Genomic DNA, 57671 nt, shown 5'->3' with positions numbered 1-57671 from the left:
ACGTGAAGAATACTGGTTTGGATTGTTAATGCCTGATCCTGATAGGCTGGCTAATGTGGTTCGCGTACTAGTGGGGATCTGGATATCTTATTTAGCTTATTTATTTGTTCCAGATATGATAGGCGGGCTGCTTGTTGTACTTTTAATTACAATTATAGCAATCATAGCATCTGTAAGTCCACAAATTAACTTATTTAAATCTTGCATATATACAATTCTCGTATGCTTGATGTCCGCACCTCTTTACTTTTTAGTTATGCCAAAATTGCAAGGCTTTTATTCGTTGGGTTTAATGGTATTTTTTTGGACTTTTACTATTTCCTATTTTGCGAATCGAATGTTTGGTGCGCAGTCAATGATAAGAACCTTGGCTCTCCTCTTTCCGCAAATTATTTTCAATTTCAATAATTATCAGACTTATAGTTTTGTCGTTTATACAAATTACATATTTGTGTTGGCGATTATTTTTTGCATACTGGCGGTATCTAGAAATATCCCGATTTCCTCTCATCCTGAAAAAAATTTCAAAAAAAATGTGAATCGACTCCTTGATAGCGCTGCGCGTTTGGTGGTTGAAGGCGATTTGCCGGCCTTAACAAGACGCTCAATATTTCATCGCCTTTATGTTTTATATCATTTAAATATCGTTGTGATTTCGCATGAGAAGATCCTTTACTGGAAAGAAGGTATTGATGTCAATAATGTTAAAGGTATGTCGGGGGATCAAATGCGAAGGGTAATTGATTTACTTATGCTGATTGCTAATCAGGTTAAGATTTTGTATGGAATTGATCACTCAAAAATGAAACTTGTTGCAACCAAAAGTATGCTGCGCGAGGTGTTTATCTGGAGATCTCTCGCAGGAAAAATATTGTTTTACTTGTCAGGGGAACAGCGAAATATAAACATCAAGTCTTTACGAAGAGGTTATAGGCGTATATTTGATAGAGTAAATGTGGATGTTGGAGGGCTGATGGAGCTCTGGGGAAATGATGAGGAGACTGCAAAGGGGGTTTCCAACTTTTTGTATTTTTTGGGTGTTACCCACTGTATTAGCAATTACCTCGATGAGTTTTATAAGTTATCAGAGTCCGTAGATTGGAAATATTTCTGTGAAGAAAGATGTTTATGATTCAAATGGGTTAATGTATGGAAAAGATACCTCATGATGTATCAGTAGGAGGTTTTTTTATTTCTCCAGTTCTAGTTGCGGGGGTACTTGGGGTGCTCGCGGCATTACTTACCGCAAGACTCCTAGATCGTTACCGCCTTTCTAGATACTTTGCAAACCCGCCTGTAGTAATTATATCGTTGAGCATTATCTACTCAGTCTTTATTGGGTCAGTATTTGTGGGTATTTAAGGGTGGAGAAGTTTAGAAAGTACATACTTACGGCGAGTATGGTATTCCTGGCAATGTTTGCATTGGTTCTTCAGTTTTGGAAGTATCTCAACAACCCCTGGACTAGAGATGGGAAAGTGCAGGCGGATATTATCCAGGTTACTCCTAGAGTTTCAGGTCAAGTGGTTTCGCTGCCTATTAGAGATAACCAATTTGTCAATGCGGGTGAACTTCTATTTCAAATAGACCCAAGAACCTATGAAGCCGCTTTGGCGGAAGCCAAGGCTCAATACGAGGAGGCCGTCGATATTTATAATGCTCAGAGGGAGAATATTCTGGCTTATGAAGCTAGGATAAGGGAGTCCTCCGCGGCTATAGATTTGGCGCAAAGCAACATCAATGCACTAGATGCAGAGATTACCAAGGCTAGAGCGGAGTATAGGCGTCAGCAAGAACTACTTCCTCAGCGCGCAACTTCAGTGAGATCTCTTCAGGCCGCACAAGCTGAGTTTGAGTCGTCAGTGGAGTATCGGGCTGGTGCAGAGGCAACACTCGTTAAATCCTTAGCTGCTTTAGAGCAATCTCAGGCTGAATTAGCACAGGTCCGTGCGCAACTCGGTGCACTTGGGGCAGATAATCCTGGTGTGCGCGCAGCTCTGGCTTTAGTACGTCAGGCTGAACTTAATCTGGAATATACAACGGTGACGGCGCCTGTATCCGGATATGTTACAAATCTGGATTTTCGCTTCGGGGATCAAGCTGTAGCAAACCAGCCCGCACTATCAATAGTGGATATTAGTACTTATCGAGTAGAAGGTTATTTTCGTGAAACCTTTATACGCAGAATTGCTCCAGGGGATAAGGCAATAGTGACATTAATGGCATACCCACATAGGCCACTCAAAGGGTATGTTGAAAGCATTGGCTGGGGTATTGCACAAACTGATGGAACTGCGGGTAACGACCTTTTACCACGAGTTGATCCAACTTTTGAGTGGATTCGTCTCGCTCAGAGAATCCCGGTGAGAGTTCATTTGACAGAAAGGCCTGAGTCTGTCGAGCTTCGTGTTGGTTTTACCAGTTCAGTGCTCATATTGAGCAATACTGCGAGCGCCGACCAAGATGATACGGCGCAAAATCCTTAGCCTGTTTAGGTTTGAATATCTACGCAAGTCCTTAGCTCTTGGTGCTTTTTCTGTATTTGTTGGTAATGGTTGCATGCTGGGCCCAGATTATGTACCGCCCCCTGTTACAGTTGAAGACACCTGGATTTATCAAAACAGTAAACGGGTAGATATCCTTGAAACAGTGAATCCTTACTGGTGGCAGTCTGCCTTCGCCGATCCTGTTCTGGATGATTTGGTAGAGCAGGCAATAGAAAATAACCTGGAATTGCGATCAGCCGCATTAAGAGCACTGCAAGCGCAGCAGCTCCTCGCTATTGCAATAGGGAATCAATATCCACAGATACAGCAAATTGAGGGGCTCGTAGATCGCTCCAAATATGTTCGCTCTGGTATAACCGGAAACTATCAGAGTGAGTACTACCTTAATTTCAATTTAACCTGGGAGTTGGATATGTGGGGGCAGTTGAGGCGATTGGTTAATTCCGCCGCAGCTGACTTTGAGGCCAGTATGGCTGAATATGATGGGCTGCTTGTCTCAATCATTGCACAGGTAGCGCAAACATATATCAATATTCGCACTGTAAAACGCCGTATTCAGGTGGCACAGGAAAATATTCGTATTCAGACTGAAGGGCTAAGAATCGCTGAAGTAAAATTTCATGCAGGAGAGGTCAGTGCGTTGGATGCCGAACAGGCCCAAACCTTATTAAGTAACACTCAGGCTGCTGTTCCTGCGCTGGAAGCTACGCTTCAGCAGTTCAAAAATACCCTTTCAATACTACTGGGTATGCCCCCTCATAGCCTTAATGACCTCCTTTCTGTATCTCCAACGGTGCCCCATGTGCCCTCAATTATAACGATAGGCATGCCGCAGGATCTTTTGCGTCAGCGTCCTGATATTCGCCAGGCTGAGCGGCTTCTCGCAGCACAGGGGGAGCTGATTGGTGTTGCTCGAGCGGAGCTATACCCAAACTTTTCAATCGGTGGGCTAATAGGAGCAATTGATATCAGGGGGGGGCAGTTAAATGGCAGAAGTGATGCTTGGGATTTATTCGTTGAGTTTGATTGGAATGTGTTTAATTATGGCCGGTTGCGCAACAATGTGCGCTTGCAGGATGCGACCTTCCAGCAGCTGGTATCAGACTACCAGCAAGTGGTCTTACAGGCGCAGGTTGATGTTGAGAATGCAATAGTTGCATATCTCAAATCCCAGGAACAACAGTACTTTTATAATATCGCAGCTATGGCTTCTGAAGAGGCCGTCAATCTCTCCATGACGCAATATGTCGACGGAGCGATACAGTTCAACACTGTTATCACCACGATGGTTTCAAATTTTACCCAGCAGGATCTCTTGGTGATTGCCCAAGGTGCAGTAGCAGCGAATCTAGTTCAGGTTTATCTTTCTCTTGGGGGCGGCTGGCAGATTCAAGATGGGCTGACACCATTGGAGTTATTACCCGAAGAGACAATAGAGGATATGCTTCGCAGGACTCACTATTGGGATAAGATCTTGGAATAAGGTCTCTTTGCACTTGTCTGGCCCGCACCAATCCATTAATCCGTATCTTCAGGATGATCAGCGTACCATCAGCCGTTTAGAGACATTTGGCGCAAAAAGAGTAAAGAGAATTAGCAATCGATATTGACCTAAACCAAGGTTCAGGTATTAGACTGCTGCTATTGTTGATTGGCCATGAGGATTGAAGTCAAATGACACCAAGCACCCATAACATCAATTTATCAAAATACTTAGCACGTATTGGTTACCGCAATAAGCTAGCCCTGGATTTGAAAACCTTAAGGGATATTCTTACGCAACATATTCGTACTCTGCCATTTGAGAATGTAACGTCCTTTCTTGGGAGTCCCGTGAATATTGAGATGGCCGCTATTGAACAAAAGCTTGTGAACCAAAAGCGTGGTGGTTATTGCTTTGAGCAAAATGCTTTGTTACGGGCTGGGTTACAGCAGATAGGCTTTGCTGTTACAGGACTTGCTGCTCGGGTTCTTTGGCAGACTCCACCGGGCCACCAGCCAGCTCAGTCTCATATGATCTTACTTGTAAAAGTAGGGCAGGTACCTTATTTGGTGGATGCGGGCTTTGGCAGCAATACACTGACTGCACCTCTGCGCTTAGATGTTTCAGGTCCTCAGAGTACGCCCCACGGTACTTATCGCTTAACCCAATCGGGTGAGGACTATCTATTAGAAGTGAAGATCCATGATGCCTGGCATTCAATGTACAGCTTTGATTTACGGCCACGTACAGCGGGCGACTATAAAATCGCCAATTGGTTTTGTAGTACTCACCCTGAGTCCCGTTTTGTAGAGCACCTGATTGCTACTCGTGCTTTCCCCGAAGGGCGTCATGCTTTACTGGATCGCCAATTGAGTTATCAGCCGATAACTGGAGCAAAGACAGTCATCATGCTGGCGAATGTTGAAGAGTTACGCAAAACGCTATTAAGCATTTTTGGGATCGAGGTGCCCGAGGATATATCTTCCTTTGAGAGGTTAGCTGGCCTCTTTGAGAACGGCTCATCTCAAAAGGTGGCAGAGCATGCTGCTGTGAATACTGATCGGGTCGCATCATGATTAAAGCAGGAGTTGTTTATCACTCCGCTTGCGGCAGTACAAGGACATTGGCAGAAGCCACTGCGGATGGAATTAATAGTATCCATGGATGTGAAGGAGTTACATTTGCTGTTGAGGCCAAGCATATTCAGCATGGGCGCTATGAGAATCCTGACTTGATGCATCGTCTGGATCAGTGTGATGGAATTGTGCTGGGCTCGCCAACTTTTATGGGGTCGGTTTCAGCCCAGTTTAAGGCTTTTATGGATGCGGCCAGTGAACGTTACAGTAATCGCGGCTGGGTTGATAAGCTATCTGCAGGTTTTACTATCGGCAGTAATTTCAGTGGGGATCAGCTTAATACTCTAACTACTTTGCAGATATTTGCCGCGCAGATGGGGATGTTGTGGGTGCCTAATGACATTTTACCAAATCTGGATGTACAGGGGCGAAATAGAAGTGGTTGTCAGTCCGGTCTTGTGGCTGTTGTTAATAGTGAAGGGGCTGTGCATGAGCTTGATCGACTTACGGCTTTATATTTGGGGGAGCGAATAGGGCGTCTATTAAAGCGCTTTAGTCCTTGCGGCAGTATCTAATATCCAGCAAATAAGTTTTGATAAAACTTTAGGGAAAGTGGCGTAGCTCAAGAGGAATAGCCTCGATGTTCTTTAATTGAAAGGACTGAGGCTATTTTGCGTTATCTTTAAAAGAAAAATCTGCTAATGAGGCCGAGACAGATAACTAGATCTGTCAACTGGAAGGCTGATTGGTAACTTAGGAATTTTCACTGCTCGTGGGCAAGGGATTAAGATATTTGGTTTTTATTTCTGTTAAATCAAAATATTGAAGGAGTTCTAGCTTAGGCCCAAGGACTATTTGCAAAATACGACCTAATATAAGCCCTGAAGTAAGTACCATTTCTGTGGCTAACTCGTGCGCTGATTTTGATATATGGACTTGAATGATTGAAAGGGCCAGGGCGGAGTCTCTGAGCCCAGCTCCTGCGATTAAGCAATAAGTCCTTGTTGGTAATATGTAGGCATGACTAAAGTGGTCGAAAAACCCAATGATGAGACGTCCAGTGATTATTCAGAACAAGATCACTGTATTGTTGATAGCCCCTTCCCATATATTTTTACCAAAAAAATCTACTTGAATTTGTATATTCTAAAAATCGAAGTGTGTAAGAGTACAGTCTTAGAGATAAATATAAAAAATCAGAGCCGCCCAATACTGTGTAGAATTCCTGCAAATTCTAAACTTGCTTGCAAGTGGTAACAGATACTCCTTTGACTCATTTGAAATTTTTGGTTTGCTGTCGGTATGGAGTCCTATTTCGGTTTTGGGCTAGAGAAGTGCAAATAAAACTGAGAATGCAGCGCTGGTTGAAAAAAACCGTACAGCAACGCCCTAGGTAGATACCTTTTCTTTCCTTCCACACTTACTACTATTCTGTGCCCATTAGCCATTAGCCATTAGCCATTAGCCATTAGCCATTAGCCATTAGCCATTAGCCATTAGCCAATAACCTCTGGCTCCATTGATTGTGATCTCGAATAACGGGTTCCATATTTATTGAAGTAATCTCTCCATTGCTCACAACTTGTCGACCGTGAATTACTACAGTTTTTGCTGATTGGGGGGCGCAGAAGACTATCGCGGCAACTGGATCTGAAAGAGCCCCGGCATATTGAATAGTGTTGAGTTCTAGAGAAAAGAAATCAGCACAACGCCCAACTTCCAATGCTCCGATATCAGTACGATTAAGAACGCTGGCACCACCGATAGTGGCAAGCTCTAAAGCTTCCCTGGCTGTCATCCATTCCGGCGAGCGTAGAGGGTGGGACTGAGGAAGTTGGGCGTAGCGATGTGGCCCCTCCGGTGGGCGAAGGCCCATGCGCAACCTTGAGAGCAACATTGCCTGGCGGGTTTCCAAGAGCATATTGGAGGCGTCATTGCTGGCTGACCCATCCACACCAAGTCCCACTTTAATTCCAGCTGCAATATAGTCTTTAACGGGGGCTATCCCTGATGCAAGGCGCATATTAGAGCTTGGACAGTGAGCGATGCCACACCCGGTACGAGCAAAAGTATTTATTTCTTGTGTATCGATGTGTATTGCGTGAGCAAACCAAACATCGGGCCCCAACCACTCGCTTTCTCCCATCCACTCCAGAGGGCGCTTGCCAAATCGTTCTAAAGTGTGGCGCTCTTCATCAAATGTTTCGCAAATATGCGTGTGTAGCATAACGCCTTTATCACGGGCCAGCAGGGCAGTTTCTTTGAGCAGATTTTCTGAAACAGTAAATGGAGAGCAGGGGGCCAGAACAATTCGAGTCAGGGCTCCATAGCTTGCATCGTGATAGCGATCAATGACCCGGATACTGTCTTGGAGAATAAAATCTTCATCTTCGACACTTTCATCTGGGGGTAAGCCCCCTTGTGATCTGCCCAAAGACATGGAGCCGCGGCTTGCATGGAACCTCACCCCTAAGTCCTTTGCTGCTTCAATATGAAAGTCCACTTTGTTGCCACTTTTAAATAAATAAGAATGGTCAAAAACCGTGGTGCAACCAGAGAGAATAAGCTCAGCCAAACCAATCAAAGCACTTGTGCGAGAGGCTTCTGGATTTATCCGGCTCCAGATAGGGTAGTGAAGCTGAAGCCAAGCGAATAAATTTTTGTTCTGGGTCGCTGGCAGGTTGCGGGTGAGAGTCTGGTTTAAATGGTGATGAGTGTTCACCAGTCCTGGTAGGACTATCTGCCCGCTAGCGTCAATAATGGTGTCAGCGCTCATGGGTAGTTTATCTGTGGGGCCTACAGCCGTGATAATGCCTTCTTCGGCAAAAATACCGCCATTGGGAATCTCACGTCTTTCTGAGTCCATGGTTACCAGTACTTCAGCATTCTTAAGCAGTAGTGTCTTGGGCATATGATCTGAGCACTCACTTATAGGGTTTCCTGGCATTCTGATATTAGCCTGGGCAGTCTTTCGCAGGGCGAGAGTTTTGACCCGAGTAATAAGTAGCCGGTACTCCTGCGGTTACTCCAAGTTGCGATACGGAATCCAGTTCAGAGCACTAAAAGAATACACTTACAAAGCCGTTATCATTTATTTTTATTTTACCGCTAGCTACGTCGACGAATATGTTAGTCAGAAAGAGGAGGGGGAGTAGTCTCGCGAGACCTAAAAATTAGTGGCGGACATTTCATTTTTAACGAGCAGACGGAAATGAAGGCGTCGGTATGCGTAAACATACCAGCGCCTTCATTACGGCTTAGTGCAACTGACGAATCATTTTGATATGAGGGATATTGGCCTCGTAAAAGGTCTCTCCCTCTGGGATAAAGCCACTCCGAATGTAGAAGCCTTCAGCATGCTGTTGTGCATGTAGATATACACTGCGAAAGCCCTGTTGTTTGGCAAAGTCACAAATCGCCTTGAGTAACTGGGCCCCCAGACCTTTGCCTCGGGCGGATGGCATGATCGCCATCCGCCCAACTTTACCACTTTTGCTGAGCCGTCCGGTTCCAACGGCAACATCACCATTAAAAACTAGGAAGTGTTGTGAAGATTCTTCCTGGTTATCCCACTCCAAGTCGGCAGGAACTTTCTGTTCCTGGACGAACACAGTTTCGCGGATAGTGCGAATGCTTTCTTTTTCTTTTTGCCAGTCAGCGGGGCGCACCAGTGCGGCCATATTAGAAATCCTCAGGGGGATAAATTAGTGTGCCTTGGGCTACCAATTGGTCAATTAAACCATCAGGGGTGGCAATTTCTGGAAAGGTTTCAAAGTCGCTCCAGGAAATTTCGTGGGACTCGGCAAATTGTTGAGCAAAGGTGATTGGTGCGGTTAGGGCTTCACCGTCGACAAATAACGTGGCCGGCTCCCTGGAAAAGGCGACTCGAGATGCGGGGTTTAGCACCAATGGCATCCCCTTTGGCATTTGCTCACGCCAGTCAGCGGCCTCATCAGCGTCTAGTGCGACGGTATCAGGGTATTTTGCTTCCGTCATCACTGCGCCAAACCACTGAGTGACCTTCTCTGGTTGCTTAAGCCACTCGGCCAGTTGTTGTTGTAAGCGAGCTACGGACTCGGGATCAACTTCCGCTGGGGATTTTGTCGGTTCCATGCCGGCATCGGTATAACGCAGGCTATCCTTCAGTCCCATTGCCACTTCGGCCGCGAGATCTTCCAATATGGCTGAGGCAGAAGGTGCTCGGAAGCCAATGGAGATCGTGGTGCAGCCGCCCTCGGCGATACCCCAGTGACTGTATTGTGGCGGGAGGTAAAGCATGTCGCCAGGCTCCAGTACCCAGCTGTTCTCAGCATTAAATTCTTTCAGGATATTGAGGGGCGTGCCTTCCAGGCGGGGATTGGTCTCATCCACTTTCGCTCCCTGCTGCCACAGGCGTTTGCCCTCGGCCTGGAGCAGAAAGACATCGTATTGGTCATAGTGCGGTCCGACACTCCCCTGATCCGCCGCGTAACTAATCATCACATCATCCAGGCGCCAGTCTGGGATAAAGCGAAAATACTCTTTTAATTCAGCCACTTCGGAAAGCCATTGATCTACGGCTTGTACAAGTAGGGTCCAGTGCGTGCGGGGTAGGGATAGAAAGTCTTCCTCAGTGAAAGGGCCGTTGCGTAGCTCCCAGGGACCGCTCTCGCCATTTTCAAGCACCAGGCGAGATTCAATCGTCTCCTCCAGAGCCATTCCGGCAAGCTCTTCTCCGGATATGGGCGATTCGAAGTTGGGGAAAGCATTGCGGATCAGCAAGGGTTTTTGCTGCCAATAATCGCGCATAAAAACTTCAATTGGCATATCGCCGAGATGGGTAAGGGGGCTTGCCACGGTAACTCTCACTGTTTGTTGGGCTGGGGAAATGTTCTCTAGTCTGCCGCTAATAGGTGTAACTCACCTAAGGTTAAAGCTCTGCAGAGTAGAGCGGCAGTAAAGAAGTTTGAATAAATTTCCGGCCACTGCGGTGTGGCCGGAAGCGGTGCTCACTTAGATTTTGCGAGCTTGCTCGACGGCGTTACCGATGTAGGATGCAGGAGTCATTTCCAGCAGTGCGCTTTTGGCTTCCGCAGGAATTTCCAGATTCTCGATAAACACTTTCAAGGTTTCGCGGGTGATGCCCTGGCCGCGGGTAAGGGCCTTCAGTTTCTCGTAAGGCTCTTCGATGTTGTAGCGGCGCATCACAGTCTGGATCGGCTCTGCCAGAACTTCCCAGGAGCTGTCCAGGTCTTCTGCCAGGCGTTCACGGTTGATTTCCAGCTTGCCCAGCCCCTTCATGGTGGCGGCATAAGCGATGGCAGAGTAACCGGCACCCACACCCATGTTGCGCAGTACGGTGGAATCGGTCAGATCGCGCTGCCAGCGGGAGACTGGTAACTTCGCGGCCAGGTGCTGGAATACAGCGTTGGCCAGGCCCAGGTTTCCTTCGGAGTTTTCGAAATCGATAGGATTGACCTTGTGCGGCATAGTGGAGGAGCCCACTTCTCCGGCAACGACTTTCTGTTTGAAGTAACCGAGGGAAATATAGCCCCAGATGTCGCGGTCAAAGTCGATCAGGATGGTGTTAAAGCGCGCAATAGCATCGAACAGTTCGGCAATATAGTCGTGTGGTTCGATCTGGGTGGTGTAGGGGTTCCAGGTGAGGCCGAGCGAGGAAATAAATTCTTCCGCATTCTTTTCCCAGTCGATATTTGGGTAGGCAGATAGGTGGGCATTGTAGTTGCCTACAGCACCGTTGATTTTACCCAGCAAGGGGACAGCCCCTACCTGGGCTACCTGGCGGCGAAGGCGTGCAACCACGTTGGCGAGTTCCTTGCCCACGGTCGTAGGGCTGGCGGTTTGGCCGTGGGTGCGAGACAGCATGGGCACGTCGGCGAAATCCTGGGCTAGCTGGGCGATCTTTTCTACCAGGCTATTCATTGCGGGCAACATAACGTTGTCGCGACCAGCGCGTAGCATCAGAGCGTGGGACAGGTTGTTGATGTCTTCAGATGTGCAAGCGAAGTGCACGAACTCGCTTACTTTTTCCAGCTGGGCATTGCCGCTGATTTTTTCTTTGAGGAAGTATTCAACCGCTTTCACGTCGTGGTTGGTGGTGCGCTCAATTTCTTTGATACGCCCAGCATCTTCCAGGGAAAAGTTGGCCACAATGCTATCGAGCAGCTGGCTAGCAGCTTCATCGAATTGCTCTACCTCAGTGATTTCTGAGTGCGCGGAGAGTTTCTGAAGCCAGCGCACTTCCACTTCAACACGGGCGCGAATCAGGCCGTATTCACTAAAAATTTCGCGTAGGGGGGCAGTCTTGCTCTCGTAGCGACCATCAATAGGGGATACCGCTGTGAGTGCGGAAAGCTCAACTGTCATAGTAAATCTCCGGGATTAGTTTTTTATAGATTCGATCTGTGCGATTAGCTCGTCGGTCGCACGCAATAGTTTTTTGCGTTGAAATAGCAGGTGCAGGCGCCTTCCACCCAACTGTCGCCACAGCGTGGCTGAACGGATACCGGCAAACAGCATTGAGCGGATTTGGTTGGCGACGCGCTGTTGCTGCAGGAAATTAAAATCTCCCAGCACCTGGATACGAAAGCGGAAAGTGCCGAGGGTATCGCTATAAATACTGGCGAGATTGGAAAATACATTCTCGTGGGTGGGGGCGAAGTGTTCCGCCTGAGTCTTGGCTTTTTCGAGGCGGCTGCCAATGATGGAGAGCAACTCTCCTTTCTTACTCAATTGCCGCTGCAGATAGAGCACAGACAGTGCATAGCGCAGGCAGTCTGTGTATTCAGGGTGTTGCCGCGATTGCAGTAACTGCCGTGAGACCTGCAAGCCGGGCAGCAGCTTCTCTGCGCCGGCGAACACATCTTCGGTGCGATCTGGGTTGAGCTGGAAAAGGCTGTATACCCCGGTCTCCAGCTGGGCCTGGGGAGCGGTGCCTGTTTTGGCCAATCGCTCCACTAAAGTTGCGGATTGAAATATTCCGGCCAATGCCAGAGCCTGATCCCGCCAGTTATTCAAGGTTACTCCTTAGTGTTTCTTGTATTTTTCCGGTACGGCAGTGCCGATACCTGTAGCCTGTTCGATAACTGCGCCGCCGAGGCATATTTCGCCATCGTACAGGACCAGGGATTGTCCTGGGGTAATTGCCCGCTGTGGCTCGTCAAATTCCACCGTCAGGTTACCACCCTTTTGCACCCGTATTGTGCAGTCCTGGTCTGGCTGTCGGTAGCGGGTCTTCGCTTGACAGCGGAAAGACTCACCCGGTGCGGCGCCATTGATCCAATGTGTTTGGGTTGCCACCAGACCCGTGGCGTAAAGCAGGGGGTGATGTGCCCCCTGGGCAACAATCAATACGTTGCGCTCTAGGTTCTTTCCGACTACGTACCAGGGTTCTTCGCCCGCGCCCTTTACCCCTCCGATACCAAGACCCTGCCTCTGTCCTATGGTGTGGTACATCAGGCCGGCGTGGCGCCCCATAATTTCACCTTCTGGGGTTTCCATGTCGCCCGGCTGGGCGGGCAGGTACTGTTCCAGAAAGTCCTTGAAGCGGCGTTCGCCAATAAAGCAGATCCCCGTACTGTCTTTTTTATTGTGGGTGATAAAGCCGTTTTCCTCAGCGATACGCCGTACTTCAGGTTTTTCCAACTCGCCCAGTGGAAATAGAGAGCGAGCGAACTCACCCTCGCCGACAGCGTGGAGGAAGTAGCTTTGATCCTTGTTGCCATCCAAGCCCTTGAGCAAATAGGTGCGACCTTCTATATCGCGTCGGCGGGTGTAATGTCCGGTGGCAATGGCATCAGCTCCCAGAACTTCGGCATATTCCAGGAAAACTTTAAACTTGATCTCCCGGTTGCACAGAATGTCCGGGTTAGGCGTGCGCCCGGCCTTGTATTCTGCCAGGAAGTATTCGAAGACGTGGTCCCAATACTCGGCAGCAAAATTGGCGGTATGCAGCTTGATGCCCAGTTTTTCACATACCGCCTGGGCATCGGCCAAGTCTGCTTTCGCGGTGCAGTACTCAGTGCCGTCATCTTCGTCCCAATTCTTCATAAACAAGCCCTCCACCTGGTAGCCCTGCTGCATGAGCAGAAGTGCGGCTACAGAGGAATCCACACCGCCGGACATACCGACGATGACGCGTTTGGGCTGTTTGTTGTGCGTGGAATCAGGCATAAGAAGGACAGTCACTACTTCACTGGGATGGAAAGGGGGCGAATTTTACCTGTGAATCGGGCTTCTGACCAAGGCCGCTTTTATCTTGGGTTATTGCTTATTGTCTCCGGCGAGGACGATTGCGCTTCTGAGGTGGCTTCGACTTGCCTTTGGGCCTTGGCTTAGGCGCAGAGAAAACCTCCTCCGAGCGGTGCTGCCCCGGCTGCAGAGTGCCGAGATTCCAATTGCCGATAGCCATTCGAACCAAGCGCAGGGTAGGGAAGCCAACCGCTGCGGTCATACGTCGCACCTGACGGTTTCTACCCTCGTAAATGATAAGTTCTACCCAGCTGGTGGGAATGGACTTGCGCTCTCGGATTGGGGGATTGCGCGGCCACAGGTCGACCTCGGAGAGTCTGCGGACCTTAGCGGGCGCTGTGCGTCCATCCTTCAAATCTACGCCTTTGCGCAGAAACATCAGGGCGTCATCTGAAATGTCCCCCTCTACCTGAGCCCAGTAAGTCTTCGCCATCTTTCTCTTCGGGTGGCTGATTTGATGTTGTAGCGCTCCATCATCTGTGAGTAGTAGAAGTCCCTCCGAGTCATAGTCGAGCCGACCCGCGGCATAGAAGCCCTTGTGCGGGATATAGTCTGCCAGCGTGGCGCGACCCTGGGGGTCCGTGAATTGGCTTAACACGCCAAAAGGTTTGTTTAGGAGAATAATCTTGGGCATAAGAAAAATTGAGTATTGTAATCCAACTACAAAAATTAGCCGATGCTGCTATAATCCCGCCGATTTTTATCCCCGCCCAATGGTCCCGGGGGAGCGGTGCAAGCAACGCTGGACCTAAAAAGTCATAGAATTTTGGGAGTTTACGCAATATGGGTCACATCCAAGTGCCGGCAGACGGCGAAAAAGTTACAGTCAATTCCGACGGTTCGCTGAATGTTCCGAATCGCCCGGTAATTCCGTTCATCGAGGGTGACGGCATCGGTGTGGACATCACTCCGGTAATGCGCAAAGTAATCGACGCTGCGGTAGAGAAAGCTTTCAGCGGCGACAAGAAAATCGAGTGGATGGAAATCTACTGTGGTGAGAAAGCCGCAGAGACTTACGCTGGCGACTGGTTCCCAGCTGAAACTCTGGAAGCGATCAAAGATTACGTTGTCAGCATCAAAGGCCCTCTGACCACACCTGTGGGCGGCGGTTTCCGTTCCCTGAACGTTGCCCTGCGTCAGGAGCTGGATCTGTATGTATGTCAGCGTCCAGTTCGCTGGTTCAGCGGTGTACCTTCTCCGGTTAAAGAGCCGAACAAGGTAGACATGGTTATCTTCCGTGAAAACTCTGAAGATATCTACGCTGGTATCGAGTGGAAAGCTGATACCGACGAAGCCAAGAAAGTTATCAAGTTCCTGCAGGACGAGATGGGTGTTAAGAAAATCCGTTTCCCTGAGAACTGTGGTATCGGTGTTAAGCCGGTTTCTGCAGAGGGTACCAAGCGTCTCGTGCGCAAGGCTATTCAGTACGCTGTGGACCAGGATCGCGATTCCGTAACCCTGGTACACAAAGGCAACATCATGAAGTTCACCGAAGGTGCCTTCGCCGATTGGGGTTACGAGCTGGCTCGCGACGAGTTTGGCGCTCAGCCGCTGGACGGCGGCCCCTGGCACAGCTTCAAGAACCCGAAGACTGGCAAGGAAATCGTTGTTAAGGACGTAATTGCTGACGCTATGCTGCAGCAGATCCTGCTGCGTCCGGCTGAGTACGACGTAATTGCTACCCTGAACCTAAACGGTGACTACCTGTCTGACGCACTGGCTGCACAGGTTGGTGGTATCGGTATCGCTCCGGGCGCAAACCTGTCCGACGACGTTGCCCTGTTCGAAGCAACCCACGGTACTGCACCTAAGTACGCTGGCCAGGACAAGGTTAACCCGGGCTCTCTGATTCTTTCCGCTGAGATGATGCTGCGTCACCTGGGCTGGAACGAAGCTGCTGACCTGGTAATCAAGGGTATGGAAGGTGCTATCGAAGCCAAAACCGTAACCTACGATTTCGAGCGCCTGATGGATGGTGCTGAGCTGAAATCCTGCTCTGCGTTTGGTGACGAAGTGATCAAGCACATGGCCTAATTGGCTGATTTGGGGCTAGGTTTTTTAATCAACCTGGCCCTAACTAGAAAAAGCCCTTTGCTTTGCAGCAAGGGGCTTTTTTGTTGGCGGGGTCTGCTTGTGCGGGCTTGCAGCGCTAGTCGAGCATCTCTGCCTCTTTTTCCCGCTCTGTTTCAGAGTGGTTGGGATCTGCAATAGCGGCCACTTTGGGGCTTGGTGCGGTCTCTGCCGCCACTGCGGTGGAAATATTGGCGGCGTGATAGCCTTTGTCGCCTCTGACGATATCAAAGGTGACCTGTTGGCCGGCCTTTAGGGTTCGGTAGCCTTCCATCTGAATAGCGGAATAGTGCGCAAACAGATCCTCCCCTCCTTCATCTGCAAGAATAAACCCATATCCCTTAGCGTTGTTGAACCACTTCACGGTACCAGTAGGCATATCGAACTCCCTCTAATTGCCTGAGTGGCCAGTCGGCCACCTTACAGAGTTTTTATATTTATTTGACCTGCGGATTAATCGGCTGCGATCCTATCTGCGACTAACGGCTGTGAATGAGCAGGCACTACCTCTTGTAGTCAACTGCTATAGGAATGTCAAGAAACCGCGCTTGAGGCTGTGATCTCCCTGTGTCGTTGGTCAAATAAGGTTACAATGGCAGGTCATTGATGGTTGAGCATGCTGCACTATCAAAGCTCGATAGAACACATTGATAATTGTTATGAGTATTTTGCAGGTCATTAAACTAGGCTCCAGTGATTCTGGAGAAGACTATTTCGACGGTGAGGGTTCCGAGGGTGGGCTCGCATTGGAGGAGGCGCCGCCACGGCTCAAGCGCCCGCCTATGTACAAGGTCATCATGTTGAACGATGACTACACCCCCATGGACTTTGTCGTAGAGACTCTGGAGTTGTTTTTTGGGGTTAACCGTGAGCGCGCCACACAGTTGATGTTGCAAGTACACACGCGGGGAAAAGCAGTGTGCGGTGTCTATACTCGGGATATAGCGGAGACAAAGGCCGCTCAGGTTAATCAGTTCGCCCAGGAGAATGAGCATCCACTATTGTGTGAGATCGAGGCGGACGAGAGTAAAGACGATTGATTGAAATTACAGCTGCTTTAGCACAAGGGTCCCGTCACCTGAAGGGAATCAGCCAGGAGTTAGACGCCGGCAAAGGGTGCACGCCTACCAGCGGAGTCGGCGGGGAACATTGGCGATTAGGGTTTGAGGTTTAAATGCTCAGCAAGGACTTAGAGGTAACGCTCAATCTGGCGTTCAAGGGTGCACGAGCGAAGCGGCACGAATTCATGACTGTGGAGCACCTGTTACTGGCGCTTCTGGATAATGAGTCGGCTGCTGACGTGTTGCATGCCTGTGGGGCCGACCTGAGCGCACTGCGCCGCGAACTATTGGAGTTTGTGGACTCTACCACGCCGTTAATCCCAGAGGCGGACACCGATCGCGAAACTCAGCCCACATTGGGTTTCCAGAGGGTGTTGCAGAGGGCTGTTTTCCATGTTCAGTCATCGGGGAAAAAAGAGGTTACCGGTGCTAATGTACTCGTGGCTATTTTCTGTGAGCAGGAAAGCCAAGCCGTTTATTATCTGAAGCAGCAGAGTGTTGCGCGTATCGATGTAGTCAATTACATCACCCACGGAATTTCCAGGGTCGGTTCCAGCGGCAACAATCACAATCACCACCACGGTTCAGATACCACCCAAGAGCAGGTGGAAGAGGAGATCAGTACTGGCTCTGAGCCTGGAGGTTCTGACCCCCTGGAGAGTTACGCGACCAACCTGAACCAAGAGGCTATCTTGGGGCGAATTGATCCCTTGGTAGGGCGAGGCCCCGAAGTAGAGAGAGTCACCCAGGTTCTTGCGCGGCGTCGCAAAAACAACCCCTTGTTGGTTGGAGAATCCGGAGTTGGTAAAACTGCAATCGCGGAGGGGTTGGCCCGACGAATAGTGGATGAGGATATCCCTGAGCCACTAAAAGAGAGCACTATTTACTCCCTCGACCTCGGTTCTCTGCTCGCTGGTACCAAGTACCGTGGGGATTTTGAGAAACGTTTTAAAGCGCTGCTGGCAGAGCTGAAGAAGCGCGAGCATGCAGTCCTGTTTATTGATGAAATTCACACCATTATTGGAGCCGGCGCAGCATCCGGCGGCGTTATGGACGCCTCCAACCTGTTGAAGCCGCTGCTGTCCAGCGGTCAGCTCCGCTGCATTGGCTCCACCACCTTTACCGAATATCGTGGCATTTTCGAGAAAGATCGTGCGCTTTCCCGTCGTTTTCAAAAGATTGATGTTAGTGAGCCATCGGTAGAGGAGACCGTGCAAATATTACAGGGGCTTCGGAGTTGTTTCGAAGACCATCACAAAGTTCGTTTCACTGACGCCGCCCTCGATGCCGCAGCTCAGCTTTCCAGCCGCCATATCACCGAGCGCTTCCTGCCTGACAAGGCGATAGATGTAATTGATGAGGCCGGAGCTTTCCAATCGCTGTTGCCGGTTGAAGAGCGGACTGAGGTGATTGGTATTAGTGAAATCGAGTCGGTAATTGCCAAGATGGCCCGTATCCCGGCCAAGAGTGTCTCCGCTTCTGATAAAGAGCAGTTGTCCAAGCTTGATGACAACCTCAAGATGGTGGTATTTGGTCAGGATCGTGCAATTGAGGCGCTCAGTACGGCGATCAAGCTCAGCCGTGCTGGGTTGGGTGCTGAGGAGAAGCCCATAGGATCCTTCCTATTCTCTGGCCCCACAGGCGTTGGTAAGACTGAGCTCTGTCGTCAGCTGGCCAAGGTGATGGGGATTGAGCTAATCCGCTTCGATATGTCTGAGTATATGGAGCGACATACGGTTTCCCGTTTGATCGGTGCGCCACCGGGATATGTGGGTTTTGATCAGGGCGGCTTGCTGACTGATTCTGTGACTAAACATCCACATAGTGTGGTACTGCTCGATGAGATTGAGAAAGCTCACCCAGAAGTCTTCAACCTGCTTCTCCAGGTGATGGATCACGGAACTCTGACAGATAATAACGGCCGCAAAGCGGACTTCCGCAATGTCATATTAATTATGACCACTAATGCGGGCGCTGAGCTGATGAGTCGTCGGTCTATCGGCTTCTCCAGCCAGGATCACTCCTCCGATGGTATGGAGGAAATCAAAAAGATGTTTACCCCAGAGTTCCGCAACCGCCTCGACAGTATTATCCAGTTTGGCTCTCTGCCACTGGATGTGGTTAAAACTGTAGTGGATAAATTTATTGTCGAGTTGCAAGCGCAGCTGGATGACTCCCGTGTGACTCTGATCGTAGATGATGAGGCTCGCGAGTGGCTGGCTATTCGCGGTTACGATGAAAAAATGGGGGCTCGGCCGATGTCGCGTTTGATACGAGACAAGCTGCGTAAGCCATTGGCTGAGTCAGTCTTGTTTGGTGAGTTGGCAGAAGAGGGGGGCCGCGTGGTGGTCGTCATAGAGAATGATGAACTCTCCATAAAAACGGCGGTTCCTGCCTAGCTCTACAAGAAAATACATCAAAAAAGCCACCGCAAGGTGGCTTTTTTGTGTCCAGGGCAAATCACCTTAAGCTCTTTGCCTGGCGAGCGAATTAGCGGGCGCGGTAGGTGATGCGACCTTTGCTCAGGTCGTAGGGGGTGAGTTCCACTTTGACCTTATCGCCGGTGAGGATGCGAATGTAGTTTTTACGCATCTTTCCAGAGATGTGCGCAATGACCACGTGTCCGTTTTCCAGCTTTACGCGGAAAGTGGTATTTGGCAGGGTGTCGATCACCTCGCCTTCCATTTCAATATAATCGTCTTTTGCCATGCGGCAGCAACCTTCAAATAACTTGATCAGACCTTTACCCCGGAGGCAATCTTGCCTAGCCGCGGCTTGACGGGCGAGCATTTTGCACGAAAAGGCAGAATAGAGCAAAGGGCGCGTGCGTAGGAATTATAGAGATTTCAGGCTCCAGCGGTTCTCTGTGAGCATTTCAATGGGTTGGAACTGGCTTTTGTAGGCCATCTTATGGCATTTCTCTATCCAATAGCCCAAATACAGATTGGGAAGCCCTAATCTTCTGGCCCATTCAATTTGGTAGAGAATGCAGTAACTGCCCAGACTGCGCTTGTCCTCATCCGGGTCGAAGAAAGTATAGATGGCCGACAGGCCTGCAGTAAGCAGGTCGGTGACCGCCACTGCGACTAGGCGCCCACGTGCACGCAGCTCAATATAGCGAGTAGCTCCCCAGGCCGGGCTTAGGAAGCTGCGATACTGTTCGCGGCTCGGAGGGTACATTTCCCCATCGGCATGACGCTGCTCAATGTAGCGTGCGTACAGCTCGTAATGCTCATCGGTGTCGATGGATTCGATATGAAAGATATCCAGGTCCTTATTGCGTTTCCAGCAGCGGCGCTGGTTGCGATCCGGTACAAAAAGGCCCACTGGTACACGGGCGGGCACACAGGCCCTGCATGTTGCGCATTGAGGTCGGTAGAGATAGGCCCCGCTGCGGCGAAAGCCCAGCTCTGAGAGGCGATTGTAAAGGCGTTGGTCTACCTCTGTCTGCGGGTCCACAAATACCGTTGTAGCCTCCCTATCTGGCAGATAGCCACATGGGTGGGGCAGGGTTGCCAAAAGTCGGACCGAGTCGAGCTGAGAATATTTACCCATAAGTCCACGAAAGTTTCCAAGGCTGCGGAAAGGCGGGTTGTATAAGGCCGTCCTCCAGCAGGTGTTCGAAGTCCCTACGACACATTTCAACGGCCCCAAGACTACTCAGGTGGGGGTTGCTTACCTGGCAGTCGATCAGTGGGCAGCCCCACAATTCTAATTGGCGAGCGAGGTGGACAAAAGCGACTTTGGAAGCATCTGTCTCTCTGTGAAACATGGATTCCCCAAAAAAAATACGGCCGATTGAGAGACCGTAAAGTCCACCAACTAACCGACCCTCACGCCATACCTCAACGGAGTGGGCATGGCCCAGATGGTGCATGTCGATATAGGCCTCGGTCATCTCATCGGTAATCCAGGTGCCATCTTCAGAACTCCTGGGGAGGCGGCAACCCTCGATTACTTGTTCGAAGGCTTGGTCAAATGTGACTGAGAATATACCTCTGCGCAGGGTTTTACGCAGACTGCGGCCAATATGGAAGTCGCTGGGTATTACTACACAGCGCGGTGAGGGGCTCCACCAGAGGATAGGCTGGTCTTCGGAAAACCAGGGAAAGATACCTCGGCGATAGGCGGCCAACAACCATTCCGGGGAGAGATCTCCACCAGCTGCGAGGAGTCCATTGGGATCGTCTAGAGCAGTCTGGGTAGAGGGGAAATCTATGTGGTTGTGGTCGAGCCACATTAGGCGGCTTTGGGTATTCCTTGCCACAAACTGTTTCCTGTCCTGGGTCTGAGGAGGCCCGGGTAGCCTTGAGGCTACCCGGGTGAGAAGCAGTTGTTAGGCGTCGAGGAAACGCTCGGCGTCCAGGGCTGCCATACAGCCGGTTCCAGCGGAGGTGACCGCCTGACGGTAGATGTGATCAGACACATCGCCAGCTGCAAACACGCCGGGCACAGATGTCTGAGTGGCGTTACCCTCCAGGCCACTTTGCACGATGATATAGCCGTTATTCATTTCAAGTTGATCTTTAAAGATGTCGGTATTGGGCTTGTGGCCAATCGCGATAAATACACCGGCGGCCTCCAATTCCTTGGTGGAGTCGTCCTGGGTGCTGCGAACGCGCAGGCCGGTTACTCCGTTGTCATCACCAAGAACCTCGTCGAGGGTGTGGTGAAAGCAAAGTTTGATATTGCCGTTTTCCACCTTCTCCATCAGGCGATCCTGAAGGATTTTCTCGGCGCGAAGCTCGTCACGGCGGTGGATCAGGGTAACTTCACTGGCGATATTGGACAGGTATAGGGCCTCTTCTACTGCGGTATTACCACCGCCTACAACGGCTACTTTCTGATCGCGATAGAAGAAACCGTCACAGGTCGCACAGGCACTGACACCACGACCCTGGAAGGCTTCTTCAGACGGTAGGCCCAGGTATTGAGCTGAGGCACCAGTGGCGATGACTAGAGCGTCGCAGGTATAGGTTTCATTGCCCTTCAAAGTGAATGGGCGATTGTTCAGATCTACAGACTCGATGTGATCAAAAATAATCTGGGTGTCGAAGCGCTCGGCGTGTTGTTGCATTTGCACCATCAGATCGGGGCCCTGCAGCTCGGGGGTGCCACCGGGCCAGTTTTCAACTTCTGTAGTGGTGGTCAACTGCCCACCCTGTTGCATACCGGTAATAACAACGGGGTTCAAGTTTGCGCGGGCTGCATAAATGGCTGCTGTGTAGCCTGCGGGGCCAGAACCGAGAATAATCAGTCGATGATGGTTGTTGCTCATGAAACTCTCTTTAAACCTGTCTGTGTGCAAAGTTTACCCAGATAACTGGGAGTCCACCTAGCCGGCCATATTTTGATCAGCCAAAGCTATTAGATTGGCCGATATAATAGGCGATAGTGACAATTCGACGAAATAGTTTGCCTCAATTTATGCCATTGGAAAGTGCTATTTAGATCGCTGCAGTGAGTCGACCCGGTTCTCACTACCCAGAAACGACATCAATAATTGAGAATAATTCATTGTTTTTATTGAATAAATTGCGATTTATTTGATGTGAAGTCCGCCCGGTACGACTTATAAAGTATTTGTATTTGGTCACAAGAGGGCTCGGAGGAGGTGTTTTCATCCTTTTGGTAGTTAGCCAAATTTGGGATGCATAACAACGGCCAAAGGGCGAAGCCATGAGGCAGGGCAGAAAAATAGTACCGTTGAATCTGGGCAGCAATTTGATTGGCCACCCCACATTTACCTTCAGTCTCAGTAATGAAGCACAGGTATTTGTGTCGGAAATCCTGGATGACACCTTCTCCTTGAGGCTTTCTGTCGATTTAGGGCCTGATGGTAGCCATATTGCCAGTTTGCATGGCCCTCCAGATTTAGTGGAGTTGTTCGCATCCCTGAAGCTGCAGGTCAGATGCGATATTGTGGCGGATGGGTACAATGTCCTTTCCCATGATGCTTTAGACGCCTTCGTGGCTTCACCCGAGTCGAAAGCAAAGCTACTCGAAGCGCTGGATCTCAGAGAGGGAAATAAAGTACTGGATTTAATGAGCGGCAGTGGCGCGGTCAGCCAGTTGCTGTTGGAGTATGTTGATAAAAAGTCAATGGGGCTCGCCCTCAGTATGTGCGATACCCACCACTCCCAGCTCAAGCGTATCAACTCAAAAGTGCGTGAAAGGGTTGTCGATGTTACTGTGGGTGATGCCAGGGCATTGCCCTATGAAAAGGAATCTTTTGATGCGGTAGTACTCAAAATGGGGCTGCACGAAGTGCCCCAGTTGGACCAACCGTTGGTAATGAGGAATGTCTTTCGGGTCCTGAAGCGAGGGGGGCGTTTTATTATTTGGCAATTGCTGCCGGCCTCCGGTGTGATACAGGATGTGTTTACAGATATCGTACGAAAAACCAGCATGTTGGCTGGCTGCGAATCTCAAGCATTCAACCGCTACTTCCCCAGGCAGGACCAGATATCCTGGCTGTTTAAAAGTGCTGGGTTCAGAGGGTGTGAGGAAATATTTCAGGCTGAATTCACTTACAGCACCCGAGCAAGCCTGGGTGCCGAGCTGGGTGGAGACTCCAGCAAACTAGAAATACTGAACAACTTTGCCCGCGACAGAGTGCCCCAAGAGATAAGAGATTCGCTGTGTTGGCGGGATACTGGAGAGGATATCTCCCTTAAGATCCCGGCTTGTATATATCGCACATACAAACCAGCATAAATCAAAGATAATTAGGCCATCGAGGAAATCGCTCAAGTAGCGATTTCCGTTTGTTACAAGTACCAGAAAGCAACAACAAAGAATATTGAGGTAAGCCATTGAAGGCCGAAAGCGCAACCGGAGAAAATTCTGAAAAGAGCGGTGCATTGCCGGATTCACTCGTCGCCCGTTTGGTCCGTGAGGGAGCATTAATCTGCCTGCTGGCAGGGGCACTATTAATGGCTATCAGCCTGCTCAGTTACGATTCCCAAGATCCAGGTTGGTCCCATACCGGGCAGGTAGGAAAAATTCACAATGCCATTGGTCCTGCAGGCGCCTGGCTCGCCGATGTCTGCCTTTCTCTATTGGGTTGGATGGCCTATCTGTTTCCCCTGTTGATTGGCTTGCGTGCTTATAAAATCTTACGCGACCGCAATGCACGTTTCCATGCTCCCCTGTTTGCGCTGAGAGTCTTTGGTCTGTTCCTTCTGTTAATTAGTGGTGCCGCTTTGGCGACACTATGTTTTTCTCCCGCTGACGATCCTCTGCCTTTCACCAACGGCGGAATCATTGGAGACGCGCTATCTAGTTCTCTTCAGGGAAGTCTTGGTTATGTTGGTGGGACCATTTTATTGTTGGCGATTTTTGCCATTGGTGTGACGGTATTCACTGGCCTTTCCTGGCTCAAGTTGGCCGAGTCCATTGGTCGTAATGTGTTAGGGCTTATCGCCTGGTTGAGCAGTTACTACAAGCAATGGCGCCTGAAGCGCACAGAACAGCGCGTGGCGCGGGAAGCCATAGTCGTGCGCAAAGCCGCAGTGGAAGAAGAGAAGCAGCGCACCGCCAAGCGAATTCCCCCCAAGATTGAAGCGGCTCCGGTAAAGCCCAAGCAGAGCCCCCGTGCGGCTAAAGAAAAGCAAGGCGAATTATTCAAGGGCGGGCCTGTTACAGGAACATTGCCACCTTTAGGCTTGCTTGATCCTTCTGATCAAAATAAGAAACCGGGCTTTTCCCGGGAATCCCTCGAAGCCCTCTCGCGTTTATTGGAGCTGAAGCTTAAAGATTTTGGTGTGGTAGCCGAAGTTGTATCGGTATTGCCCGGTCCTGTGGTGACCCGCTTTGAGATCCAACCGGCGCCGGGTGTAAAGGTGAGTAAGATTTCAAACTTGGCCAAAGACCTGGCCCGATCTTTGGCGGTAATCAGTGTCCGCGTAGTGGAGGTGATCCCGGGGAAATCGGTGGTGGGTATTGAAATTCCCAATGAAAATCGACAAATGGTACGTCTTAGTGAAGTGCTGTCCGCCGATGTCTATGAGAATGCCAAATCACCCCTGACATTGGCACTTGGGCACGATATTTCCGGCCAACCGGTAGTGGCCGATCTCGCCAAGATGCCCCACCTCCTGGTCGCCGGTACCACTGGATCTGGTAAGTCTGTGGGCATCAATGTGATGTTGCTCAGCCTTTTGTACAAGTCTACTCCGGATGAGGTTCGCCTGATCTTGGTGGATCCGAAGATGTTGGAGCTATCGGTGTACGAGGGTATTCCCCACTTACTCACCCCGGTGATCACCGATATGAACGATGCGGCCAATGGTTTGCGTTGGTGTGTGGGCGAGATGGAGCGCCGTTATAAATTGATGGCGGCGATGGGAGTGCGTAATCTAGCGGGCTTTAATCGCAAGATAAAAGAGGCAGAGGAAGCTGGTGAGCCGATTTTAGATCCACTGTGGGAACCGGATCCTGCTTCCAGCGTTCCGGCTGAAGAGCAAACCGCTCCTGCACTTAAGGCACTGCCCGCAATCGTGGTTGTTATTGATGAATTTGCCGACATGATGATGATCGTTGGCAAGAAGGTGGAGCAGCTGATTGCCCGTATCGCACAGAAAGCCCGTGCTGCGGGGATTCATTTGCTGTTAGCTACTCAACGACCCTCAGTGGATGTGATTACCGGATTGATCAAGGCCAATGTGCCTACTCGTATCGGTTTCCAGGTTTCTTCCAAGGTGGATTCCCGCACAATCCTAGACCAGGGCGGTGCCGAACAGCTGCTCGGTCACGGCGATATGCTCTACCTCCCTCCGGGCAGTGGGGTACCAGTGCGGGTTCATGGCGCCTTTGTGGACGATCATGAAGTGCATAAAGTTGTCGCGGACTGGACACGGCGCGGAGAACCCGAATATATCGACGGCATTGTTGATGACAGCAACAACAGCATTCCAGTGCCTGGCCTGCAGTCTGAGGGCGGTGATGAAGATGACCCTGAGGCTGATGCTCTTTACGATGAAGCGGTTGCCTTTGTCACGAAATCACGCAAAGCGTCCATCTCTTCAGTTCAGCGCCAGCTTCGCATCGGCTACAATCGCGCCGCGCGAATTATCGATGCCATGGAGGCTGCCGGAGTTGTTTCACCGGCGGGGCATAATGGCAACCGTGAGGTACTGGCTCCGCCTCCAGCCTAAATAAAGAGGGGCGGCGCCATCCATAGTTAAGCTGCGGTTCACTTCCCGCTGACTAATCTTTAGGGAAATCAACATACTGGAAATCGATGATGAAGAATATTCTGCGCAACTTCCTGCTGGTATTGACCGTTGCGAGCAGTGCAGTCTGGGCCGATGCTACAGAAGAACTCGGCAAACTCCTGCAACCGTTGTCTTCCCTTTCCGGAAACTTTAAGCAAACGCTGATTGATGAGCGCGGTAAGGTATCTCAAAAAAGCAATGGTAGTTTTTCAGTACAGCGGCCAGGCAAGTTGCGCTGGAAAACCGGCGAGCCATACGCCCAGTTATTGGTAACGAATAATAAAACCCTTTGGCTCTATGATCCGGATCTTGAGCAGGTCACTATACGTCCGGTGGATGAGCGTATGAAAGAGACCCCAGCTTTACTACTCGGCGGTAAGGTTGAGGATATTCGTAAATCATTCGATGTGGCTTTAAAGGACGGTATTTATCAGCTGACGCCAAAAAACCCAAAGGCGCCGTTCAAGTCTATGGAAATCCGCTTTGCTAAAAATGGTCTGCCATCTGCTATGAAAGTGCGCGACAGCATGGGGCAGAGCACGGAGATTGTTTTCAACAGTTTGAAAGCAAACCCGAAACTTTCCGAGTCCATCTTTAATTTCAAGCCGCCCGCTGGTACAGACATAATCAAAGATGAGTGACCTGTTTCTAACCCCGCAACGGCATCAGCCGCTGGCCGCAAGAATGCGGCCGAATTCTCTGGCCCACTATGTGGGCCAATCGCATTTATTGGGAAAGGGAAAGCCGTTGCGGGAAGCGGTTGAGCGCGGCCAGTTACACTCAATGATCCTGTGGGGACCACCAGGAGTCGGCAAAACCACATTTGCTCGGCTGTTAGCTGAGGAGTGTGATGCGCGCTTTGCTACCCTTTCAGCGGTGTTGGCGGGGGTGAAGGATATTCGGCAGGCAGTGGCAGAGGCCGAGCAACAGCGCATGCAATCAGGCCGCAATACCATTCTTTTTGTCGACGAAGTACATCGTTTTAATAAGGCGCAGCAGGATGCCTTCTTGCCCTATGTAGAAGAGGGCACGGTGACTTTTGTTGGCGCTACTACCGAAAATCCGGCTTTTGAGCTGAACAACGCCCTCCTATCCCGCTGCCGTGTGTATCTACTGCGCAGTATTCCCGAAGAAGATCTAATCGGGCTGCTTGGGTATGCTCAGCAGACGGATGATCAACTGCGCGAGCGCAATGTTTATATCCCAAAAGAAGTTTTGGCTAAAATTGCCCGCGCGGCCGATGGGGATGCGCGCAGTGCCCTGAACCTGCTGGAAGTCGCCTGCGATTTGGCCAGGGAGGAGGGTGGTAGGTTGCTGGTCGATGAGGATGTGCTCAGTGAAGTACTCAGCGCTGACGTGCGTCGATTTGACAAGGGCGGTGATTATTTTTATGACCAAATTTCCGCCATGCATAAATCGGTACGGGGTTCCGACCCCGATGCCGCGCTTTATTGGTTTGTGCGCATGCTCGATGGTGGTTGTGATCCCTTATATGTCGCCCGCCGGGTAGTGCGAATGGCCAGTGAAGATATTGGCAATGCCGACCCGCGAGCATTGCAATTGGCTCTTAATGCCTGGGATGTACAGGAGCGTCTCGGTAGTCCCGAAGGAGAGCTGGCCATTGCGCAGGCAATTACCTATCTTGCTGTCGCGGCGAAAAGTAACGCAGTTTATAGCGCTTATAAGCGCGCAGTGGCGGATGTGCGCCGTGATCCCAGCTACGAGGTGCCGGTGCATCTGCGCAATGCCCCCACGAAGTTGGCGAAAAGTTTGTCGCATGGGGCCGAGTACCGCTATGCCCACGACGAGCCAGATGCTTTCGCAGCCGGGGAAAACTACTTCCCTGAAGAAATTGCGGATAGAGAGTATTACCAGCCGGTTCCCCGTGGGCTGGAGTTAAAAATTTCCGAAAAGTTGCAAGTGTTGCGCCGGCTTAACAGTGAGAGTGAGCAGCAACGTTATAAGAAGAAACCGTAAGGATTTAAGGTAAAAGACCATGCAGTGGCTGGCCATCGCCATAGGTGGTGCCTTGGGGGCAATACTTCGTCACCAGATAAGCGTCTGGAGCTATCCGGTATTCAGTGGGAAGTTCCCGCTGGGTACGTTGATCGTGAATGTGCTTGGATCATTTCTGATTGGCATCGCCTACATTTTGATCACCCATAGAGCAATGCTCGGAGAGGAGTGGCGCCTGCTAATCATGACAGGAATGTTCGGTGCACTGACCACCTTTTCCACTTTCTCCCTAGAAAGCTTGATACTGTGGCACAATGGCCAACCTTTGATGGCTCTTGGCTATATTGTCGGCAGTCTCATTTGCTGTCTGGCGGCCACGGGAGCCGCGGTCGCCCTAGCGACGCGTTATTTTTAACCAATATTTATTTTAATTCTGTTGTAGGAGCCTGATTACAGGCGAACTGGAAACGATGCTCGATCCCAAACTGATTCGCACGGATATGGACCAAGTGGCCGCGGCCCTGAAAAAACGCGGTGTGGAACTGGATACTGCCAAACTGGAAGCCCTCGAGGAGCGCCGTAAAGAGCTGCAGGTGCGCACCGAGAGTTTGCAAAACGAGCGCAATAGCAAGTCGAAAAATATCGGGCGAGCTAAGGCCTCCGGAGAAGATATTGCTCCGCTGCTCAAAGAAGTCGAGTCCCTCGGGGGCGAGTTACAAAATGCCAAGCAGGCGCTGTCTGAGTTGCAGAAAGAGCTGGATGCGATTCTGTCCGCAATTCCCAACCTGCCGGATGCTTCGGTGCCCGAAGGCGAGAGCGAAGATGACAATGTGGAAGTACGTCGCTGGGGGCAGCCCCGTAGCTTCGATTTTGAGATCAAAGATCATGTAGATCTCGGCTCCCAGCTCGGCGGTCTCGATTTTGAGATGGCGGTAAAACTTACCGGATCGCGCTTTGCTGTGATGTCCGGTGAAGTAGCACGTTTACACCGTGCTCTCGCCCAATTCATGCTCGATACGCACATTGAGGAGCATGGTTATAAAGAAACTAACGTACCGGTGGTCGTCAATGGTGACTCCCTGTATGGAACCTCGCAGCTGCCAAAGTTCGAGGAGGATCTGTTTAAGCTGACCGATGAGCGTGGCTTCTATCTGATTCCGACAGCAGAAGTGCCTCTTACTAATATGTATCGCGATCATATTGTCGAGGACAGTAATTCTTTGCCGCACAAGCTGGTCGCGCATACAACCTGCTTCCGTTCTGAGGCCGGTTCACACGGCCGCGACACTCGCGGCATGATTCGCCAGCACCAGTTTGAAAAAGTGGAATTGGTGTGGGCGGCGCGCCCGGACCAGTCCGAGGAAGCGCTGGAGACCCTTACCAAAAATGCTGAGGCGATCCTGCAAAAGCTGAACCTGCCTTACCGCACTGTAGTGTTGTGTGGTGGTGATATTGGTTTCGCTGCGCGCAAGACTTACGATATCGAAGTCTGGATTCCCTCTCAGGACAAGTACCGCGAAATCTCTTCCTGCTCCCTTGTGGGTGACTTCCAGGCTCGCCGTATGAAGGCGCGTTGGCGCAACCCGGAAACCGGCAAGCCGGAATTGTTACACACACTGAATGGCTCCGGCTTGGCAGTAGGGCGCACCTTGATTGCAGTGCTGGAAAACTACCAACGCGAGGATGGCAGTATCGAGGTCCCTGAAGCGCTGCGCCCCTATATGCGTGGTCAGGAAGTAATCTCTGCTGCCTGAGCGCAGTGACTTAAAAGGGCGAACGTTATGTTCGCCTTTTTTCTTTTCTGGGTAAAATACTACCCGACTGCTTGTTTGATGGATTAATCAGTGCGTTATCTCCCTCTTGCATTCGATGTAAAAAATCGCCCCAGCTTAATCGTTGGCGGAGGCTCCATTGCCACACGAAAGGCCCGCTTACTGCAAAAGGCGGGGGCTCGGATTCTGGTGGTATCCCCGGATATCACGGAAGAATTACACCGGATTGTGGTTGACTCTGATGGAGAGTGGCATCGGGTAACATATTCTAATGAGCATTTGGATCTAGCCGATTTGGTGATTGCGGCAACGAGCAGCTCTGAGGTCAATGGCTGTGTATCCAGGGATGCGCAGAGGCGCCGCTTGCCGGTAAATGCAGTGGATGCTCCGGAATTGTGCACTTTTACTTTCCCTGCAATTGTCGAACGTGGCGATCTATCCATCGGGATCAGTAGTGGTGGTGTGGCCCCAGTTCTCGCCCGCCGCATTCGCGCCCAGCTTGAGGCATTGCTTTCCCCTGGGCTCGCATCACTGGTTGATTTCGCTTCGCGTATGCGCTCACAGGTGAAGCAGGCGTTGCCGGAGGCGCGGCGTAAGAATTTTTGGGAATGGGTCTTTGCTGGGCCTGTTGCCCGTCGGGTGGAAGCGGGTCAGCTGGCAGATGCTGAGAGGGAATTCTTGGGCGCGTTGCAAGATTGGCAGGGGAGCCCCAACCCGCTTGGAGAAGTTTATTTGGTTGGGGGTGGCCCCGGAGATCCCGATTTATTAACTTTCCGCGCGTTGCGACTAATGCAGCAAGCGGATGTGGTGCTGTACGACCGCCTGGTTTCTCCAGAAGTTATGGACTTAGTCCGAAGAGATGCCGAGCGTATTTATGTCGGCAAAAAAAAGGCATTTCATGCCGTACCCCAGGATGATATCAACCAGTTACTGGTTGATCTGGCCAGGCAGGGAAAGAAAGTTCTGCGCCTGAAAGGTGGTGATCCCTTTATTTTTGGGCGTGGTGGAGAGGAGATCGACAAACTGGCCGACGCCTCAATTCCTTTTCAGGTGGTACCGGGAATAACCGCTGCAGCGGGGTGTGCCAGCTATGCGGGGATTCCGCTGACTCATCGAGATCATGCGCAGTCGGTACGTTTTATTACGGGCCATCTAAAAGAAGGTAGTCTCGACCTGCCATGGAATGAGCTGGCTTCCGGTAGCCAAACCCTGGTTTTTTATATGGGATTAACGGGCCTGCAAACAATATGTACAGAGCTGGTTCAGCATGGCCTACCGACAGCCACGCCGGCGGCGCTGATTGAAAAAGGCACTACCAAGGCACAAAGGGTGATCATCGGTGATCTCAATACGCTTCCCGCTCTTGCCCAAGAAAAGGCTGTACGGGCGCCTACGCTCACCATTATTGGTGGTGTGGTGGGGTTACATAAAAAACTCAGCTGGTACCAATCCAGCGAGCGCTAAATGGGCTTTGGCAGGCTAATTACTATTGTACAGGCCTGAAACTACCTAGGTAAGACCTATACTGAGAGGGTCTTTCCGTCAGGTATTTGTGTCATGCTGCTGACGATAATTTGCTTTTATTGCACTAATTTTGTGCGATTCTTTCTTCCGCAACAGCCCGAGTTTCCACAAATTGGCCTATTAAGTCACGACTCCCGCCGCTATAGATACCAATATCGCCAAAAGAAGGCGTTGGTACGCTGGCTATGGATAGGGGTTTCTCTGGTTATGCTGTGCTTTCCACTTTTACCTTTAGTAGTTGGCCTAGCTTTTTTTACCACCTTCCTGTCATTCGCTATTCTGGATGAGACTGCCTAATGTCTGTTTCCAATGGTTAATCTAAAAATCCTGTCATGAGCATTAGCGGCACAGGCTTGTGCCGCAGCGAGTGTGGGTGGGGATAGGCCTGAATAAATTTTTTATCAGTATTTTCAGTAAAGTTACGGCAGTTATTGCAGCCTGAGCAGATAGCGGCTCTCCCCCTCAATAAAAGGGGAGGGGTTCCCCTCGACCCAATCTTCGTGGCCTTTGTCAAAAAACGGGGATAATGGGTGACTGCTTTGCCCTGTAGCCATATGAAAAATACCCTGCTCTTCGCGCCCAGGGGAAATAACCATTCGCTCTGAGGCACCATGGTTTGGAGATTGAATGCGGGGCATATGGGTGTCTCCTGACAATTGGTCCTTGGGCATGGCGGTAAACCAATCTATGGCCGAGACTGCTTTTGCCAATGGGTGTCGAATGGAAGCCGTGTTTTGCTCACCCCAGGTTTGCTCTAGTAGTGGGAGCCCGCCTATCGACATCTTATCCAGTACTTGGTTAAGTGCAGATAGCTTCAGAGCTGTCCAAGACTCAAAGTCGGGATTCAGTAAATGCTGTGGCTCTTCTTGCGCAAGGGCCCAGATCGGATACTCAAATTGACGTTTTAACTGGCCGAAGGAAAAGTTCGGTTGGGTTTTTCGCATAAAAGTAAGAATGGGGGCGGTACTCAGCTCCATAAACTTTAAACGATAGTTACGTATAATCCGGTACCCAACCGAATTAGTGCTGGCGTGTCCACCCCAGTCGCGAACGAGTTGATAGGCTTCTTTATAGCCTTCTCGGTCATGTAGAAGTTCTGAGAGATGTTGCTGCCATCGCTGAAAAAAGATAGCGCGATCATCCAGCTGTATATCCAATAGCGCTCGCTCATTAAATTGTTGGCGGGCAAGCAGGCTGTCGCGAATTTGCTGCTGTCGGGCACCGAGAGCATAGCCATGGTCGCCCATTATTGTTAGCCAGTCACCGCTCAGGATGCGGGCATTAGCGCTCCAAAGGCGGTGGTTGTCAGGGTTGTAAATTCGCGGTTGTTCCTCCTTCGTAAGATATCCGTTCCAGTAAATAGCCCCACCGGCCCAACTTACTGAACGGCTGCCATCAAAGCCAATACGCTTGGGAATGGGTCCAGCGATTGTCCAGCCAATATTGCCTTCTTTATCGCCTACAACAAAATTCTGGTGAGGAATACCGATGTCTGGGCCCAGGTCTAATGCCTCGCTGGCGGAGGTAATAGATTCCATCCGCAGCAAGTTCATATTGCCACCGGAAATATCGTGGGCAACCCAGCGGTAGGCGAGGGGGGTTCCCCGGTGGTCTTTACCGATAACAGGTCCCCAGACGGTTTTTTCTACTGCTATGGTTTCATCTTTGGCACCTTTTACTTTTATGGTTTCCTGTTCGATAGAGAGATCTCGCCAGCCATCCGGGGTCAGATACTGGGTTCCATCAGAGTTTAATTCCAGTGGGATAAGGTCACCCCAATCCGCTCCGGTATTGGTAAAGCCCCAGGCAACTGCGCCATTACTACCTGCTACCACAATTGGGCCCCCGGGCAGGGTCACACCGCGGATACTTCTTTCAGTTCCTGGAATATTCCAGCCGGCGCGAAACCAGATATTGGGTACAGCCAGTCCCAGGTGCATGTCGTTCGCGAGTATGGCACCACCATGTTCTGTTAAAGCCCCCCCAACAACCCAATTGTTACTACCGTAAACTTTGTCATCACTCTGCATGGCTTGATAGGTAATGGGATCGCTTGTATCCAGTAATGAAGAGATAGGTGTTTCTGGAATATTATCGAGAGATTCCGCTTCGCCAATTAGAGGGGCATCCCAAATACCTCCGGCGGGAAAGAAGAAAGCATAGAGATCTTGGGGTAACAGATCTGCTAAGGCGGTATCGCGCCGCTCAAACTTGCCCTCTTCACTTTGCAATGTTAAGTACATGCTAAAGGTTGCCAGCAGGCTGTCTGCTGCGTTCCATGGCCTGGGCTCTTGCCCCAGAAGCAAATACTCCCAGGGTTTAGCGTTCAGATACTGCAGGCCAAAATTTACCCCTTGAACATAGTGGTTGAGAAGTTGGCGCTGGTCTTCAGGCATAGCCGCAATATTCCTCTCTGCCCGCTTGCGAAACTGGTGTCTACGGACCTTTTTATCTTTCTTTAGTGCGGCGGCTCCTACCAATTCAGACAGCTCACCGGCGGAGCTTCGGCGCAACAGGTCCATCTGGAAAAAGCGCTCCTGGGCATGTAAAAAGCCCAGGGCAAAAGCGCTGCTATTGCGGTCATCGGATTGAATGATTACTACACCCTGCTTATCCCGGTGAATTAATGCGGGTTCTAGTAGTTGCCCTGTGACAATACTTCCTTCGAGTGATGGCAGGCTTTGTCGCCACCAACCCCAGACTGCGAGAAGAGCAATTGCGATGAGTGCCGAAATTACAACGAGTAAGGGCAATACACGACTTTTTAAATAAGACGAACGCACCATAGTTTTTCCCGTATAGCGGTTAATGAAATGGACGTTGGTAAAATCGGACCCTATAGAATCCGTAAATATATAAGTTACTAGAGAACACACCTTAGTAACTTTTCGTGACGATAATAGAAAGCTATTTTCGCCGATTAACCTGTCTTTTCGCGCAATCCTTCACAAAACTGACCAGTCATAAGAAAAAGGTCATGTCGGGGTTTTAAATCCAAAAAGGCGACCGTAAGATGGCGTGGAATAACAAAAATAAAAAACCAATACATCACGCTGTATAACAATAAATGCGAGGACGCGATGATGCACGATGTTGGTAGCACCGTAAAAAACCGTCAATTTAACCTCTCTATCCTCTCCGGCGCTATTGCCTTCTTTACAGCTGTGAGCGCTAATGTTCAAGCTGCAGAAATTGAAGAAGTTGTAGTTACGGCACAAAAGCGAGCGGAAAACCTGCAGGAAGTACCGATCGCGATTTCCGCATTTACTGGGGAAAATATAAAAGAGTCGGGTGTCAAAAATCTCACGGATCTGGGCCGGTATACGCCTGGTGTCGAGATGCACAATGATACCGCTTTGCAGCCAACATACAGTATCCGCGGTATTCAAACCAACGATTGGACCGTGGGATCCGATCCGGCCGTTGCTGTTTATGTGGACGGTGTCTACACCGGTCGCGGTGCGGGCGCCGAAATTCCCCTGACGGATATAGAAAGAGTGGAGGTTCTGAAAGGCCCACAAGGTACGCTTTTTGGGCGTAACGCTACGGGTGGGGCCATTCATATTATTACCACCAAGCCTCAGGCAGATAATACCGTCGAGCTAAATCTCACCGCTGGTAATTATGGCCGCCAGTCCTCCGATCTGCTTCTCAATCGCCAGCTAACCGATACGCTTTCCGCTCGTTTCTCCGCATCCACTAACCGCCGAGACCCCTTTGCGGATAATTTGGCGGGTGGTTTTTCAGTAGGTGATCAGGATACCCAGACCTACCGGGCATCTGTTCTGTGGGAGCCTGCGGAAGATATTGAGGTGCTGTGGCGGGCAGACTATGGCGTAATGGATCAGGGTAGTGCGTTGCGCACAACTATTGTGCCCAGCCTAAAAGAGGGAACCGATGTATTCGGGGACTACGCTCTGGATACACCAACCATTGAAGATCGAGATTCTTTCGGCACTTCCCTGACTGTTAGCAAAGAGTTCGATAACTTTACCCTTACCTCGATCACGGCTTATCGAAAGTTTGATGCGCACCTGCAGCAGGACGAGGATGGCACAGCCAATCCTGACCATATGTTTGGGTCTGCGAATACAGATGACCAAAGCCAGTTCTCGCAGGAATTTCGCCTCAACGGCGCTACCGACTCGATTAAGTGGACTCTGGGAGCCTCATACTCCCAAGAGGAGTTGGACCACACAACTTACGCTTATTTCACTACCGGTTCTGTTGAATCTTTTGCCGTTTACGAAGGTATCAAAGAGAGTTTTCCAGAATTGACCCAAACAGAGCAGGAAGACCTGGCGGTTATGAATCGGCAGTTATTGCAGTCGATGGGGCTGGAAGGCGTTGCCAGTGCGACTTTTGTCTATGACTTGATGTTGCAAAGTGGCCAGGTGGATGCGTTACTTCATGCGCTAGGAGCGCCGGTAAGTGGCAGTATGCTCAGGGCGGATCAGGTTGTAGAGCAGATGATGGCAGGCTTCCAGCCCTGGATAGCTTCTGATGCCCCTTGGAACGAGAGTGTGCGCAACACTGGTGATTATCGCTCTACAGCGCTCTATGGCGATATGACCTGGAGTATCACCGACAAAATGGATCTGACGGTCGGTGCCCGCTACACCTACGATAAGAAAGATTTCACTATTCAAACCGCCTATGGCAACAGTATCCCGCTGTCATTGTCTGGCGGAGACGTGGATCTCCTAGATGAAAATGGCAATAAAGTCGGCAGTATCACACTGCCAACAGTTGACCTGGGCTCACAGCTTTTTGGCATCGCCTTTTATAACAATGGTCAAACAGAGTTAAATTCCAAGCTGAGTGATAGCTGGAGTGATATTTCCGGCCGCATTGTGCTCGACTATCGCTGGACTGATGAGATGATGACCTTTATCTCCTTGGCGGATGGTTTTAAGGCCGGCGGATTTAACAGCCTTAACTTTGGTCCAGGTGTGGAATCCTCATTTGATCAGGAAGATGTCGTCAATTTGGAAGTGGGGCTTAAGAGTAGCCTGTTTGATAACCGCGTGCGTCTAAATGCGTCTGTATACACCTATGAGTATAAAAACCTTCAGGAGTTGGATCTGGTCGGTTACCCAATCCCCAGCTACAACCTGAGAAATGCCGACGCTGAGGGGACCGGTGCCGAGATAGAAGTGCAGTGGGCCGCTACCGATAGTCTGTTCATTGCCGGTAATTATTCATACTTGGACACTGAATTCACAGACTACCAAATTATTACGGCTATTGGTGAAACCGAGGAAGACTCCAAGGTTGGTCAGGCCAGGGTTTCCACTCCCGAAAGTAAGCTCAACCTGATGGCTGAGTACACAGTGGATTTAGCTTCAGGTGGAGAGTTTGTATTCCGTGGAGATTATAACTGGACGGATGAGCGCATCGGCTCCATCACCGATAGAACCCGCATCGTGGATGATTATCAGTTATTTAATCTGCGTGCTGCTTGGAATAGCGCATCGGATAACTATTCAGTAGCCCTTTGGGTGCAGAACTTAACCGATGAGGAAATCGCTGGGGGTTATGGTGGCACTGGTGCTGCGATCGGGGCGAGCCCGGCATGGCGTTTTATGCCGAGAATGTATGGCGCAGATTTTACTGCACGATTTTAATTCATTATTCATGTCAGCATGACGAGAGTGTGGGCCGGTTATCCGGCCCTTTTTTTTGCATGAGTTTTTCTTAATTGAATAAAGTGGCGTGGATTAGGTCGTGTAGTTCTGCAAGCTCTTAGGAATACGCCTAAAACTGCGTATGATGATTTCAATAGAACTGAATTCTATCGTAGTTGATAATTGATATGACAATATTTGCAGGTGAAGTATCTCTGGAAGAGTTACAGCAGCGGGTTCTTTTAGCTTATCAAAGGGTGCGGGGAGAGACAGAGTGTCTTGCTGCACCTTTATCTGTCGAGGATATGCAGCTGCAGTCGATGCCGGATGCGAGCCCAACCAAGTGGCACCTGGCGCACACCAGCTGGTTTTTTGAAACATTCTTACTCGCTCCTTACCTCCCCAATTACCAGCTCTTTGACCCACATTTTCACCATCTTTTTAATTCCTACTACAACAGTTTGGGTACCCCATACTCCAGACCGCAAAGGGGGGTAATCTCCAGGCCTGGAATTGAGCGCATCTACGCCTATCGCCAGTCTGTAGATACGGCAATAGAACAGCTGTTAGATATAGCCCCCATTACTTCAACCATTAGTGCTTTGCTGGATCTTGGCCTCAATCATGAGCAGCAACACCAGGAATTACTGCTGACTGATATCAAGCATGCTCTATCGATGAATCCAATGGCACCTGCTTATTGTGATAATACTCACGAAGAAGAAGCTGAGAGTGTTGCTGCACTTTGCTGGCTGGAAATACCCGGCGGATTCTATGGTATCGGTAGTGATGGGGAGGATTTCTTTTTTGATAATGAAGGGCCTGTACACCAACAGTTTCTGCCCGACTTTTCAATTGCTTCACGTTTAGTCAGTAACGCTGAATATCTGGAGTTTATTGAGGATGGAGGCTATCAACAGCATCGCCTGTGGTTGTCGGATGGTTGGTCACTGGTGCAAAAGAACGATCAGAAACATCCTTTGTATTGGCGTGAAACGAAGGATGGTTGGCAGCAATATACGTTACATGGGTTACAACCGCTGAATGGTTTTGAACCTGTGCATCACCTTTCGTTTTATGAGGCGGATGCCTTTGCTACCTGGGCCGGTAAAAGACTGCCAACAGAATTTGAGTGGGAGGCAGCGGCTTGTCACTTGCGACAAGTAAATCAGCTTGCCAGTGCAAACTTGTTGGAAAAACGTAATCTGAAGCCCTTGGCGGCTCAAAATGGCCATACCCAGTTCTTGGGGGATCTGTGGGAATGGACTTCTAGTGCTTATTTGCCATACCACGGTTTTAAGGCCCACAAGGATGCAGTTGGCGAGTACAACGGCAAATTCATGTGTAACCAGAAGGTCTTGCGCGGAGGATCCTTCGCAACCCCGTCTGATCATATCAGAATCAGTTACAGGAATTTCTTTTATCCACATCAAGCGTGGCAATTTACCGGTGTCCGATTGGCAGGAGACTAAAGTGAAAGCAGCCGTATCGTCAGTTATTGAGAATCAACTCCAGAATAATGAATTCCTGGGGGATGTTTTGGAGGGGTTAGGGAGAAAAAGAAAGACATTGCCCTGCAAATACTTATACGATGAAGTTGGTTCACGCCTGTTTGAGGAAATCTGCGATTCACAAGATTACTACCTGACCCGAAATGAGGCGGATATATTTACATCCTATCGGGATGAAATTGCTAAAAAATTTGGACCTGAAACACTGCTGATAGAGCCAGGTGCAGGGAATTGTGAGAAGGTAGAAGAGCTTCTTGATGCTATGGATTCCCCCAGGGGCTACTGCCCAATAGATATTTCTCCCGAGATTTTACTGGAGGCAGAAAAACGGATCAAAAAGAGTTTGCCGGAAGTTCAGGTGTGGAGTGAGGTGGGTGATTTTTCCCAATCTGAGGTATGGAATAAGCTTATTCATGTTTCCTCAAGAAAAAAAGTTATCTTTTTTCCGGGGTCCACAATAGGAAATTTTGAGCCATTGGAGGCGGAGCGCCTATTGAAGTTGTTTGCCTCGAATCTTGGTGCTGGCGATGGCTTGTTGATTGGTACAGACCTGGTCAAGGATTCTGTGATTTTAGAGCGAGCCTATAACGATAGTGATCACGTTACTGAGCGGTTTAATCTGAACCTTCTGCAAAGGATCAATGTTGAGCTAGGAGCAAACTTTGATCTTTCTCTATTCGCGCATCGAGCATTTTACCACCCGTTGCGTCAGCGAGTGGAAATGCACTTGGTTTGTCTTAAAAACCACAGTGTTTCTATAGCGGATACATGTATAGACTTTATTGAAGGGGAAACAATCCATACTGAAAATAGTCACAAGTATTCAATTGCTGGATTCAAGAGTTTACTGGCCCACAGTGGATTTGAGTCCGTTTGCTTTTGGCAGGATTCTGCTAAGACTTATGTGATTCATTACGCTCAGGCTATTTAAAATTTGAATAAAGAGGTGGCAGTTGAAAAGGATTTTTTTATTGCTTCTATTTGCTATCGCACTAGTTGGTGGTGCTGTCGCAGAAAGCGGTGATGACGCTGCGGAACTTATTGTTTATAAGCATCCTTTATGTTTTTGCTGTAAAAAATGGATGGCGCACCTAAAGGAAAAGGACTTCACGGCCACCTCTGTTTTTAAAGTGAATATGCAGGAGGTTAAACGTAAATGGGGTATTCCTAGAGGAATGGAAGGCTGCCACACAGCGGTATGGCGCGATCAGTATGTTTTTGAGGGGCATGTTCCGGCTACTTATATCCAGAATTTTCTGGCCTCACCGCCAGAGGGTAGTGTGGGGCTAATAGTTTCAGGGATGCCGGTTGGGAGCCCTGGAATGGAAGATGGTGAAAAATTCGAACCTTATAATATCTATTTGTTGCTCCAAAATGGCGATTACCGTTTATACGCGCGTATAGAGAAACCTAAAAAAGCTTAAGTATATCTAAATGGCTTCTTTATGACTCACTACTGTAGGTTTTGTTGCTGTTTACTGCCAGGATGCATACCAAAGAATCCAGATATAACTTATCAGTACGCTTATAAAACTGACTGGCAGCATCAGGTAAAAGAATTGCCAAAAATTAAAAGGCTTTACCCCGAATTTCTCTGCCTGCTGTAGCACGATAACATTACTAGCCGCGCTAATAATAAACAGGTTGCCGGCAACTGTAGATATTGCGGAAAGCATCATTAAGGTTTGGGGGTCACGTTGATGCAAAAGGTTAAGGTAGATCTCTACTACAGGTACATTGGAGAATAGCTGGCTTGCAAAGAAGCTGACAAAAGCTACGGTCTCTGGTTCTGCTAAATCAATATTGCCCATTTTCAGGAAGTGCTGGAGAGAGCCAGATTGTAGCAGTGATCCGGTTACAACAAACATAGAAACAAAGAAAAAAAGAGTAGGCCAGTCTACCTCTCTTAATATCCGTCTGCGTTCATGGCTGGCCAAATATATCGGCAAGCAAGCGGCTAGCCCGATTTGCCCAATACTTGGGTGATATATGCCATCCACGTTGTGTAGGATACTGGCAAGGACAATAAAGATTAATAATAGGGCTGCAGATAAAAGTGCCGGCCACTTTTGCGTAACCTTTTTCGTCTCCCTGTACTCTTTACTAGCTTCGTAATTGATTATATCGCTGGTTTTGAAAAAACGTTTCAGCCATAGCATGGACAGAAACATAGTGACGATAGCGGGTACAAGAGTCCACTGGGCAAAAACGACAAACATATTGTCGAAGTTCCCGGCGTTGGCAATCAGTATGTTTTGGGGATTGCCTACGGGGGATACCATGCTGCCAATTGTGACTGTTGCACAGAGTGTAATCAGGAGTGGAATCAGTCCCCATTTCATATTCCGCGCAAGTACAATTGCAATGGGTACACCGATTACAGCAGCGGCATCATTGGTAAGAAGGGCTGCACAAATTGCCATTACGAGGATATAACTTGTTAATACAAGACTTGGATGCTTGATTGAAAGAATCCGGTGGCTGATTTGTGCGGATATCCCTGTGTCGTACAGGGCTGAGGCAATAGAGAAGACCGAGAATAAATATAATATCAGATCCCAATCTATGGCCCAGAAAGCCTCTCTAAAGGTAATTTGACGCATGAGCAGTAAAGCGATCGCACCAAGGGTCATAATATGCCAGATGCGAATCGAGGAGGGGAGCCACTGCCGGGCAGCAATCATTAAGAAGATGATCGCCGATACTATCAGGCTAAGGGACATTGGCGCAGCCTCGGATGTCGTCTCTGCTTACTGCTACTCTAAAAATCATTCTCCGCTTCTTTTACTTGGTGTCAGGGCATCCACCTGGGCTGATAAATCCCACAATAAGACTTATCTATGAGTTTAAACAAGCCTCTTCTTTTTACGAACTTCTTCGCGGGAGATGTGGTTGCAGGTTTAGGTCCTTATTTGGCGATATACCTGTTGTCAGCTATGCACTGGAAGCCAGGGGATATTGGCATTGTTTTAGCTATTGGTGGCATCACCACGGTTTTATTACAAACACCCGCAGGGGCTTTTATCGATAGCACCCGCTTTAAGCGTATGCTAATAGCAACTTGCGGAATCATTATTGCGATTGTCTCTATCGCTATTGTTGCACTGGCCAATCACAAACCTGTCATTTATGGCTCCCAGGTGTTAATGGGGGCGGCTATTGCTTTCGTGGCTCCCTCTATTGCAGCCATTACTCTGGGAGTTTGTAGTGATAAGACTTTTACATTACAGACAAGTGCTAACCAGGCGGCCAATCATGCGGGCAATGTATTTGCTGCGGCGATTGCTGGAATTGTAGCGCTAACGATCGCTGCGGAAGGGGTTTTCTGGTTGATGGCCGTTATGGGCGTATTAATGGCTATCTCAGTTGGATTTATTCCTGCTCATTCAATTGATCATATTCGAGCACGGGGAGGTGAACGGCGCGATGTTTCGGGAAAAAGGGAGCCTGCCGGTTTTTCTGTATTGCTTACCGATAAACGCCTGATCGCTTTGGCTGTGAGTGTTTTTCTATTCCATTTTGGCAATGCGGCTATGTTGCCTCTGGTCAGCCAGAAGCTGTCACTCAATTCGAATGTGAACCAGGCCATTGCTTTTACCTCTGCCTGCATAATTGCTGCGCAATTTTGGATGATGTTGATGTCACTAATGTGTGCAGCCAAAGCCGATGCCTGGGGACGTAAAGTTATCTTTATGATCGGTTTTTGTATTAACCCAATTCGTGCGCTCTTGTTTATGTCTACAGATAACCCTTTCTTTTTAGTGGCTATACAGTCGTTAGACGGTGTGGCCAACGGCATCTTTGGGGTGATCATCATTCTGATGTGCGCCGATCTTACTAAGGGTACAGGACGCTTCAACATTACTCAGGGCGCCATGGCTGCTTTAGTCGGAATTGGTTCTGCCTGCAGTAATTTCTCGGCAGAATATGTTGTTCAGTACTTCGGGTATAACGCCGCGTTCTTATCGCTGGCGGGGATTGCCACTATTGCCGCAACCTTCTTTCTGATCTTCGTGCCTGAAACGATGTCCAAAACTAAGGTTCAACTGCAGTAATAACACACGATACCCGTCGCCTATCCCAACATATGTCCTCGCAGGTTATATACTGATGATATTCGCGCAATACTTTCGAGGGATAGCTACCCCTCATGCTTCGCGAAGCCAGCTCTGCTTGGTCTCTATATAGAAGTGCCTAAATTGAGCAGAGTAGGGCAGGTAAATAGCAATAGCGGAATCCGGTATATGACTGATCAGTTTATCCCCGCCACAGGCCTTGGAAACTGTCATATTCAAACCGTCTTTGGCCGTGTGCATCGCCCAGCTCCATGGATAGAAACCCAGTGCCGTTGGTATGAAACACCGGACGGGGATTGTCTCGCACTACTCACTCCTCGCCCTTTGGTTGATGACCCTGAACTCCCATTAGTCTTGATTCTCCATGGTCTAGGTGGCTCGGTGGCTTCTCCCTATGTCCAGGGTATGATGGAATCCTTACTCGCACGCCGCTACCAGGTTGCTGTCATGCACTTCCGCGGTTGTGGGGGTGTGCCAAACAGGTTGCCCCGGGCATACCACAGCGGAGATAGTGAGGATCCACGTTGGTTGGTAGAACAGCTGAGGGGGGAGTTACCCCTGACCCCAATTACGGTGGTGGGTTACTCGTTGGGTGGCAATGTACTGCTTAAGATGCTGGGGGAGGATGGAACCTGCAGCCCGGTGGCTGCGGCGGTGGCGATATCTTCTCCAATGGATCTCCATGCGTGTAGTCGCAAGATTAATACTGGCCTTTCCAGACTTTACCAGCGCCATCTTTTGAGTTGCCTGCGCCTCACTCTCAAACAAAAGGCGCAAGACCCTTGTATGGCGGCAGCTCTGCCAAATGTGGATGATGCTACGGTCTTTGCCAACTTCCGGCGCTTTGACAACACTTTTACCGCGCCCTTGCACGGGTTCCGGGATGTTGATGACTACTACACCAAGGCATCTAGCAAGCATCTTTTACGGGAAATTGGGGTGCCAACGATGATCGTAAATTCTGTGGATGATCCCTTCGTTTGTCCATCGGCTATTCCCGAGAAGAGAGAAGTGAGCTCCATGGTGCAGTTAGAAGTCACTTTACAGGGGGGGCATGTGGGATTTGTTGGGGGTTCTGTATGGCGGCCGAATTATTGGCTCGAACATAGAGTCCCTAAATTTCTCGACTTTGTCATTCGGCGGAATAGAGCTTGAATACTCGGCGTCGCTGTTGCGACGCTGAGTAGTTGGGTCAACGGTTAGCAGCACTGGCTACCAGTGTCGCTACTGCTTATTGAAGGGTTAGTAGTCCCTTCAGAGAAAGGCATCTCTCGACCGCAACCGGGAAATAAACCGAAGTGCTGGGAGAAGTCACCGATAAAGTCAAAGTGGGGAGCTAAGCGCGTTTCTGCCAGCATTTTCCACGTATTACCGCAGACAGAAAACACACGTCCCTTCTCAATCCGGTGGTGTCCATCCAATACAAATTCAGTCGGTTGTTCTGGAATGCTCCCCTTATAAACTACAGCCTGGCCATAGTCTTCGCAGTCTTTTTCCAAGCCTGCCAGTTTGAAAAGACGGTAGCTGGCGGAGTAAAAGCGAACACTGCCACACCGGGCAAGCAAAAGCGCATTGGTCACTTCCAGTGGGCGACTTTCCACCAGGCGGCTGTCGCGGAAGCCGCTGGCTTGGGCCAGTTCGAGGAAATCGTTCCAGTAGAGAGCGCCACCCAGGCACTCGCCGATGAGTTCCGGATCCGTGCGCAGGGTGTCAGGGACACGCCTATCGGCATACACATCGGAAAAGTAAAACTCCCCACCTTCCTTTAATAATTGATATAGGCCTCGTAGCACGGCCCCTTTGTCGGTAGAGAGGTTCACGACACAATTGGAGACAATAACATCGAAACTGCCCGGTTCCAGGCCGAGTTCATCAAGTTTTTCGATATAACCATGCAGAAAGGTGATGTTGTCATAACCAAACTTTTCCGCATGATAACCCTGGTGCTGGCGGGCAACTTGTAGTTGTTCATCGGTCATGTCAATACCGACCACTTCACCGCTTGCTCCCACGAGTTGGGAGAGGAGGTAGACATCGCGACCTGAACCACAGCCAAGATCGAGAACCCTGCAGCCTTCTAAAAGCGGGGGGCAAACGAGCCCGCAACCGTAATAGCGGGATAGGACTTCTGGATGTATATTGGCTAGTAGCGGCTTCAGCCAACTTGGCACCGCACTGGCATCGCAGCAGGCATCAGTTTTGAGATCTGATGTGCTTTTTAGCTGGCGTCCGTAGTAGTCCTGAACAATATCATGCATGGAGCATACCTTTCGCAGAGTGATTTTCCTTTCGGGCGCTGGGCGCCATTCGAGGGTTATTTTTTACCTGTCCTTTCTTTTTGTAACAAGTCTCGCTGCTTCACGACTAATAACTTTGTGATTGTGTTGTTAGTACCGGCAGAGGGAATTAAGTTGCCTTTTGGTGTCAGGGTGAGCTGGCTGTTAGATAATTCTCGCTTTTTAGTTAATATCGCCGGTCTCCGCTTCGATTTTATGAGGGAACGTAGTTGAGCGATTACCTTGCCCCTGATGCTTCGCCTGAACCAAGAGTTGAGGAATCCTTGCAGAACCCCCAGTTTCTGGTGGATCTGCGCCAGCAGATGCTTCGTTTTGCCAGCTTGCAGTTGCAGGATGCCCAATTGGCTGAAGATGCTGTGCAAGAAGCCCTTATGGGAGCCCTGAAAAACTCCCGCAGCTTTACCGGGCGATCGGCCCTGAAAACCTGGGTGTTTGCCATCTTGAAGAATAAGATTGCCGACATTTTGCGACAACGGCAGCGCTTTGTTGATGCAGACCAGCTGGTGCGTGGCGATCGCGAGGAGCACGATCACGACGAGTTATTTGATCAAACCGGCCACTGGAGAAAGGATGAGCGACCAAAGAAATGGGCAGACCCCGAGTCGGCTATTCACGACAAGCATTTTTGGCGAATCTTCGATGCATGCCTCAATCATCTGCCTTCCCGTCAGGCGCAAATATTTATGATGCGAGAGTTCATTGAGCTGGAGAGCCACGAGATCTGTGCCGCAGCAGAGATTTCGGTGAGCAACTTAAATGTGACACTGCACCGGGCGCGCCTGCGATTACGTGAATGCCTGGAAGATAACTGGTTTGGCGTGGAGGGCTGAGTCAATGAAATCGTGCCGGGAAGCTACGCGGTTGATGTCGGAGTCCCAGGAGCGCAGGCTGCACTTGCGAGAGCAGGCCAGCCTTAAGCTGCATTTGGCAATGTGCGCCCCATGTAGGAACTTTGGCAAACAGCTCAGCATCCTCCGTGGTATCAGTAAATCCTATGCCGAGGGTGGGCCTGAAAGAACAGAGGACTAACTTTCCTATAAGTCTCCCAGCGCCATAAACCCAACAGGGAGTTTCAGTTAGGCGCTGGAAGAATTTCAAGCTATCTCCGCGGCCGCCGTGGTGCTCCTACATGCCGATAGGCGATATGCCCTGCCACGAAATGGGGTTGATACCAATAAGACCCACATCGCTCATAGGTCACATTACCGACCGTCACACTGACACAGCTGGGAGGTAGTGTGTAGAGCCAGCCACCAACACCCACAGCAGTAACCCCCCAATATCTAGGGCCGGGATAGGGCCAGTGTCGAGGGCGCCAGGGTGGAGGGTAAGGAGGGTGACGGTGGTGCCCTGGGCGAATGGGGTGGAATGGTGGATGGTTTGGAAACCTGCGCTCAAAGTCCCCCCGTGCAAATTCACCGTGGAAGCCTCCTCCGGGTCCTGGGCGAATCGCATTAAAGTGCCCACCCACATTAAAATGCGCGCCGCGTCCACCAAAATGCTCGCGCGCCTCCACCTGAGAGCTGAACACTGCGGCGAGCAGAGTTCCGGAGAGAAATAGTGGTGCCGCCCATAGTGACAAGGCTTGCGACTTACGATGCTTGGCGTGGATCATTGTGGCGCCTCCTGCTTGTTTGGCTCAGCCTTTTTAAACGGGATTTGTTTGTGCTTCCCGGTAGCTGGAGTGAACTCTTTTGCCGCTTCTGGTTTGGCCTTCATCCATTTAAGTGTCGCGATAAAGCGCGGCTTGGCTGGATCGCGGGTATTAACGGTGGATATGCGAAGTGGTAGGGGCTTATCACCAACCTGGATCCAGATCTCCCAGTCCAGGTTTTCCGAACGGAAAGCCCAGTGCTTGGTACGTTGCCCGTTAACTTTGGGAGAGTTAACCAGGAAGCCCTCCTTGATCCCTGCCCAGGCGTCCGGTTTGCGCCCCCATTCCAGAAGGTCTGCAAAAGGTACTTCAATACCGTATTCCTTTGCTGCCTTGGAGAGTACTTGGGAGGTGGGTTGAGAGGCCTCCATTTCGGCAAAATAACCATTGCGCGGGGCAATCATGGTGAACTTGCCACCATTGTGAATAAAGTTCCGAGTAATTGAATCAGTAGTCATATCCACGCGCAGTTTATCTGGTGGCATTGCCATGTATCTGACTTTGCCCCCGATCAATAACTTTTGCTCATTCTCAAGTACTACATCGGCAAAAATTCTGGCTTTGAACATCAGCATCTTCATGCTCGCCAGGTATTTTCCCATTGCCTTCAGTGCCTCCATAGCTTTGGGATCAATAGCTTCACCATTTTGGTCAACTCCCGCCAGGGACTGAGCGCTTTGCCCTTGTCCAGGTGAGGTGTCTGGTGGTGAAGAGGGTTGACCTTGACCGGTTGTGTCCCCCGGTGGCGCAGGGGGTTGGCCCTGACCGGTAGTATTGTCACTAGGAGCTGGGGGCTGGCCCTGCGGTGGATTGTTTGAGCCCCCCTGCTGGTCCTGGGTCGGCGGACTACCTGGCTGAGGCGGTGGGGGAGTGGGCTGTGCAGCTACGGCCGGAATTAAGGCTATTGACACAGCAAGAAGCATTGCTCTGGTGTGGCAGCCAAGTGGATGAGGGGCAAGCATATACAGATACCTCCCGGTACAAACTCAAGTTAATGGCATCAAAATCAGTGTAGAGGAGTTGAGGGTGACCAAATGGACAGGGGGCTCACTTTGCTGACTAGGGCTTCTATTTTTCAAAGCCGTTGGCGGTGCGCAAATTCTGAGAGGGTTTTCTGTTTGAGCTATCCTGACATGTTTGCTAGAGTCCAGGATAAGATTTTGTGGTCCCCTTGTTCATATGAACCTAGTTAGGCTGTCTTTTTTATTGATCGCACTGCTGGTCTTCCAGACCGCAGGGGCTTTCTATGACAGTCATGAAGAGCTGCAGGATGTAACCGAGCATCTACTTCCCCACCATCTGGACCAATCTGATCTCAATAGTGAATTCACTTCGCCGGAATTTGGCGAGGTGGTTCAAGTTTCGCTCCCTATTGATGAGCCCGCGCAACAGTCGCCACTTCTCGACTTTTGTAATCACTGTTGCCACTGCCATGGCAGTACCGTTGCCGGACTGCTCGGACAGTCATTCCAACCCTTTCTCTGGGGTACCATTTCTTATCGTGAAGTGATTAATGTCGCGGTACCCAGCGGTTACTTCTCCCCCTTACTGCGCCCACCTATAACCCAAGTCTGATCGATCTATTACTGCGTGAGTTAAGAGAGTCGCAAGACCCAACTCACGTATATGGGATGTGATTTGGGAGATATCCATGGATTTGTTTCACACGCTCATTGCGAGTGTGATTCGTCGCCTTGCCGCCTGGCTATTGGCGATGGCGATATTGTGTTTGCCTGTGCAACCTGTATTTGCACAGGAGGGGGGCTTGCTAACACTACCGGATGCGATAGGGCTTACGCTTGCGCAGAATCCGGAGCTTGCAGTTTTTCCATTGCAGAAAAGGGGTTTGGATGGTGCCGGGCAGACTGCGGCACTAAAGCCGGAGATGGAGCTGGGTGTCGAGGCCGAGTATAAGCACTTCAATGAAGGTGACTCGGACAATACTCCAGATCCAGAGGACGATGCTGACAATGAGTTTGAGCTGACGGTAACTCTTTCTTCAGTCGTGGAGATGGGCAATAAACGCCAGGCTCGTATAGATGTTGTCAATGCGCAGCGCGACCTGTTAATCGCCGATGAACAGGCTAAGGCTTTGGATCTGTTGGCGGAAGTGATCCGCCGCTATACCCAGGTCTTGGCCGCCCAAGAGCTGGTGGTTTTGGCGGAAGAGAAAGTCGCGCTGGCACGTGAGGCTTTGAGCGCTGTAAGCGCGCGGGTCAGTGCTGCGGCCAGCCCCGTCTCAGAGCGTATGCGTGCGGAGTCTTCTCTGGCAAAAGCGATCCTCGCACAACAGACCGATCAGAGCATGCTGGTGTACTACAAGCATGCGCTCTCGGCACTCTGGGGGCAGCCAGCCCAAAATTATCGCGTGGACTCCGCTGAGCTTTATCGCTTTGATCCGGGTGCAAGTTTTGAGGCGCTTTATGAAAGAGCCCAGGCAAACCCTGCGATAGCACGATTTGCTTCTGAAGAGCGTTTGCAAGCCTCCCGGCTACGCCTGACCCAGGCGAATTCCAGACCGGATGTTGGATGGTATGCAGGTCTTCGTGTGAATCCGGCAGTGAATGAAACTGCAGTCCAAGCGGGTTTCAGTGTCCCCCTATTTACCGCCAAACGTAATCGCGGTGCTGAACTAACGGCAATGACAGAGCTGGATGAGGTCATGCTGCGTCGTGAGGCAGCACTTTTGCAGCTCTACCCACAGCTTTTTCTCGCAGTGACCAGCCGTGAACAGGCTCTGGGCACTGTCTCCACCTTGCAAGACTCTGTAATCCCCAAGCTGCGCCAGGCTTTAACTGAAGTGGATCGCGCTTACCGCCGGGGTAGGGATTCCTATGTAGACCTGATTTCTGCCCGGGATGAATTGTTGAGTGCCGAGCGAGCCCGCATTGAAGCGGCGAGATCCGTACTTCTTTTCGGCGCGGAAATTGAACAGCTGACCGCCGGACCCTTGGGGCCCTTGAGCGTCGATAGCAGTAAATAATTTTGGATTGAAATATGAGTGAGTCAACTAAAGCGAATCAGCTGGCGATACTGTTCCTTTCCCTGCTTCTCTTGGGGAATTGGTTGGTGCCCCAAAGCTATGCAAGTGGTGATCATAGTGATAGCCATGATGAGCACGGCGAGCATGAGGTAGAGAAAGGCCCAAATGGAGGCCGTTTATTGGAAAAGGGTGATCTGTCAGTTGAACTGCTTATTTATGAGCGAGGCATTCAGCCGGAATTTCGCGCTTGGATTTCTCGGGGAGATAAGCCTCAGGAAAATGCTCGCCTTGCCGTAGAGTTAAAGAGACTCGGTGGGAAAGTGGATCGTATCCCATTTACCTGGGAGCAACGCAACGGGTATTACCGCGGTGAAGGTGCTGTAGGGGAGCCGCATTCTTTCGATGTTACTGTTTCTGTTCTTCATAACGGGGAGCGAGCAGAATGGAGTTACGAATCCCATGAAGGCCGTGTACAAATCTCTGAGGAAATGGCAATAAAAGCCGGCATTGAAACTGCTGTTGCTGGCTCCGGCACAATAAAAGAGAGTGTCACTCTATACGGTAAAACAGCCGTTGATCACCGCAGCCTTAGCCATGTGCGCGCACGCTACCCGGGAACTCTGGTCACTATCGAAAAAGCACTGGGTGATTTGGTAGAAAAAGGGGAAAAACTCGCTACGATTGAATCCAATGACAGCCTGCAAACTTACCCGCTGGTTGCGCCTATTAGCGGCCAGATAATCGATAAACAAGCCAGCCGTGGTGAGTTTAGTGGTGAACGAGTCCTGTTTACTATCGCCAATTACAATCAATTGTGGGCTGAACTACAGGTATTTCCCACTCGCCGTGGTCAGATCAGTCGCGGCCAAAAAGTGTCCATTACAGCTGGAGAGAGAACTTTCGATTCAACCATTGCTAGCCTCGCTCCCGGCGGTAATGGCCAACCCTTCGCGATTGCAAGAGCGGTAATTGAGAATCCTAACGATCTTTGGACAACCGATTTAATGGTTCAGGGCCAAGTGGTAACCAGTGAAAGTCCTGTACCTCTCGTGGTGGAAAATCGGGCTCTGCAGCCATTTCGCAATTGGACAGTGGTATTTGTCAAGGTGGGCGAAGCCTACGAAATTCGCCCGCTCAAGCTAGGGCGTACCGATGGCAAAGTAACGGAAGTGCTGAGTGGTCTCAAAGCGGGGGATCTCTATGTCACTGAGAACAGCTATCTGATCAAAGCGGATATCGAAAAATCCGGCGCTGCACATAATCACTAATTGAGGCCAGAAGATGATTGAAGGCATCCTGCGCTTCTCAATTGAGCGGCGTTTTTTCGTGCTGTCCCTGATCTTTGTATTGGTGGGGCTGGGGATTTGGAGTTACCAGAAACTACCGATTGATGCGGTCCCCGATATTACCAATGTCCAGGTACAGATTAATACTGAGGCCCCCGGATACTCGCCATTAGAAGCTGAGCAACGGATTACCTACCCGGTGGAGGCAGCTCTTGCCGGTCTCCCCAACTTGGAATACACCCGTTCGATTTCCCGCTATGGGCTATCCCAGGTCACTGTGGTTTTTAAGGAGGGGACTGATCTCTATTTTGCCCGTAATTTAATTAACAGTCGCCTCGGTGCCATAAAGAGCAATTTACCCCCGGAGCTGGAGCCCGAGATGGGGCCTATTGCCACCGGTCTTGGTGAGATCTTTATGTACACAGTGGAGGCAAACCCCGGCGCTACCCAGCCGAACGGGCAGCCCTACGATGCCACGGCACTGCGGGAAATTCAGGATTGGATTATCAAGCCGCAATTGTCTTTGGTGCCCGGTGTTACAGAAGTGAATACCATTGGTGGCTACAACAAACAGTATCACGTTACTCCCAATCCTCGGCAGATGCTCAACTTTGGTCTCTCCATGGAAGACATCGCCGAAGCCCTGCGTCGGAATAACGAGAGTCGAGGTGCCGGCTACCTGGAGAATAATGGTCGTCAATTATTAGTGCGCTCACCAGGCCAGTTACAAGGTATCGCCGAAATTGAAGATGTAGTGATTACCAGTCGCAGTGGGGCGCCGGTTAAAGTTTCGGACGTGGCAGAAGTGGCTATCGGTAAGGAACTGCGTACCGGCGCTGCCACGCGAGATGGTGTAGAAACGGTACTGGGTACCGCTATGATGCTGGTGGGGGAGAACTCCCGAGAGGTAGCCCGCAATGTTGCGGTTGTCTTGGAGGGAGTAAAGTCTACCGTGCCGGAGGGTATTAAGGTAGAAGCGGTTTACGACCGCACCACTCTGGTAGATAAAGCCATTGCTACGGTACAGAAAAACCTTATCGAGGGGGCGTTACTGGTTGTTGTAGTGTTGTTCCTGCTACTGGGGAATATTCGAGCAGCTTTTATCACCGCAGCAGTAATTCCGCTTTCTATGCTCGCCACAATTTTCGGCATGGTGCAAACCGGTGTTTCCGCAAACTTGATGAGTCTTGGTGCTCTAGACTTCGGATTGATTGTCGATGGGGCGGTGATTATTGTCGAGAATGCCATTCGCAGACTTGCCGAAGCCCAGGGCCGTAAAGGTGGTAAGTTGCCCTTGCAAGAGCGATTGGAACTGGTTTTTCAAGCCACTAACGAAGTTATTCGCCCAAGCTTGTTTGGTGTGTTGATTATCACGGTGGTGTATATACCATTGTTCACCTTAACCGGTGTGGAAGGCAAGATGTTCCACCCCATGGCTGCTACTGTAGTAATGGCTTTGCTGGCTGCGCTGGTGCTTTCACTGACAGTTGTACCGGCAGCGGTTGCTGTTTTCCTCACAGGCAAAATCAGTGAGAAAGAAAACAAGCTGATCGTTGCTACCAAATCTCTTTATAAGCCACTGCTAATCGCTGCGATGAAAGTGCGCTGGCTGGTACTTTCCGGGGCTCTTGCACTGGTACTTTTTTGTAGCTGGCTTGCAACCACCCTGGGCTCGGAATTTATTCCTCAATTGAATGAGGGAGATATCGCACTACACGCCTTGCGGATTCCCGGCACCGGTTTGGAGCAATCGGTCGAGATGCAGCGCTTGTTGGAACAGCGAATTAAAGAATTTCCCCAGGTAGACAAAGTATTCGCAAAGATAGGCACGCCAGAAGTGGCCACAGACCCAATGCCCCCCAATGTGGCCGATAATTTTGTGATCCTAAAACCCCGGAACCAGTGGCCTAATCCGAAACTACCTCAAGAGCAACTGGTAGCAGAGATTGAAGAAGCTGTGCGTCAGTTGCCAGGTAACAACTACGAATTTACTCAGCCAATTCAGATGCGCTTTAACGAACTGATTTCCGGGGTGCGTGCAGATCTGGGCATCAAAGTATTCGGCGATGATCTGGATCAGCTGGTGGCCTCCGCTAATGAAATCCTCAGTGTGCTCAATGGTATTGAAGGGGTTGCCGATGCGAGGGCAGAGCAGGTAGAGGGACTGCCGGTTCTCTCTGTTGTGCCCAAGCGTATCGCACTTGCCCGCTACGGTATTGATCTGAAAACACTGCAGGATTTGGTATCCACCGCGATTGGTGGGGAGGAGGCCGGATTGATTTACGAAGGAGACCGTCGTTTCCAATTGGTAGTACGCCTGCCGGAGGAACTACGTCGTGATTACGAAAGTCTCGGTGATTTACCTGTGCCGTTACCCGCCGGTAGTCCACTGGGTAGCTATGTGCCATTGTCTGAAGTTGCCAGTTTGGAGATGACGCCAGCTCCAAATCAAATAAGCCGTGAAAATGGTAAGCGACGTGTGGTGGTAACAGCCAACGTGCGCGACCGTGATCTGGGTTCTTTTGTGGAAGAGGCGAGGGCGAGTATCAAGCAGCAGGTATCCCTGCCAGCAGGATATTGGCTTGCCTATGGGGGTACCTTCGAACAGCTGGAATCCGCAAGTACCCGCTTGTCAATCGTAGTGCCGCTAACGTTGCTTATCATTCTCGGCTTACTGGTAATGGCTTTTGGATCGTTTAAGGATGCCCTGATTATCTTTACCGGAGTCCCCTTGGCGTTGACTGGGGGTGTCCTGGCTCTATGGATGCGTGGTATGCCACTGTCGATCTCTGCAGGAGTTGGCTTCATCGCCCTATCAGGTGTGGCAGTCTTAAATGGCTTGGTAATGCTCTCTTTTATCCGTCAATTATGCCAGCAAGGAGGCGGGCTTTTCACTTCAATTATCGACGGCGCCATGACCCGCCTGCGTCCGGTGTTGATGACTGCATTGGTGGCCAGCCTCGGCTTTGTGCCTATGGCTTTGAATGTAGGTACAGGAGCTGAAGTGCAAAGACCCCTAGCCACGGTAGTGATTGGGGGAATTATTTCTTCGACATTGTTGACGTTATTTGTATTGCCACTGCTTTATCGGATTGTACATGGCAGAGAGGAGGCTAATAGGGATACAAGGATAGCCGAATAAACTGATCAGCTTACTCATACTACCTCAGGGAGTTAGAGTTAGTATGAGTAGGGCTCCAATCGCAAACCATACGATAGCTGACAAATATGCCATTATTCTGTCTGGTTTAAATATACTGGGGCTACGACTCTTTGAATCGTAAGTGATTTTTTAGTAGTCATAGTTTTCAACGTAATTTACTTTACATCTGAAATTTTGAGTGTCCAAACAAAGTTGGGGAATTCAAAATGACTGAAAGTTACTGGAAATTTAAACCGTTTGTAGGGGTGTTTTTGGGCGCTGCTTGGTTCACATCCCTGGTCCTTGGTCTTAAATTTTGGGAGATGACACACACAGCAACATTATTTCCAAGCTTACCTAGAGCAATGCAATTTGCTCTAGTCTTGTCTTTAACTGGAGTAATAATATTTGTATTAGCAGAGCTCATCGTTTTAAGGTTTCAAATTAATTAGAATAAATGTTTTCAGCACCTCGAAAGGTGCTGGACTCTATACTTGCTCGCTATATTAATTTTTACTTACTTTGTGGCTCATTTGCCGAATTCTAATGAGCATGTAGAGGCTCCTCTAATAGCATTAGCTGCCGCACTCATGTTGTTATTCTTGGGTATTTGTATTGATATAGTGATGTTCAATCTATATAGGTGGGTGGCACTAATTAAGAATTAAAAAAATAAAGCGTCGCTAGTCATCAAGTCATTTATTTGGCGATACTCTCATGATGCCACTTGTTCCCATTATATCAATTTATCAAACGATGGCTTTGCCAAGGGGGATCAAAAGCAAAGAGTAGGTAAAGGAGTGAGATAAAATTGAACGAGTGATTCAGGTTCAAGCTACTGGAGCGCCTTTGCTGGTTTGTTGGGTTTCTTCTACTACGTTGTGCTTTCTTATAGAAATCTACTTTATCCGTGAATCTAGAATGATATTTTTGGGAAATTAACGAAATACCTGAACAGATTTTTGGAGGTTTCACTTTCTGGCCCACTGTGCTGGGCTTAGTTCTCTTGTTGGCGAAGGCCATTATGATTGTTGAGCCCAGGCAGTATCACTTTGCACTGTTTTTAGGTGGTCACTAGAAAATTGCTATGTCCAGTTTTAACTTGAGTATTTCTTACCTTTCATGGATGGATAAAACTCCTGTTGAGCTCAGTCTTAAGATCACATAACCATGTGATCTTCTGTCCGATCCTTAAAGTGCAGTATCAGGTGTCGACGGACGTATACCTTGCCTACCAGGCGCAGCTGAAGTCTATTGATACGGTCGGGGCTATCATTTTTGCCAATTATATTAATCTTGAAGGCGTCTACAACAATAAGAAGCAGACTGCCGACAAAGCTAAAGAAAGTCTTCGCCACTTTATCCATGACTTTGGAGTAGAGACTGTGGATGCCCACTCGGATGGGACTTGGTTAAGCAATGAGAATAGTGCTATGGCATAGATTATGAGGTTCTAATATTGTTTCGAAAGGATTCTGCTGCGAGAAACCACCTATATCCCCGCGTTTTACTAAACATGTATTATCGTTTTAGTTATGTTTCTTTATTGTTTTATATTGGTGGATTACAGTGTCATCAGACAATAGCAGCTATTCAAATGAAACACTCCATCTGGAACTTAAGTCAAAAAAAGAATGTGATTCTTGCGTCGAGCCTATAGTTCATAAGTATGGTGAGAATAAGATTTGTGTCACTGATAAAGTGGGATATCCTGCCTTAGAAAATAGATCCCCACTGGATTTAGTGTTACACAGTGGAGAGGGGTACATCCCCCTATGGGGTAAAGATGTAACTCTCAGGTGGAAATTTGATGAAGAGTCTTTGCGGTATTTTAAAAACCCAGGCGAAGTAAAAAACTATATTCGGGCTCTACTTGGGGAGGCCTTGTTAAAGTGGGGGGATGCTTCTCCGGTCAAATTTAATGAGAACCCAAATGTTTGGGACTTTAAAATTAGAGTAGAGCCTGTAGAAAGTTGTAGTGTGGTAGGCTGTACTTTAGCGCGTGCCTTTTTTCCTAATTCGGGGCGTAATGAATTGGTGCTATTTCCCACAATGTTTGAACAAAGTCGGAAAGAGCAGGTTGATACTATGATTCACGAGCTGGGCCACATATTTGGATTAAGGCATTTCTTTGCTGATTTGAAAGAGAAAGCTTGGCCCAGTGTGATCTATGGTGCGCACAAGCCATTCTCCATCATGAATTATGGGGGAAAAAGTGAGCTCACTGAAGCTGATAAGAATGATTTGAAAACTCTTTATGATTTAGCTTGGTCTAAACAGTTGACCGAAATTGATGGGACGCAAATTAGATTTGTTAAACCATATCATGAGACTATTGAACAGGCACCTGTTTTCGTTGAGGTTTCCATTGTGTAAACTCTAAAGTGCTCTAGAATTGGTGGGCTAGTGAAGTGTAGTGATCAACTGTAGTAGTTCAGACTTGATGTGATAGTTACCGGTTTTTTCAAAAGGTGCTCTGTCAGGTTAAATTCAGTTTACGAATTTTTCCTTCCAGATCTTTTTACCTGGGTCAATGCGATCATTATCGTAATATACGAGCCATTTGCCCAGATCCTTTTTTAGGTCTTCTATATCCATAGAACTTTTAACGCAATGAAGGCTGCTGAAGCCCCTGTAAATGGTTTGATGGGAGCGTTTATAGATGTGTTCGTTTGTAGGTGCTTGACTTTTGGCTTTGCAAGCTCTATCTCGTTTATGCTCAAGTTCAACTGACAATCATGCTGCTTCAACTTGCCACAATATTCAGTTCCGCGGTAAGGGTACACAGTACCTACAGGTTATGCGTGGCATAAAATAGTAATACATGCCTTTCAGAAGGTCTGCCGAGGTCATTGGTATTTGGTGCTATACGGCTCGCAGTGCGTTACCCTTGCATAGGTGCCGACAGTTGGGCGATAGGGAGTGCTGGAAAAGTACTGGCACTTCTCATAAGGGGCAGTATGATACTAGTGCTAATATTTTTTGGTTTTACAATCCAGGCTTGAGTATCCACTTTCGACAAGCTGGAAAAGCTAGCGGCCAGAATTCATAGTCCAAATCTTGTTGGTTAAATCCGGGCGTTGCTCGCCATCTGCAATTGAAAAGGCATCACTTATTAGTGATGCCTTTTGCTTTTATAAGATAAAACTCACTTCTATAGGTTGTTTTATCTATTGTGCTTTATGCATAGTTTCAGTGACTTCGACTCGACTTTCAATTGTCAGGCCAGACTGTTTTATTGCATTGAAAGCTTCTAACAAATCATTGCCTTCTTTAATTTTCAAGATGGCAATATCAGTACCAGGAAATACCGACAATACTTTCATGCCGGTAGCTTCAGCTACTTCAGATGCAGTAACATTTTTACTTAATAAAATTGTTACGTTTCCAGTTAGAGTTGTTAATTCTTTCGTTATTGTGTTTCGTACTATTGTACCTTTACCGATAATATCTTTTACAGAGTCGTCACCAATATTCACTATAGCTACTTCACCTTTTCTTGCAACAATATGTTCAGGTGCAGCAATCGATGATGGGACACTTTTCAGTGATCGCTCAACTTTAAAGATACCAAGCTCAGCAGAGTCTGTTGTTGCTGCAGCTAAAGTTTTTAGCGGTTTGGTTCCGGCATTTTTTTTGTCCATGCTATCAATGGGGCTAGCTTGCGCCATGCCTGATACACATAATGCGGCAGTTAAGATCAGTAATTTATTTAACTTCATTGTATTATCCTTCTTATTGAGCAGCACGACCGAATGTTCTTAATGATACCCCCTCTAGAACACTTTCTACGGGATTGTTTATCATGCCTGTCGGCTTCTCTTCGGTCTCTTCATTTATAAGAATAACGAGATCTTCTGTGTCACTAAATTCAAAGTTGGTGTCACCGGTATCTAGTGCCTTGATAGTCCAAGTTCCCCTAGCATTTTCGCCATAAAACGCATTAGATAGGAATACGGCACCATCCAAGATATAACCTTCGCTATACCCATTTGCAGAGCTCCAAGAAGCCTCCAGTAATGCCTGCTTAGAGGAGAGCAAAACGCTTCTAGTACCTGAAGGAGAGACTACTTCAAGCGCAAGGTCGTTACCTGCAGAGGATAGTAGATTATCATTTACAAAAGACCCCATATCATCGTTGCGGATATCAAACTCGAATTGCATAGCTTCAATAATGA

General features: G+C 49.5%; 50 protein-coding genes (2 of these 50 only partly in view). 31 read left to right on the top strand and 19 right to left on the bottom strand.

Annotated elements, in window-relative coordinates:
* From ACJJIB_RS12795 to ACJJIB_RS12770, 6 genes are all read left to right on the top strand, one after another.
* Positions 1-1132, top strand: partial view of an FUSC family protein gene (locus ACJJIB_RS12795; RefSeq protein WP_444886339.1) — the 3' portion only. 1052 nt of this gene lie to the left of the window's left edge; 1132 of the gene's 2184 nt are visible here — the last part of the coding sequence; its start codon lies off the left edge, out of view; its stop codon occupies positions 1130-1132.
* 17 nt (positions 1133-1149) lie between these two features.
* On the top strand, positions 1150-1362 hold the full coding sequence (locus ACJJIB_RS12790) for a DUF1656 domain-containing protein (protein ID WP_353505426.1): 213 nt from the start codon (positions 1150-1152) through the stop codon (positions 1360-1362).
* 2 nt (positions 1363-1364) lie between these two features.
* A complete protein-coding gene (locus tag ACJJIB_RS12785; protein WP_444886338.1) occupies positions 1365-2486 on the top strand; it encodes an HlyD family secretion protein in 1122 nt (373 codons plus the stop codon).
* Positions 2464-3990: an efflux transporter outer membrane subunit gene (locus ACJJIB_RS12780; protein ID WP_444886337.1), complete on the top strand. Its 1527-nt coding sequence runs from the start codon at positions 2464-2466 to the stop codon at positions 3988-3990. The genes ACJJIB_RS12785 and ACJJIB_RS12780 overlap by 23 nt, the downstream gene beginning before the upstream one ends.
* Before the next feature lie 191 nt (positions 3991-4181).
* The gene (locus ACJJIB_RS12775) at positions 4182-5066 is read left to right on the top strand and encodes an arylamine N-acetyltransferase family protein (RefSeq protein ID WP_444886336.1); all 885 of its coding nucleotides are present in this window, start codon (positions 4182-4184) and stop codon (positions 5064-5066) included.
* Positions 5063-5641: a flavodoxin family protein gene (locus tag ACJJIB_RS12770; protein WP_444886335.1), complete on the top strand. Its 579-nt coding sequence runs from the start codon at positions 5063-5065 to the stop codon at positions 5639-5641. The genes ACJJIB_RS12775 and ACJJIB_RS12770 overlap by 4 nt, the downstream gene beginning before the upstream one ends.
* Positions 5642-6555: 914 nt before the next feature.
* On the opposite strand, the gene ACJJIB_RS12765 is transcribed toward ACJJIB_RS12770, so the two are convergent.
* The 7 genes from ACJJIB_RS12765 to ACJJIB_RS12735 all read right to left on the bottom strand — a co-directional run bounded on the left by ACJJIB_RS12765 (position 6556) and on the right by ACJJIB_RS12735 (position 13950).
* A complete protein-coding gene (locus ACJJIB_RS12765) occupies positions 6556-7977 on the bottom strand; it encodes an 8-oxoguanine deaminase (protein ID WP_252081796.1) in 1422 nt (473 codons plus the stop codon).
* A gap of 346 nt (positions 7978-8323) precedes the next feature.
* Complete coding sequence (locus tag ACJJIB_RS12760) at positions 8324-8746, bottom strand: GNAT family N-acetyltransferase (protein WP_444886334.1); 423 nt, start codon at positions 8744-8746, stop codon at positions 8324-8326.
* Position 8747: 1 nt separating this feature from the next.
* Entirely contained in the window at positions 8748-9902 is a 1155-nt protein-coding gene (locus ACJJIB_RS12755; protein ID WP_444886333.1) for a JmjC domain-containing protein, read from the bottom strand.
* A 156-nt stretch (positions 9903-10058) separates the two neighbouring features.
* Positions 10059-11432 (bottom strand): adenylosuccinate lyase, encoded by a 1374-nt coding sequence (gene purB / locus ACJJIB_RS12750; RefSeq protein WP_444886332.1) that lies wholly within the window; start codon positions 11430-11432, stop codon positions 10059-10061.
* A 15-nt stretch (positions 11433-11447) separates the two neighbouring features.
* On the bottom strand, positions 11448-12083 hold the full coding sequence (gene hflD / locus ACJJIB_RS12745; protein WP_152453442.1) for a high frequency lysogenization protein HflD: 636 nt from the start codon (positions 12081-12083) through the stop codon (positions 11448-11450).
* Positions 12084-12092: 9 nt separating this feature from the next.
* Positions 12093-13238 carry a tRNA 2-thiouridine(34) synthase MnmA gene (gene mnmA, locus ACJJIB_RS12740; RefSeq protein ID WP_444886331.1) on the bottom strand — a complete coding sequence of 382 codons (1146 nt, stop codon included), beginning with the start codon at positions 13236-13238 and terminating at the stop codon, positions 12093-12095.
* Positions 13239-13335: 97 nt separating this feature from the next.
* Positions 13336-13950 (bottom strand): pseudouridine synthase, encoded by a 615-nt coding sequence (locus ACJJIB_RS12735; protein WP_444886330.1) that lies wholly within the window; start codon positions 13948-13950, stop codon positions 13336-13338.
* A gap of 149 nt (positions 13951-14099) precedes the next feature.
* On the opposite strand from ACJJIB_RS12735, the gene icd reads away from it, so the two are divergent.
* Positions 14100-15350 carry an NADP-dependent isocitrate dehydrogenase gene (icd, locus tag ACJJIB_RS12730; RefSeq protein WP_252081790.1) on the top strand — a complete coding sequence of 417 codons (1251 nt, stop codon included), beginning with the start codon at positions 14100-14102 and terminating at the stop codon, positions 15348-15350.
* A gap of 115 nt (positions 15351-15465) precedes the next feature.
* On the opposite strand, the gene cspD is transcribed toward icd, so the two are convergent.
* Entirely contained in the window at positions 15466-15765 is a 300-nt protein-coding gene (gene cspD / locus ACJJIB_RS12725; RefSeq protein WP_444886329.1) for a cold shock domain-containing protein CspD, read from the bottom strand.
* 280 nt (positions 15766-16045) lie between these two features.
* On the opposite strand from cspD, the gene clpS reads away from it, so the two are divergent.
* Together clpS and clpA are read left to right on the top strand one after the other, a co-directional pair.
* Positions 16046-16426, top strand: coding sequence for an ATP-dependent Clp protease adapter ClpS (gene clpS, locus ACJJIB_RS12720; RefSeq protein ID WP_252081789.1), 381 nt, complete (start codon positions 16046-16048; stop codon positions 16424-16426).
* A gap of 134 nt (positions 16427-16560) precedes the next feature.
* Positions 16561-18846: an ATP-dependent Clp protease ATP-binding subunit ClpA gene (gene clpA / locus ACJJIB_RS12715; RefSeq protein WP_444886328.1), complete on the top strand. Its 2286-nt coding sequence runs from the start codon at positions 16561-16563 to the stop codon at positions 18844-18846.
* 91 nt (positions 18847-18937) lie between these two features.
* Here the strand turns inward: clpA and infA are convergent, their stop codons facing one another.
* The 4 genes from infA to trxB form a co-directional block, all read right to left on the bottom strand.
* On the bottom strand, positions 18938-19156 hold the full coding sequence (infA, locus tag ACJJIB_RS12710) for a translation initiation factor IF-1 (RefSeq protein WP_010130378.1): 219 nt from the start codon (positions 19154-19156) through the stop codon (positions 18938-18940).
* A 126-nt stretch (positions 19157-19282) separates the two neighbouring features.
* Positions 19283-20002: an arginyltransferase gene (locus ACJJIB_RS12705; RefSeq protein ID WP_252081787.1), complete on the bottom strand. Its 720-nt coding sequence runs from the start codon at positions 20000-20002 to the stop codon at positions 19283-19285.
* Entirely contained in the window at positions 19995-20714 is a 720-nt protein-coding gene (aat, locus tag ACJJIB_RS12700; RefSeq protein ID WP_444886327.1) for a leucyl/phenylalanyl-tRNA--protein transferase, read from the bottom strand. Before aat ends, ACJJIB_RS12705 begins: the two co-directional genes overlap by 8 nt.
* 69 nt (positions 20715-20783) lie before the next feature.
* A complete protein-coding gene (gene trxB / locus ACJJIB_RS12695; RefSeq protein WP_444886326.1) occupies positions 20784-21725 on the bottom strand; it encodes a thioredoxin-disulfide reductase in 942 nt (313 codons plus the stop codon).
* A gap of 401 nt (positions 21726-22126) precedes the next feature.
* Between trxB and ACJJIB_RS12690 the strand changes: the two genes are divergently transcribed.
* The 7 genes from ACJJIB_RS12690 to cysG all read left to right on the top strand — a co-directional run bounded on the left by ACJJIB_RS12690 (position 22127) and on the right by cysG (position 30857).
* Positions 22127-23164, top strand: coding sequence for a class I SAM-dependent methyltransferase (locus tag ACJJIB_RS12690; RefSeq protein WP_444886325.1), 1038 nt, complete (start codon positions 22127-22129; stop codon positions 23162-23164).
* A gap of 98 nt (positions 23165-23262) precedes the next feature.
* The gene (locus tag ACJJIB_RS12685) at positions 23263-25605 is read left to right on the top strand and encodes a DNA translocase FtsK (protein WP_435583613.1); all 2343 of its coding nucleotides are present in this window, start codon (positions 23263-23265) and stop codon (positions 25603-25605) included.
* Positions 25606-25691: 86 nt separating this feature from the next.
* Entirely contained in the window at positions 25692-26306 is a 615-nt protein-coding gene (gene lolA / locus ACJJIB_RS12680; RefSeq protein WP_444886324.1) for an outer membrane lipoprotein periplasmic chaperone LolA, read from the top strand.
* Positions 26299-27642, top strand: a complete 1344-nt coding sequence (locus ACJJIB_RS12675) for a replication-associated recombination protein A (RefSeq protein WP_444886323.1) — start codon at positions 26299-26301, stop codon at positions 27640-27642. The genes lolA and ACJJIB_RS12675 overlap by 8 nt, the downstream gene beginning before the upstream one ends.
* Positions 27643-27661: 19 nt before the next feature.
* Entirely contained in the window at positions 27662-28036 is a 375-nt protein-coding gene (crcB, locus tag ACJJIB_RS12670) for a fluoride efflux transporter CrcB (protein WP_444884728.1), read from the top strand.
* Between the two features lie 55 nt (positions 28037-28091).
* Complete coding sequence (serS, locus tag ACJJIB_RS12665; protein WP_444884729.1) at positions 28092-29375, top strand: serine--tRNA ligase; 1284 nt, start codon at positions 28092-28094, stop codon at positions 29373-29375.
* 90 nt (positions 29376-29465) lie between these two features.
* A complete protein-coding gene (gene cysG / locus ACJJIB_RS12660; protein WP_444886322.1) occupies positions 29466-30857 on the top strand; it encodes a siroheme synthase CysG in 1392 nt (463 codons plus the stop codon).
* Positions 30858-31345: 488 nt separating this feature from the next.
* Here cysG and ACJJIB_RS12655 read toward each other — a convergent pair whose 3' ends face one another.
* The gene (locus ACJJIB_RS12655; RefSeq protein WP_444886321.1) at positions 31346-33703 is read right to left on the bottom strand and encodes a penicillin acylase family protein; all 2358 of its coding nucleotides are present in this window, start codon (positions 33701-33703) and stop codon (positions 31346-31348) included.
* Positions 33704-33997: 294 nt separating this feature from the next.
* Between ACJJIB_RS12655 and ACJJIB_RS12650 the strand changes: the two genes are divergently transcribed.
* The 4 genes from ACJJIB_RS12650 (at position 33998) to ACJJIB_RS12635 (ending at position 39479) form a co-directional block, all read left to right on the top strand.
* Positions 33998-36544: a TonB-dependent receptor gene (locus ACJJIB_RS12650; protein WP_252081776.1), complete on the top strand. Its 2547-nt coding sequence runs from the start codon at positions 33998-34000 to the stop codon at positions 36542-36544.
* 188 nt (positions 36545-36732) lie between these two features.
* Positions 36733-38016, top strand: coding sequence for an ergothioneine biosynthesis protein EgtB (gene egtB / locus ACJJIB_RS12645; RefSeq protein ID WP_444886320.1), 1284 nt, complete (start codon positions 36733-36735; stop codon positions 38014-38016).
* 1 nt (position 38017) lies between these two features.
* Positions 38018-38986: an L-histidine N(alpha)-methyltransferase gene (egtD, locus tag ACJJIB_RS12640; RefSeq protein ID WP_444886319.1), complete on the top strand. Its 969-nt coding sequence runs from the start codon at positions 38018-38020 to the stop codon at positions 38984-38986.
* Between the two features lie 22 nt (positions 38987-39008).
* Entirely contained in the window at positions 39009-39479 is a 471-nt protein-coding gene (locus ACJJIB_RS12635; RefSeq protein WP_444886318.1) for a DUF411 domain-containing protein, read from the top strand.
* A 51-nt stretch (positions 39480-39530) separates the two neighbouring features.
* On the opposite strand, the gene ACJJIB_RS12630 is transcribed toward ACJJIB_RS12635, so the two are convergent.
* Complete coding sequence (locus ACJJIB_RS12630; protein WP_444886317.1) at positions 39531-40778, bottom strand: ArsB/NhaD family transporter; 1248 nt, start codon at positions 40776-40778, stop codon at positions 39531-39533.
* Positions 40779-40895: 117 nt separating this feature from the next.
* On the opposite strand from ACJJIB_RS12630, the gene ACJJIB_RS12625 reads away from it, so the two are divergent.
* Entirely contained in the window at positions 40896-42110 is a 1215-nt protein-coding gene (locus ACJJIB_RS12625) for an MFS transporter (RefSeq protein WP_444886316.1), read from the top strand.
* A 189-nt stretch (positions 42111-42299) separates the two neighbouring features.
* The gene (locus ACJJIB_RS12620; RefSeq protein WP_444886315.1) at positions 42300-43286 is read left to right on the top strand and encodes a hydrolase; all 987 of its coding nucleotides are present in this window, start codon (positions 42300-42302) and stop codon (positions 43284-43286) included.
* Between the two features lie 44 nt (positions 43287-43330).
* Here the strand turns inward: ACJJIB_RS12620 and ACJJIB_RS12615 are convergent, their stop codons facing one another.
* A complete protein-coding gene (locus ACJJIB_RS12615) occupies positions 43331-44389 on the bottom strand; it encodes a methyltransferase domain-containing protein (RefSeq protein ID WP_444886314.1) in 1059 nt (352 codons plus the stop codon).
* A gap of 248 nt (positions 44390-44637) precedes the next feature.
* Between ACJJIB_RS12615 and ACJJIB_RS12610 the strand changes: the two genes are divergently transcribed.
* Both ACJJIB_RS12610 and ACJJIB_RS12605 read left to right on the top strand, forming a co-directional pair.
* Positions 44638-45258 carry an RNA polymerase factor sigma-70 gene (locus ACJJIB_RS12610; protein WP_252081768.1) on the top strand — a complete coding sequence of 207 codons (621 nt, stop codon included), beginning with the start codon at positions 44638-44640 and terminating at the stop codon, positions 45256-45258.
* A gap of 4 nt (positions 45259-45262) precedes the next feature.
* On the top strand, positions 45263-45457 hold the full coding sequence (locus ACJJIB_RS12605; RefSeq protein WP_444886313.1) for a zf-HC2 domain-containing protein: 195 nt from the start codon (positions 45263-45265) through the stop codon (positions 45455-45457).
* A 70-nt stretch (positions 45458-45527) separates the two neighbouring features.
* Here ACJJIB_RS12605 and ACJJIB_RS12600 read toward each other — a convergent pair whose 3' ends face one another.
* Complete coding sequence (locus ACJJIB_RS12600) at positions 45528-46043, bottom strand: hypothetical protein (RefSeq protein WP_444886312.1); 516 nt, start codon at positions 46041-46043, stop codon at positions 45528-45530.
* The gene (locus ACJJIB_RS12595) at positions 46040-46993 is read right to left on the bottom strand and encodes a DUF2092 domain-containing protein (RefSeq protein WP_444886311.1); all 954 of its coding nucleotides are present in this window, start codon (positions 46991-46993) and stop codon (positions 46040-46042) included. Before ACJJIB_RS12595 ends, ACJJIB_RS12600 begins: the two co-directional genes overlap by 4 nt.
* A 268-nt stretch (positions 46994-47261) precedes the next feature.
* Between ACJJIB_RS12595 and ACJJIB_RS12590 the strand changes: the two genes are divergently transcribed.
* The 7 genes from ACJJIB_RS12590 (at position 47262) to ACJJIB_RS12560 (ending at position 55869) form a co-directional block, all read left to right on the top strand.
* Positions 47262-47657 (top strand): hypothetical protein, encoded by a 396-nt coding sequence (locus ACJJIB_RS12590; protein WP_444886310.1) that lies wholly within the window; start codon positions 47262-47264, stop codon positions 47655-47657.
* A gap of 76 nt (positions 47658-47733) precedes the next feature.
* Positions 47734-49065 carry a TolC family protein gene (locus tag ACJJIB_RS12585; RefSeq protein WP_444886309.1) on the top strand — a complete coding sequence of 444 codons (1332 nt, stop codon included), beginning with the start codon at positions 47734-47736 and terminating at the stop codon, positions 49063-49065.
* Positions 49066-49079: 14 nt separating this feature from the next.
* Entirely contained in the window at positions 49080-50333 is a 1254-nt protein-coding gene (locus ACJJIB_RS12580) for an efflux RND transporter periplasmic adaptor subunit (RefSeq protein WP_444886308.1), read from the top strand.
* A 13-nt stretch (positions 50334-50346) separates the two neighbouring features.
* On the top strand, positions 50347-53493 hold the full coding sequence (locus ACJJIB_RS12575; RefSeq protein ID WP_444886307.1) for an efflux RND transporter permease subunit: 3147 nt from the start codon (positions 50347-50349) through the stop codon (positions 53491-53493).
* A gap of 227 nt (positions 53494-53720) precedes the next feature.
* Positions 53721-53945 carry a hypothetical protein gene (locus tag ACJJIB_RS12570; RefSeq protein ID WP_444886306.1) on the top strand — a complete coding sequence of 75 codons (225 nt, stop codon included), beginning with the start codon at positions 53721-53723 and terminating at the stop codon, positions 53943-53945.
* 756 nt (positions 53946-54701) lie between these two features.
* On the top strand, positions 54702-54935 hold the full coding sequence (locus tag ACJJIB_RS12565) for a hypothetical protein (protein WP_444886305.1): 234 nt from the start codon (positions 54702-54704) through the stop codon (positions 54933-54935).
* 127 nt (positions 54936-55062) lie between these two features.
* Positions 55063-55869 carry a zinc metalloprotease gene (locus ACJJIB_RS12560; RefSeq protein ID WP_444886304.1) on the top strand — a complete coding sequence of 269 codons (807 nt, stop codon included), beginning with the start codon at positions 55063-55065 and terminating at the stop codon, positions 55867-55869.
* Between the two features lie 794 nt (positions 55870-56663).
* Here the strand turns inward: ACJJIB_RS12560 and ACJJIB_RS12555 are convergent.
* Together ACJJIB_RS12555 and ACJJIB_RS12550 are read right to left on the bottom strand one after the other, a co-directional pair.
* Positions 56664-57215: a serine protease external chaperone gene (locus tag ACJJIB_RS12555; protein ID WP_444886303.1), complete on the bottom strand. Its 552-nt coding sequence runs from the start codon at positions 57213-57215 to the stop codon at positions 56664-56666.
* A 13-nt stretch (positions 57216-57228) separates the two neighbouring features.
* Positions 57229-57671: the 3' end of a S8 family serine peptidase gene (locus tag ACJJIB_RS12550; protein WP_444886302.1), read on the bottom strand. 2200 nt of this gene lie beyond the right edge of the window; 443 of the gene's 2643 nt are visible here — the last part of the coding sequence; the start codon falls outside the window, past its right edge; its stop codon occupies positions 57229-57231.

It is taken from the genome of Microbulbifer mixtoriginis (SeqCode) (genome assembly GCF_052467705.1).
Note: the sequence above shows the minus strand (reverse complement) of the source record. Positions and strands in the feature narration are given on the sequence as shown.

What these genes read in the sequence shown, in the direction of transcription:
- clpS (WP_252081789.1), top strand. Translation starts at nt 16,046, where the DNA reads ATGAGTATTTTGCAGGTCATTAAACTAGGCTCCAGTGATTCTGGAGAA.
- ACJJIB_RS12590 (WP_444886310.1), top strand. Translation starts at nt 47,262, where the DNA reads ATGAACCTAGTTAGGCTGTCTTTTTTATTGATCGCACTGCTGGTCTTC.
- ACJJIB_RS12615 (WP_444886314.1), bottom strand. Translation starts at nt 44,389, where the DNA reads ATGCATGATATTGTTCAGGACTACTACGGACGCCAGCTAAAAAGCACA.
- icd (WP_252081790.1), top strand. Translation starts at nt 14,100, where the DNA reads ATGGGTCACATCCAAGTGCCGGCAGACGGCGAAAAAGTTACAGTCAAT.
- ACJJIB_RS12735 (WP_444886330.1), bottom strand. Translation starts at nt 13,950, where the DNA reads ATGCCCAAGATTATTCTCCTAAACAAACCTTTTGGCGTGTTAAGCCAA.
- ACJJIB_RS12585 (WP_444886309.1), top strand. Translation starts at nt 47,734, where the DNA reads ATGGATTTGTTTCACACGCTCATTGCGAGTGTGATTCGTCGCCTTGCC.
- trxB (WP_444886326.1), bottom strand. Translation starts at nt 21,725, where the DNA reads ATGAGCAACAACCATCATCGACTGATTATTCTCGGTTCTGGCCCCGCA.
- egtB (WP_444886320.1), top strand. Translation starts at nt 36,733, where the DNA reads ATGACAATATTTGCAGGTGAAGTATCTCTGGAAGAGTTACAGCAGCGG.
- ACJJIB_RS12605 (WP_444886313.1), top strand. Translation starts at nt 45,263, where the DNA reads ATGAAATCGTGCCGGGAAGCTACGCGGTTGATGTCGGAGTCCCAGGAG.
- ACJJIB_RS12705 (WP_252081787.1), bottom strand. Translation starts at nt 20,002, where the DNA reads ATGGGTAAATATTCTCAGCTCGACTCGGTCCGACTTTTGGCAACCCTG.
- ACJJIB_RS12655 (WP_444886321.1), bottom strand. Translation starts at nt 33,703, where the DNA reads ATGGTGCGTTCGTCTTATTTAAAAAGTCGTGTATTGCCCTTACTCGTT.
- ACJJIB_RS12765 (WP_252081796.1), bottom strand. Translation starts at nt 7,977, where the DNA reads ATGCCCAAGACACTACTGCTTAAGAATGCTGAAGTACTGGTAACCATG.
- purB (WP_444886332.1), bottom strand. Translation starts at nt 11,432, where the DNA reads ATGACAGTTGAGCTTTCCGCACTCACAGCGGTATCCCCTATTGATGGT.
- cspD (WP_444886329.1), bottom strand. Translation starts at nt 15,765, where the DNA reads ATGCCTACTGGTACCGTGAAGTGGTTCAACAACGCTAAGGGATATGGG.
- ACJJIB_RS12790 (WP_353505426.1), top strand. Translation starts at nt 1,150, where the DNA reads ATGGAAAAGATACCTCATGATGTATCAGTAGGAGGTTTTTTTATTTCT.
- ACJJIB_RS12625 (WP_444886316.1), top strand. Translation starts at nt 40,896, where the DNA reads ATGAGTTTAAACAAGCCTCTTCTTTTTACGAACTTCTTCGCGGGAGAT.
- ACJJIB_RS12770 (WP_444886335.1), top strand. Translation starts at nt 5,063, where the DNA reads ATGATTAAAGCAGGAGTTGTTTATCACTCCGCTTGCGGCAGTACAAGG.
- ACJJIB_RS12650 (WP_252081776.1), top strand. Translation starts at nt 33,998, where the DNA reads ATGATGCACGATGTTGGTAGCACCGTAAAAAACCGTCAATTTAACCTC.
- clpA (WP_444886328.1), top strand. Translation starts at nt 16,561, where the DNA reads ATGCTCAGCAAGGACTTAGAGGTAACGCTCAATCTGGCGTTCAAGGGT.
- ACJJIB_RS12760 (WP_444886334.1), bottom strand. Translation starts at nt 8,746, where the DNA reads ATGGCCGCACTGGTGCGCCCCGCTGACTGGCAAAAAGAAAAAGAAAGC.
- ACJJIB_RS12630 (WP_444886317.1), bottom strand. Translation starts at nt 40,778, where the DNA reads ATGTCCCTTAGCCTGATAGTATCGGCGATCATCTTCTTAATGATTGCT.
- crcB (WP_444884728.1), top strand. Translation starts at nt 27,662, where the DNA reads ATGCAGTGGCTGGCCATCGCCATAGGTGGTGCCTTGGGGGCAATACTT.
- mnmA (WP_444886331.1), bottom strand. Translation starts at nt 13,238, where the DNA reads ATGCCTGATTCCACGCACAACAAACAGCCCAAACGCGTCATCGTCGGT.
- ACJJIB_RS12570 (WP_444886306.1), top strand. Translation starts at nt 53,721, where the DNA reads ATGACTGAAAGTTACTGGAAATTTAAACCGTTTGTAGGGGTGTTTTTG.
- ACJJIB_RS12690 (WP_444886325.1), top strand. Translation starts at nt 22,127, where the DNA reads ATGAGGCAGGGCAGAAAAATAGTACCGTTGAATCTGGGCAGCAATTTG.
- ACJJIB_RS12580 (WP_444886308.1), top strand. Translation starts at nt 49,080, where the DNA reads ATGAGTGAGTCAACTAAAGCGAATCAGCTGGCGATACTGTTCCTTTCC.
- ACJJIB_RS12675 (WP_444886323.1), top strand. Translation starts at nt 26,299, where the DNA reads ATGAGTGACCTGTTTCTAACCCCGCAACGGCATCAGCCGCTGGCCGCA.
- ACJJIB_RS12575 (WP_444886307.1), top strand. Translation starts at nt 50,347, where the DNA reads ATGATTGAAGGCATCCTGCGCTTCTCAATTGAGCGGCGTTTTTTCGTG.
- serS (WP_444884729.1), top strand. Translation starts at nt 28,092, where the DNA reads ATGCTCGATCCCAAACTGATTCGCACGGATATGGACCAAGTGGCCGCG.
- ACJJIB_RS12620 (WP_444886315.1), top strand. Translation starts at nt 42,300, where the DNA reads ATGACTGATCAGTTTATCCCCGCCACAGGCCTTGGAAACTGTCATATT.
- infA (WP_010130378.1), bottom strand. Translation starts at nt 19,156, where the DNA reads ATGGCAAAAGACGATTATATTGAAATGGAAGGCGAGGTGATCGACACC.
- ACJJIB_RS12600 (WP_444886312.1), bottom strand. Translation starts at nt 46,043, where the DNA reads ATGATCCACGCCAAGCATCGTAAGTCGCAAGCCTTGTCACTATGGGCG.
- ACJJIB_RS12555 (WP_444886303.1), bottom strand. Translation starts at nt 57,215, where the DNA reads ATGAAGTTAAATAAATTACTGATCTTAACTGCCGCATTATGTGTATCA.
- ACJJIB_RS12780 (WP_444886337.1), top strand. Translation starts at nt 2,464, where the DNA reads ATGATACGGCGCAAAATCCTTAGCCTGTTTAGGTTTGAATATCTACGC.
- lolA (WP_444886324.1), top strand. Translation starts at nt 25,692, where the DNA reads ATGATGAAGAATATTCTGCGCAACTTCCTGCTGGTATTGACCGTTGCG.
- ACJJIB_RS12775 (WP_444886336.1), top strand. Translation starts at nt 4,182, where the DNA reads ATGACACCAAGCACCCATAACATCAATTTATCAAAATACTTAGCACGT.